The 56,434-nt window shown below is 71.4% G+C and carries 51 protein-coding genes and 2 pseudogenes (1 of these 53 cut by a window edge); 31 read left to right on the top strand and 22 right to left on the bottom strand.

The annotated features are described in order from the left end of the window. On the bottom strand, positions 1 to 485 hold the 5' portion of the coding sequence (locus ACIRO3_RS32135; protein ID WP_404142687.1) for a Scr1 family TA system antitoxin-like transcriptional regulator. It extends 352 nt beyond the left edge of the window; the window shows 485 of its 837 coding nt (coding positions 1-485); the start codon lies at positions 483 to 485; the stop codon falls past the left edge of the window. A 127-nt stretch (positions 486 to 612) separates the two neighbouring features. Between ACIRO3_RS32135 and ACIRO3_RS32130 the strand changes: the two genes are divergently transcribed. Together ACIRO3_RS32130 and ACIRO3_RS32125 are read left to right on the top strand one after the other, a co-directional pair. After that, positions 613 to 1,053 (top strand): ATP-binding protein, encoded by a 441-nt coding sequence (locus ACIRO3_RS32130; RefSeq protein WP_361784666.1) that lies wholly within the window; start codon positions 613 to 615, stop codon positions 1,051 to 1,053. 54 nt (positions 1,054 to 1,107) lie between these two features. Continuing rightward, a complete protein-coding gene (locus ACIRO3_RS32125) occupies positions 1,108 to 1,623 on the top strand; it encodes a DinB family protein (RefSeq protein WP_361784663.1) in 516 nt (171 codons plus the stop codon). Between the two features lie 208 nt (positions 1,624 to 1,831). On the opposite strand, the gene ACIRO3_RS32120 is transcribed toward ACIRO3_RS32125, so the two are convergent. The 3 genes from ACIRO3_RS32120 to ACIRO3_RS32110 form a co-directional block, all read right to left on the bottom strand. Next, positions 1,832 to 2,347: a hypothetical protein gene (locus ACIRO3_RS32120; RefSeq protein ID WP_404142684.1), complete on the bottom strand. Its 516-nt coding sequence runs from the start codon at positions 2,345 to 2,347 to the stop codon at positions 1,832 to 1,834. An 88-nt stretch (positions 2,348 to 2,435) separates the two neighbouring features. Beyond that, a complete protein-coding gene (locus ACIRO3_RS32115) occupies positions 2,436 to 3,296 on the bottom strand; it encodes a TIGR03619 family F420-dependent LLM class oxidoreductase (protein WP_404142681.1) in 861 nt (286 codons plus the stop codon). Between the two features lie 236 nt (positions 3,297 to 3,532). Next, entirely contained in the window at positions 3,533 to 4,831 is a 1,299-nt protein-coding gene (locus ACIRO3_RS32110; RefSeq protein WP_404142678.1) for an ADP-ribosylglycohydrolase family protein, read from the bottom strand. 243 nt (positions 4,832 to 5,074) lie between these two features. Between ACIRO3_RS32110 and ACIRO3_RS32105 the strand changes: the two genes are divergently transcribed. Next, positions 5,075 to 6,157, top strand: coding sequence for a tyrosine-protein phosphatase (locus ACIRO3_RS32105; RefSeq protein ID WP_404142675.1), 1,083 nt, complete (start codon positions 5,075 to 5,077; stop codon positions 6,155 to 6,157). Between the two features lie 96 nt (positions 6,158 to 6,253). On the opposite strand, the gene ACIRO3_RS32100 is transcribed toward ACIRO3_RS32105, so the two are convergent. Further along, positions 6,254 to 8,845: a bifunctional FO biosynthesis protein CofGH gene (locus ACIRO3_RS32100; protein WP_404142673.1), complete on the bottom strand. Its 2,592-nt coding sequence runs from the start codon at positions 8,843 to 8,845 to the stop codon at positions 6,254 to 6,256. A gap of 40 nt (positions 8,846 to 8,885) precedes the next feature. After that, positions 8,886 to 9,668, bottom strand: a complete 783-nt coding sequence (locus tag ACIRO3_RS32095) for an SDR family oxidoreductase (RefSeq protein ID WP_351385131.1) — start codon at positions 9,666 to 9,668, stop codon at positions 8,886 to 8,888. Positions 9,669 to 9,922: 254 nt separating this feature from the next. Between ACIRO3_RS32095 and ACIRO3_RS32090 the strand changes: the two genes are divergently transcribed. Further along, entirely contained in the window at positions 9,923 to 11,677 is a 1,755-nt protein-coding gene (locus tag ACIRO3_RS32090; protein ID WP_404142670.1) for a lytic murein transglycosylase, read from the top strand. A gap of 182 nt (positions 11,678 to 11,859) precedes the next feature. Here the strand turns inward: ACIRO3_RS32090 and ACIRO3_RS32085 are convergent, their stop codons facing one another. Next, positions 11,860 to 12,063 (bottom strand): cold-shock protein, encoded by a 204-nt coding sequence (locus tag ACIRO3_RS32085; protein WP_015610594.1) that lies wholly within the window; start codon positions 12,061 to 12,063, stop codon positions 11,860 to 11,862. Positions 12,064 to 12,299: 236 nt separating this feature from the next. On the opposite strand from ACIRO3_RS32085, the gene ACIRO3_RS32080 reads away from it, so the two are divergent. From ACIRO3_RS32080 to ACIRO3_RS32065, 4 genes are all read left to right on the top strand, one after another. Then, a complete protein-coding gene (locus ACIRO3_RS32080; protein ID WP_361784996.1) occupies positions 12,300 to 13,163 on the top strand; it encodes a menaquinone biosynthesis protein in 864 nt (287 codons plus the stop codon). Positions 13,164 to 13,468: 305 nt separating this feature from the next. Beyond that, positions 13,469 to 15,157 (top strand): serine/threonine-protein kinase, encoded by a 1,689-nt coding sequence (locus ACIRO3_RS32075; RefSeq protein WP_404142667.1) that lies wholly within the window; start codon positions 13,469 to 13,471, stop codon positions 15,155 to 15,157. Between the two features lie 87 nt (positions 15,158 to 15,244). Next, positions 15,245 to 16,444: a cyclic dehypoxanthinyl futalosine synthase gene (mqnC, locus tag ACIRO3_RS32070; protein WP_404142664.1), complete on the top strand. Its 1,200-nt coding sequence runs from the start codon at positions 15,245 to 15,247 to the stop codon at positions 16,442 to 16,444. A gap of 13 nt (positions 16,445 to 16,457) precedes the next feature. Continuing rightward, the gene (locus ACIRO3_RS32065; protein WP_404142662.1) at positions 16,458 to 17,135 is read left to right on the top strand and encodes an imidazolonepropionase-like domain-containing protein; all 678 of its coding nucleotides are present in this window, start codon (positions 16,458 to 16,460) and stop codon (positions 17,133 to 17,135) included. On the opposite strand, the gene ACIRO3_RS32060 is transcribed toward ACIRO3_RS32065, so the two are convergent. Continuing rightward, positions 17,101 to 17,454 (bottom strand): helix-turn-helix transcriptional regulator, encoded by a 354-nt coding sequence (locus ACIRO3_RS32060; RefSeq protein WP_404142659.1) that lies wholly within the window; start codon positions 17,452 to 17,454, stop codon positions 17,101 to 17,103. The two genes, ACIRO3_RS32065 and ACIRO3_RS32060, sit on opposite strands and share 35 nt — an antisense overlap. A gap of 44 nt (positions 17,455 to 17,498) precedes the next feature. Beyond that, positions 17,499 to 18,428, bottom strand: coding sequence for a DUF3152 domain-containing protein (locus tag ACIRO3_RS32055; RefSeq protein ID WP_404142656.1), 930 nt, complete (start codon positions 18,426 to 18,428; stop codon positions 17,499 to 17,501). A gap of 244 nt (positions 18,429 to 18,672) precedes the next feature. Between ACIRO3_RS32055 and ACIRO3_RS32050 the strand changes: the two genes are divergently transcribed. After that, positions 18,673 to 19,365, top strand: a complete 693-nt coding sequence (locus ACIRO3_RS32050) for a demethylmenaquinone methyltransferase (protein WP_404142653.1) — start codon at positions 18,673 to 18,675, stop codon at positions 19,363 to 19,365. 90 nt (positions 19,366 to 19,455) lie between these two features. Next, the gene (locus tag ACIRO3_RS32045; RefSeq protein ID WP_361785007.1) at positions 19,456 to 20,373 is read left to right on the top strand and encodes a glutaminase; all 918 of its coding nucleotides are present in this window, start codon (positions 19,456 to 19,458) and stop codon (positions 20,371 to 20,373) included. 22 nt (positions 20,374 to 20,395) lie between these two features. Here ACIRO3_RS32045 and ACIRO3_RS32040 read toward each other — a convergent pair whose 3' ends face one another. Continuing rightward, positions 20,396 to 20,914, bottom strand: coding sequence for a GNAT family N-acetyltransferase (locus tag ACIRO3_RS32040; protein ID WP_404142650.1), 519 nt, complete (start codon positions 20,912 to 20,914; stop codon positions 20,396 to 20,398). A gap of 97 nt (positions 20,915 to 21,011) precedes the next feature. On the opposite strand from ACIRO3_RS32040, the gene ACIRO3_RS32035 reads away from it, so the two are divergent. Further along, positions 21,012 to 22,295: a geranylgeranyl reductase family protein gene (locus tag ACIRO3_RS32035; RefSeq protein ID WP_053678931.1), complete on the top strand. Its 1,284-nt coding sequence runs from the start codon at positions 21,012 to 21,014 to the stop codon at positions 22,293 to 22,295. Positions 22,296 to 22,382: 87 nt separating this feature from the next. On the opposite strand, the gene ACIRO3_RS32030 is transcribed toward ACIRO3_RS32035, so the two are convergent. The 3 genes and pseudogenes from ACIRO3_RS32030 to ACIRO3_RS32020 form a co-directional block, all read right to left on the bottom strand. Beyond that, positions 22,383 to 22,727: a hypothetical protein gene (locus ACIRO3_RS32030; protein WP_404142782.1), complete on the bottom strand. Its 345-nt coding sequence runs from the start codon at positions 22,725 to 22,727 to the stop codon at positions 22,383 to 22,385. 49 nt (positions 22,728 to 22,776) lie between these two features. After that, positions 22,777 to 23,079: pseudogene (locus ACIRO3_RS32025) on the bottom strand (ABC transporter permease); the annotation flags it as partial. Between the two features lie 387 nt (positions 23,080 to 23,466). Then, positions 23,467 to 24,339, bottom strand: coding sequence for an NlpC/P60 family protein (locus ACIRO3_RS32020; protein ID WP_361784965.1), 873 nt, complete (start codon positions 24,337 to 24,339; stop codon positions 23,467 to 23,469). An 802-nt stretch (positions 24,340 to 25,141) separates the two neighbouring features. Between ACIRO3_RS32020 and ACIRO3_RS32015 the strand changes: the two genes are divergently transcribed. Genes ACIRO3_RS32015 through nuoN form a run of 14 tightly spaced genes read left to right on the top strand, consistent with a single transcriptional unit; the run spans position 25,142 to position 41,142 of the window. Then, entirely contained in the window at positions 25,142 to 25,501 is a 360-nt protein-coding gene (locus tag ACIRO3_RS32015) for an NADH-quinone oxidoreductase subunit A (RefSeq protein ID WP_361784962.1), read from the top strand. A gap of 15 nt (positions 25,502 to 25,516) precedes the next feature. Next, positions 25,517 to 26,071: an NADH-quinone oxidoreductase subunit B family protein gene (locus ACIRO3_RS32010; RefSeq protein ID WP_053678947.1), complete on the top strand. Its 555-nt coding sequence runs from the start codon at positions 25,517 to 25,519 to the stop codon at positions 26,069 to 26,071. Continuing rightward, positions 26,068 to 26,814 (top strand): NADH-quinone oxidoreductase subunit C, encoded by a 747-nt coding sequence (locus ACIRO3_RS32005; RefSeq protein WP_404142645.1) that lies wholly within the window; start codon positions 26,068 to 26,070, stop codon positions 26,812 to 26,814. Before ACIRO3_RS32010 ends, ACIRO3_RS32005 begins: the two co-directional genes overlap by 4 nt. Beyond that, positions 26,814 to 28,139, top strand: a complete 1,326-nt coding sequence (locus ACIRO3_RS32000; protein ID WP_361784956.1) for an NADH-quinone oxidoreductase subunit D — start codon at positions 26,814 to 26,816, stop codon at positions 28,137 to 28,139. Before ACIRO3_RS32005 ends, ACIRO3_RS32000 begins: the two co-directional genes overlap by 1 nt. 50 nt (positions 28,140 to 28,189) lie before the next feature. Then, positions 28,190 to 29,008 (top strand): NADH-quinone oxidoreductase subunit NuoE, encoded by an 819-nt coding sequence (nuoE, locus tag ACIRO3_RS31995; RefSeq protein ID WP_361785004.1) that lies wholly within the window; start codon positions 28,190 to 28,192, stop codon positions 29,006 to 29,008. Then, entirely contained in the window at positions 29,008 to 30,357 is a 1,350-nt protein-coding gene (nuoF, locus tag ACIRO3_RS31990) for an NADH-quinone oxidoreductase subunit NuoF (RefSeq protein WP_361784953.1), read from the top strand. Before nuoE ends, nuoF begins: the two co-directional genes overlap by 1 nt. Further along, a complete protein-coding gene (locus tag ACIRO3_RS31985) occupies positions 30,354 to 32,861 on the top strand; it encodes an NADH-quinone oxidoreductase subunit G (RefSeq protein ID WP_361784950.1) in 2,508 nt (835 codons plus the stop codon). The genes nuoF and ACIRO3_RS31985 overlap by 4 nt, the downstream gene beginning before the upstream one ends. Continuing rightward, entirely contained in the window at positions 32,858 to 34,216 is a 1,359-nt protein-coding gene (nuoH, locus tag ACIRO3_RS31980) for an NADH-quinone oxidoreductase subunit NuoH (protein WP_361784947.1), read from the top strand. Before ACIRO3_RS31985 ends, nuoH begins: the two co-directional genes overlap by 4 nt. A gap of 3 nt (positions 34,217 to 34,219) precedes the next feature. Next, positions 34,220 to 34,858, top strand: a complete 639-nt coding sequence (gene nuoI / locus ACIRO3_RS31975) for an NADH-quinone oxidoreductase subunit NuoI (RefSeq protein WP_366000808.1) — start codon at positions 34,220 to 34,222, stop codon at positions 34,856 to 34,858. Continuing rightward, positions 34,855 to 35,667, top strand: a complete 813-nt coding sequence (locus ACIRO3_RS31970; protein WP_366000807.1) for an NADH-quinone oxidoreductase subunit J — start codon at positions 34,855 to 34,857, stop codon at positions 35,665 to 35,667. The genes nuoI and ACIRO3_RS31970 overlap by 4 nt, the downstream gene beginning before the upstream one ends. Then, positions 35,664 to 35,963: an NADH-quinone oxidoreductase subunit NuoK gene (nuoK, locus tag ACIRO3_RS31965; RefSeq protein WP_053678964.1), complete on the top strand. Its 300-nt coding sequence runs from the start codon at positions 35,664 to 35,666 to the stop codon at positions 35,961 to 35,963. The genes ACIRO3_RS31970 and nuoK overlap by 4 nt, the downstream gene beginning before the upstream one ends. A gap of 13 nt (positions 35,964 to 35,976) precedes the next feature. Next, positions 35,977 to 37,896 (top strand): NADH-quinone oxidoreductase subunit L, encoded by a 1,920-nt coding sequence (gene nuoL / locus ACIRO3_RS31960; protein ID WP_404142639.1) that lies wholly within the window; start codon positions 35,977 to 35,979, stop codon positions 37,894 to 37,896. Between the two features lies 1 nt (position 37,897). Next, positions 37,898 to 39,490 carry an NADH-quinone oxidoreductase subunit M gene (locus ACIRO3_RS31955; protein WP_366148516.1) on the top strand — a complete coding sequence of 531 codons (1,593 nt, stop codon included), beginning with the start codon at positions 37,898 to 37,900 and terminating at the stop codon, positions 39,488 to 39,490. Positions 39,491 to 39,513: 23 nt separating this feature from the next. Continuing rightward, positions 39,514 to 41,142 (top strand): NADH-quinone oxidoreductase subunit NuoN, encoded by a 1,629-nt coding sequence (gene nuoN / locus ACIRO3_RS31950; RefSeq protein ID WP_404142775.1) that lies wholly within the window; start codon positions 39,514 to 39,516, stop codon positions 41,140 to 41,142. A gap of 56 nt (positions 41,143 to 41,198) precedes the next feature. Here the strand turns inward: nuoN and ACIRO3_RS31945 are convergent, their stop codons facing one another. The 3 genes from ACIRO3_RS31945 to fahA form a co-directional block, all read right to left on the bottom strand. Continuing rightward, positions 41,199 to 41,798 (bottom strand): Uma2 family endonuclease, encoded by a 600-nt coding sequence (locus tag ACIRO3_RS31945; RefSeq protein ID WP_404142637.1) that lies wholly within the window; start codon positions 41,796 to 41,798, stop codon positions 41,199 to 41,201. 99 nt (positions 41,799 to 41,897) lie between these two features. Then, on the bottom strand, positions 41,898 to 42,512 hold the full coding sequence (locus ACIRO3_RS31940) for a hypothetical protein (protein WP_404142634.1): 615 nt from the start codon (positions 42,510 to 42,512) through the stop codon (positions 41,898 to 41,900). 138 nt (positions 42,513 to 42,650) lie between these two features. Then, on the bottom strand, positions 42,651 to 43,874 hold the full coding sequence (gene fahA / locus ACIRO3_RS31935; protein ID WP_361784926.1) for a fumarylacetoacetase: 1,224 nt from the start codon (positions 43,872 to 43,874) through the stop codon (positions 42,651 to 42,653). A gap of 141 nt (positions 43,875 to 44,015) precedes the next feature. Here fahA and ACIRO3_RS31930 point away from each other — a divergent pair, with 141 nt between their 5' ends. After that, positions 44,016 to 44,822 (top strand): HAD family hydrolase, encoded by an 807-nt coding sequence (locus ACIRO3_RS31930; protein ID WP_361784923.1) that lies wholly within the window; start codon positions 44,016 to 44,018, stop codon positions 44,820 to 44,822. A 32-nt stretch (positions 44,823 to 44,854) separates the two neighbouring features. On the opposite strand, the gene ACIRO3_RS31925 is transcribed toward ACIRO3_RS31930, so the two are convergent. Together ACIRO3_RS31925 and ACIRO3_RS31920 are read right to left on the bottom strand one after the other, a co-directional pair. Beyond that, on the bottom strand, positions 44,855 to 46,858 hold the full coding sequence (locus ACIRO3_RS31925) for a CocE/NonD family hydrolase (protein ID WP_404142631.1): 2,004 nt from the start codon (positions 46,856 to 46,858) through the stop codon (positions 44,855 to 44,857). 31 nt (positions 46,859 to 46,889) lie between these two features. After that, entirely contained in the window at positions 46,890 to 48,407 is a 1,518-nt protein-coding gene (locus ACIRO3_RS31920) for a peptide MFS transporter (protein ID WP_404142628.1), read from the bottom strand. 190 nt (positions 48,408 to 48,597) lie between these two features. On the opposite strand from ACIRO3_RS31920, the gene ACIRO3_RS31915 reads away from it, so the two are divergent. The 4 genes from ACIRO3_RS31915 (at position 48,598) to ACIRO3_RS31900 (ending at position 51,828) form a co-directional block, all read left to right on the top strand. After that, entirely contained in the window at positions 48,598 to 49,608 is a 1,011-nt protein-coding gene (locus ACIRO3_RS31915) for a polyprenyl synthetase family protein (protein ID WP_267798408.1), read from the top strand. A 254-nt stretch (positions 49,609 to 49,862) separates the two neighbouring features. Then, entirely contained in the window at positions 49,863 to 51,092 is a 1,230-nt protein-coding gene (locus ACIRO3_RS31910) for an outer membrane lipoprotein carrier protein LolA (protein WP_404142625.1), read from the top strand. A 119-nt stretch (positions 51,093 to 51,211) separates the two neighbouring features. Further along, positions 51,212 to 51,415 carry a hypothetical protein gene (locus ACIRO3_RS31905; protein WP_229886015.1) on the top strand — a complete coding sequence of 68 codons (204 nt, stop codon included), beginning with the start codon at positions 51,212 to 51,214 and terminating at the stop codon, positions 51,413 to 51,415. Further along, positions 51,412 to 51,828, top strand: a complete 417-nt coding sequence (locus ACIRO3_RS31900) for a hypothetical protein (protein ID WP_361784911.1) — start codon at positions 51,412 to 51,414, stop codon at positions 51,826 to 51,828. The genes ACIRO3_RS31905 and ACIRO3_RS31900 overlap by 4 nt, the downstream gene beginning before the upstream one ends. 79 nt (positions 51,829 to 51,907) lie before the next feature. Here the strand turns inward: ACIRO3_RS31900 and ACIRO3_RS31895 are convergent, their stop codons facing one another. From ACIRO3_RS31895 to ACIRO3_RS31885, 3 genes are all read right to left on the bottom strand, one after another. Further along, positions 51,908 to 53,227 carry a M28 family metallopeptidase gene (locus ACIRO3_RS31895; RefSeq protein ID WP_404142621.1) on the bottom strand — a complete coding sequence of 440 codons (1,320 nt, stop codon included), beginning with the start codon at positions 53,225 to 53,227 and terminating at the stop codon, positions 51,908 to 51,910. A gap of 206 nt (positions 53,228 to 53,433) precedes the next feature. Beyond that, positions 53,434 to 54,408, bottom strand: a complete 975-nt coding sequence (gene rarD, locus ACIRO3_RS31890; protein WP_361784905.1) for an EamA family transporter RarD — start codon at positions 54,406 to 54,408, stop codon at positions 53,434 to 53,436. 201 nt (positions 54,409 to 54,609) lie between these two features. Then, the gene (locus tag ACIRO3_RS31885; RefSeq protein ID WP_404142619.1) at positions 54,610 to 55,467 is read right to left on the bottom strand and encodes an SDR family oxidoreductase; all 858 of its coding nucleotides are present in this window, start codon (positions 55,465 to 55,467) and stop codon (positions 54,610 to 54,612) included. A 98-nt stretch (positions 55,468 to 55,565) separates the two neighbouring features. On the opposite strand from ACIRO3_RS31885, the gene ACIRO3_RS31880 reads away from it, so the two are divergent. Then, a complete protein-coding gene (locus tag ACIRO3_RS31880; protein WP_404142616.1) occupies positions 55,566 to 55,928 on the top strand; it encodes a winged helix-turn-helix transcriptional regulator in 363 nt (120 codons plus the stop codon). A gap of 137 nt (positions 55,929 to 56,065) precedes the next feature. Here ACIRO3_RS31880 and ACIRO3_RS31875 read toward each other — a convergent pair. Then, a pseudogene (locus tag ACIRO3_RS31875) lies at positions 56,066 to 56,434 on the bottom strand (2-oxoacid:ferredoxin oxidoreductase subunit beta); the annotation flags it as partial.

Raw genomic sequence — 56,434 nt, 5'->3', positions numbered from 1 at the left:
GAGTACGGGGTCCGGCTCAGGAGGTGCTGACGAGCCAGCCGTGCCATGACGCGAGCCTCCGCCTCCTCGGGGGACGGTGGCGGCAGCACGTCCGCGACCAGGGCCCGCGCGTAGGCCTCGGGCTGTAACAGCCCGGGGACGGATCGGCACTCATAGGTGTTGAGCGCGACGGCCGTCTCCTCCAGCTCCGCCCACCGCCGGAACCACGACGCCAGCCCCCGCCTGCGCTGCAACTGCTTCGCCGCGAGCCGGATGACGCCGAAGGCGTCCAGTACCTCCTCCGCCTTCTCCACGAACTTCGTGGACGGGTGGCGGCGGCCCTGCTCCACCGAGCCGATGTACTGCACCGAGTAGCGGACCAGGGGGTGCAACTGTTCCTGCGTCAGGCCCGCGCGTTTGCGGAAGGCCTTGACCGTCTCGCCGAAGTGGCGCAGGTCGCCGTCCGGCTCGGGGCCGCTTTCACCGCTGTCGTCGACACTCGCCATGGAGGTCACCTCCCGGTCATCAGGCTCACCGACCGTGACCGCGCCTGTCCAGAGCGTGGACTCGTACAGATGAAAAGTAGCGGTCGGATTGCTGGGAACCCCCTTGGCCGCACGGGACGTTGATCCCATGACCGCACCCGCCGGGCCCGCCGGCCACCTCGTACGTGTGTTCACTCAGCGTTTCAGCTGCACCCCTCGCGGCGCCCGCCTCGGCCGCCGGTTCGCCCTCCTGACGCTGCACGACTGGGGCATTCCCCACCGCTCCGCGCTGTCCGAGGACGCCGCGCTGCTCGTCGCCGAACTCGCCGGGAACGCCGTCACCCACGGCCGGGTCCCCGGGCGGGACTTCGAGCTGCGGCTGGCCCTGCTGGACGGGGTGCTCCGCATCGAGGTGTCCGACGCGCGGGCCGGCGGCCGGCCGGCGGTGAGTCCGTACGTGCATCACGCGGAGAGCGGCCACGGTCTGCGGATCGTCGAGGCCGTCGCCCAAGCCTGGGGGGTCGTGCCGAGGGTCGTCGGCAAGACGGTGTGGGCGGAACTCGTCACGCCGACATCCGCCGCCCCCTGATCCGTTCGACTAATTCGTTCGACACGGGGTGCCCGCCGTACGACACTGCCCGCGATGACACGACGAACCGATACGCCCCCCGCCTGGGACGAGCGTACGCAGCTGACCACCTTCCTCGAGTACGCCCGCGACACGGCCCGCGCCAAGTGCGAGGGCCTCTCCGCCGAGGACGCCCGCAAGGCGCCGCTCCCCGGTTCGCCCCTGATGACGTTCTGCGGACTGATCGGCCACATCCGGTGGGTCGAGTACCACTGGATCCAGGTCGTGTTCCTCGGCGAGGAGGTCACCGGGCCCTTCGTCGACTTGACCGAGGAGGACCCCGACCCCGAGATGCGGCAGTCCCTCGACGTCCCGCTGCCCCGCCTCCTCGCCGAGTACGAGGAGCAGAGCGCCCGCTACCGCGCCCTGCTGGCCGAGCACGACCTGAACGCGAAGGCGGTCCGCACCATCCGGGACGGCCGTCACGTGGACCTCCGCTGGATCCTCCTCCACCTCGTCGAGGAGATCTCCCGCCACAACGGCCACCTCGACATCCTCCGCGAACTCCTCGACGGCCAAACCGGCGCCTGAGCCGGGCGGCGGCTGGCCGACGGCCGGGACCGGGTGCTCCGGGGAGTCGAGCCAGGCCCAGGTGGCGCCGTCGGGGTCCACAGTGAGCCCGAACCGCTCGAACCCCGGCCGTGCACGGTCGTTCCACCAGGCATGGGCCGCCGCCCGGGCGCGGCCCGCACGACTTCCCGTCGGGCACGCGCGTCGATCGAGCCGACACGGGGGTGTTCTACGGCGTGGGCGGCAGCTTCGGCAGGTCGGTCGGGAGGGCGGCCGGCGGGCCCGTCGGGGAGGGGGCCGACGCGTACCGGTCGAAGGTCTCCGTCGCGCCTGCGCTCCAGGCGACCTTCAACTTCTCGGCGTCCACGGACTCCACCCGTCCCTTCGTCCGCTTGCTGCCCGCCGGGCACGCCAGGTCGATGGTCGTGCCGGTGGCGGAGCCCTCGCAGACGATGCCGGTCGCGGACTCGGACAGGAAGGCCGACTTGCCGTTGACGGTGAAGACGACGCCCATGCCCGGGGTGGCCGACGCGATCCAGGCCCCGTCCAGGCCGCCGGCCGCCGTGCCCCCGGCGGTCGAACCAGGGACCGATGCCGATGCCGATGCCGATGCCCGAGCCTTCGTCGGCTCCCGCTTCGCGTCGTCGCCCTGGCCGCCGCCGCCCCCGCCGCAGCCGGCGAGTGCGAGCGCGAGGGTGGTCGCGGCGCCGGCGGCGGCGACGCGGACGCGCAGGTTCGTGTGCATGAGGGATCCCCCGGTGGACGCGACCCGATCGGTCGAACGCGTCAACGTACCAGGGGGCCTTGGCAGCCGCCGGGCGCGCGTGGGCGGGTCAGAGGTACGGGGCGAACTCGTCCAGGGTGCGCAGCACCTCGGCCTCTCCGGCCGACGGCAGTTGCAGTACGACCTCCTCGACGCCGAGGCCCTCGTAGTACGCGAGCTTGCCCGCGTTCGGGCGGACCGCGTACGGGACCACCTGGAGGTCCTTCGGGTCGCGCCCCGCGTCCTCCCACACCTGCCGCAGCACCGGGACGGACTCGCTCAGCCCGCCGCCCCCGATCGGGAGCCAGCCGTCGGCGTGGTCGGCGATGGCCGCGAAAAGCTTCGGGCCGGCCGCGCCGCCGATCAGGGTGCGGGGCCCGTGGAGCGTGCGCCCGGGGCCGAGGTCGCGCGCGGGCCGCACCGGCTTGGGGTGGGCCCGGCTGGCCTGGACGGAGCCGTACACGCCCTCGTACGCGGTGGGTCGCGGAGCCCACAGGGCCCGCATCAACGCCATCCGGTCCCGGACCAGTTCGCGCCGGTCGGACCACTCGACGCCGTGGTCGGCGGCCTCTTCGACGTTCCAGCCGTAGCCGATCCCGAGGGTGAACCGGCCGCCGCAGAGGTGGTCCAGCGTCGCGACCTGCTTGGCCAGGGCGATCGGGTCGTGCTGGGTGACCAGGGTGATGCCGGTGCCGAGGTCGAGGCGCTCCGTCACGGCCGAGGCCTGCCCGAGGGCCACGAACGGGTCGAGGGTGCGCCCGTACTCCTCCGGGAGTTCCCCGCCCATGGGAGCCGGCGTGGCCCGACTCACCGGGATGTGGGTGTGTTCGGGCAGGTAGAGCCCGGAGAACCCGCGCTCCTCCAAGGCGCGGGCGAGGCCGCTGGGGGTGACGGTGAGGTCGGTGAGGAAGATGGTGACGGCGATCCGCATGGCTGGGGCACCTCCGAGACGTGGGGCGGCCAAGGTACGGGGTTAGCCGTGCGGGCGGCAGGGATTCGACACGGGGCTTCGACGCACGGTTCGGCGCAGGGGTTCGACACGTGGTGCGACACGGCGGAGTGACCCGCCCCGGGCGCCGCCGGGGTCCGGTGGATCGAGCCGCGCCCCCGGACCTGACGGGACGCGGGTCCGGGTCCCAGGGCGCCCCGGGCGCCGCCGGGGTCCGGTCAGCCGCGCGGGTAGCGGGCCAGCCAGCCGGGAGCCGACACCGAGGGCCCGTGCAGGGCGGGTCCCTGGGTCATCTCCAGGGCGAAGTCGTCGGACAGTTCCAGCATCGTGGCCCGCCCCTCCAGATCGGCCAACCAGGCCGCCGGCAGGGCCGTCTCCCCGTGCAGGGCGCCCAGCAGGGCTCCGCACAGGGCGCCGGTGGCGGTGGAGTCGCCGCCGTGGTTGACGGCGAGCCGCAGCCCGTGCGGGATGTCCTCGGCCACCAGCGCGCAGTACACGGCCACGGCCAGCGCGTCCTCCGCGTCACGGCCGTCGCCGGGGGACAGCGCCTCGACCATCTTCGGGCTGGGTTCGCCCTGGGTGACGGCCGAGACGGCCCGCTGGAGGGCGTCCGTGACCGGCTGGTGTTGGGCGCGGGCGCCCAGCAGGCCCAGGGCCCGCTGGATCGCCGCGTCGAGGGACTCGCCCCGGGTCAGCCCGTGGACGATCACGGCGAGCGCCCCGGCCGACAGGAACGCGGTGGGATGCCCGTGGCTCTGCGCCGCGCACTCCACCGCGAGTTGGAGCACGAGCGCCGGCTCCCAGCCGACCAGCAGCCCGAAGGGGGCCGAGCGCACGGTCGCCGCCGCGTCCCGGGCGGTGGGGTTCTTCGGCTGCTCCAGGGTGCCGAGCGTCTCGTCGGCGAAACCGGTCATGCAGGCCCGGTCGGGGCCGCGGCGGGCGTAGAGCCACTCTTCCTGCGCGAGCCACCCGTTGTCCTTGCGCCGCTCGTCGGGGCCCCAGTCGTGCTGGGTCGCGGCCCAGCGCAGGTAGGCGCGGTGGACATCGGTCGGCGGGTGCCAGCCGCCGGTGTCCCGGCGCACGTGGGCCCGTATCAGGCCGTCCACGGTGAACAGGGTGAGCTGGGTGGACGCGGTGACGGTGCCCCGACGGCCGTAGGCGGGGGCGAGTTCGGTCAGGCCCGCCAGCCCGTACGCATCGCGGATGCCCTCGAGGGACAGGCCGGCGACGGGCGCGCCGAGGGCGTCCCCGATGGCGGTGCCGAGCAGGGTGCCGCGCACCCGGCTGCGGAAGTCCTGTTGCTCTACCCGGCCCCACAGGGCGGGGCGCACGTTCGCGGGCACCTGGTCCGGCGCCTGTGCCCGCGCGGTCCGCGGCGGCGCGGCGGACGCGGCCGGTGTCGCGGACGTGGCCGGTGTCGCCGGCGTGGTCGGCGCCGGCTCCTCCACCGCCGTCGCCACCCCGTTCGTACCGGCGGTCCCCGTGCCGGCTGCGGTCGCGGTCGTCGTCGTGTCCATGTTGTCCCCCAAGCTCTGGCGCGCACTGTAGTGGACAGGTCCGGTCGAATTCGGAAGGAGTGAGTCACACCGCTCATAAGTGGCCGGAGAACGGCCGGAATGCGAACGGTCTCCGGCATGATCCCGTAGCGATCCCGCCGAATGGAACAACCGTGGCACGTTTTGCCACCGGCCTCGGAGCTGGTTGTTTTCGGCCACACCGCGTTCACTCGGCGTTGTCCGGGGGCCCACAGCCTCGACGACATGAAGAAGGCACTCCTCGCCGCGACCATCGTGGCCTCCACGCTCACCGCCTCCCTGGTCGCGGCCCCCGCCGCCACCGCCGCGGACCGGGACTTCCCCCGGGACGGCCGGCACCAGAGCCGTTCCGCCATCCCCTTCACCGAGGCCACCGTCACCGCCGGCGCCGACGGCACGTTCACCCTCCGGTGGAGCGCCCGCGGCGCCGGACGCGTCGAGATCAAGGCGAACGGCAAGGTCGTGGCCAAGGGTGGCTTCCGGGGTCAGGCCGTGGTCAGGGGACTGCCCGCCGCCGACCGCCAGTGGTTCGACTTCAAGCCGGAGCGCGGCCGGGGTCTGCGCCTCGCCGACCGCCTCGTCCGACTGGAGGGAACGGCCAACTTCCGTGACGCCGGCGGCTACCGCACCACCGACGGCCAGTGGGTCAAGACGGGCGAGATCTACCGCTCCGACGCCCTGGACAAGCTCACCGACAATGACCTGGCCAAGCTCCGCCGGCTGGGCGTGAGGACCGTCTTCGACCTGCGGATGACCGACGAGCGCGGCAAGGACGTCGACCGCGTCCCGACCGGCGCCACGTACGTCGTGGCCGACGTGTTCGCCGGCTCCGGCTCCTTCCAGGCGCTGCCGAAGTCCCCCGACGAAGCCGTCAAGGCCATGATCGACGCCGAGAAGGCCATGGTGTCCGGCGAGGGCGGCAAGAAGGCGTACGGCCAGGTCTTCCAAGGCATCGGCGACGACCGCGCCCGCGCCGTCCTCTTCCACTGCGCCGCCGGCAAGGACCGCACCGGCTGGTCGAACGCCACCCTGCTCACCGCCCTCGGCGTCCCGCGCGAGACCGTGCCGGCCGACTACCTGGCCGGCAACGACTACCGCAAGGCCGCCAACGACGCGATCCTGTCGCACCTGCCGCCTCGGCAGGCCGCCGTCTACAAGCCCATGCTCGACGCGCGCCCCGAATACCTCGACGCCGGCTACGAGGAGGTCGAGGCCGCGTACGGCTCCTTCGACCGCTACCTCGACAAGGGCCTCGGCATCGACCGCCCCGAACTGCGGGAGCTTCGCGAGGACCTCCTCGTCGGCTGAGCCCGCACCCCGCCCGGCAGCGCCGCGGGCAACGGGGCCCGACCCGGATCGATCCCGGTCGGGCCCCCGCGCCGCGTCGTCGTCCCCGCTCCGCCCCTACTCCGCGATCGGCAGCAGCTCCGGCAGGTGCCCGTCCGAGGCCGCGGCCGCCCGCTGCCGCTCCTCGGACACCTCCCCGTACAGCGTCGTACGGGCCTTCGCCGGCCGCCCGGCCGCCTCCGCGACCGCGATCAGGTCCCGCACCGACTTGTACGAGCCGTAACTCGACCCCGCCATCCGCGAGATGGTCTCCTCCATCAGCGTCCCGCCGAGGTCGTTGGCCCCCGACCGGAGCATCTCCGCCGCACCCTCCGCGCCCAACTTCACCCAACTCGTCTGGATGTTGGTGATGTGCGGGTGGAGCAGCAGCCGGGCCATCGCCGTCACCGCCCGGTTGTCGCGGACCGTCGGACCGGGGCGGGCGATGCCCGCCAGGTACACCGGCGCGTTGGTGTGGATGAACGGGAGCGTCACGAACTCCGTGAAACCCTCCACCCCCTTGGACACCGCGTCCTGCTGGATCCGGGCCAGCGTGCGGAAGTGCCCCAGCCAGTGCCTCGGCTGGTCCACGTGCCCGTACATCATCGTCGACGAGGACCGGATGCCCAGCTCGTGCGCCGTGGACACGACGTCGATCCAGTCCGCCGTCGGCAGCTTGCCCTTGGTGAGCACCCAACGGACCTCGTCGTCCAGGATCTCCGCCGCCGTCCCCGGAATGGAGTCCAGCCCGGCCTCCTTGGCCGCCGTCAGCCAGTCCCGCACCGACATCGCGGTGCGGGTGGCGCCGTTGACGACCTCCATCGGCGAGAAGGCGTGCACGTGCATGCCGGGAACCCGCTCCTTCACCGCCCGCGCGATGTCGAAGTACGCCGTCCCGGGCAGGTCCGGATGGATGCCGCCCTGCATGCAGACCTCGACCGCGCCCACGTCCCAGGCCTGCGCCGCCCGGTCGGCGACCTGGTCCAGCGAGAGCGTGTACGCGTCCGCGTCCGTACGGCGCTGCGCGAACGCGCAGAAGCGGCAGCCGGTGTAACAGACGTTGGTGAAGTTGATGTTCCGCGTGACGATGTACGTGACCTCGTCACCCACCACCGACCTGCGCAGGTCGTCCGCGATCCGGCACAGCGCGTCCAACGCCGGGCCGTCCGCGTGCAACAGGGCGAGGGCCTGCTCGTCGGACAGTCGCGTCGGGTCGTCCGCCGCCTGTGCGAGGGCCGCCCGGACGTCCGTGTCGATGCGCTCCGGGACCATGCCGGGCGCCGCGGCCTCCCGCAGGGCGTCCCAGTCCCCGTAGACGTGATCGAAGTCCTCGCGCCGGTCGCCCGTCCGCCCCTCGGTGTCGATGGCGGTGTGCAGGTCGGTGCGCCCGTACGCGGTGAACCCCTCGTCGGGCTCCTGCCAGGGCCGGCCCTCGACCGCCGCCGTCTCGTCCGCCAGGCCCGTCCCCGCGTCGGCCAGCGCCCGCACGTGCGGCAGCAACCGGGGGTCGAGCCACGGCTCCCCGCGTTCCAGGAACTCCGGATAGATGGTGAGGCGTTCGCGCAGCTCGAAACCGGCGGCCGCGGTCCGCGCGGCCAACTCCTCGATGTGCGGCCAGGGGCGCTCGGGATTCACGTGGTCGGGCGTCAGCGGCGAGACCCCGCCCCAGTCGTCGATGCCCGCGCCGATCAGCAGCGCGTACTCCTCGTCGACCAGGTTCGGCGGGGCCTGGATGCGGGCCGACGGGCCGAGCAGGTGCCGGGCCACCGCGATCGCGGCCGCCAGTTCCTCCAACTCCGCATCCGGCATGCCGCGCATGGCCGTGTCCGGCTTCGCCCGGAAGTTCTGCACGATGACTTCCTGGATGCCGTGGTAGCTGCGCTGGATCCGCCGCAGCTCGAAGAACGCGTCGGCGCGCTCCTCGCAGGTCTCCCCGATGCCGATCAGCACCCCGGTGGTGAACGGGACGTTGGAGCGCCCCGCGTCCTCCAGGACCCGCAACCGGACCGCCGGCTCCTTGTCCGGGGAACCGTGGTGGGGGCCGCCGGGCTCGGACCACAGGCGGGTCGCGGTGGTCTCCAGCATCATCCCCATCGACGGCGCGACGGGCTTGAGCCGCTGGAGTTCGGACCACGACAGGACGCCCGGATTGAGGTGCGGGAGCAGACCCGTCTCCTCCAGCACCCGGATCGCCATCGCCCGCACGTAGGCCAGGGTGTCGTCGTAGCCGTGCGCGTCGAGCCACTCCCGGGCCTCGGGCCACCGGTCCTCGGGTCGGTCCCCGAGGGTGAACAGGGCCTCCTTGCAGCCCATCGCGGCGCCCTTGCGCGCGATGTCGAGGACCTCGTCGGGCGAGAGGTACATCCCGTGGCCGTCCCGGCGGAGCTTGCCGGGCACCGTGACGAAGGTGCAGTAGTGGCACTTGTCGCGACAGAGCCGCGTGAGGGGGATGAACACCTTGCGCGAGTACGTGATGACACCGGGCCGCCCGGCGGCTTCGAGCCCGGAGTCCCGCACCCGCGCGGCGGAGGCGGCGAGGTCCTTCAGGGACTCGCCGCGCGCCTGGAGGAGCACGGCCGCCTCGGTCGCGTCGAGCGCGACGCCGTCGCGGGCCCGCCGGAGCGCGCGGCGCATCGCGTTGTCGGTCGGAGCGTCACTCGGAGTGGTCATGGCCCGAGCATACGATCCACCGATCGGGCGGTGGAGGGGGTCATCGCATCAGCTCACCGGCGTTGACCAGCAGGGACTGGCCGGTTATCGCCCGTGCCCGGTCCGATGCCAGGAACGCGGCGGCGTCCGCGACGTCCCCGTCCGTCGCCAGATCGGGCAGCGCCATCCGCTCGGTGAGACGTGCGCGGACCTCCTCCTCGGGCACCCCCTCGCCGTGCGCGGTGAACGTGACGAACGCCTGCACCGGCGGCCCCCACATCCAGCCCGGCAGCACGGTGTTGACCCGGATGCGGTACGGCCCGAGCTCCCGGGCCATCGAGTACATGGCGGAGGTCAGCGCCCCCTTGGAGGCCGCGTACGCGGCCTGCTGCACCTGCGACGGGCTCGCCACCGCCGACTGCGTCCCGATGATCACGACGGAGCCGCCGGCCCGCTTCAGCGCGGGCAGGGCGGCCCGTGTCATCCGCAGGGTGCCCAACAGGTTCACGTCGAGGATCTGCTGCCACGTCCCGAAGTCGGCGTCCTCCAGGCCGCCGAAGTACGAATCCCAGGCCGCCACGTGCACCACCGCGTCCACGCCGCCGAACCGCTCCTCGGCGAGGGCCACGAGTGCCTCGCAGCGGGCCTCGTCGGTGATGTCGGTCGGCAGGTACGCGGTGTGCGCCCCGTCCGGGTCGATCTCGGCGGCGGACTTGACCAGGTTCGCCTCGGTCCGCGCCCCGAGCACGGCGTTCCCGCCGTCCCGCACCACGGTGGCGGCCACCTGGTGCCCCAGCCCGGCCCCGACCCCGGACACGATCACGGTCTTCCCTCGCAGCAGCATGGCGCGTCCTCCAGGCCGGTGACGTCGGATCAACGAATCTGACGGTGCGTCAGGGTAGGGCGTGAGGGCGGGGATGGGAAGAGAGGGAGGGGTGCGACGGGCCGCCCCGACCGAACGCACGACGAAGCCGAGACGAATGGCGGGTCATATCTGCCCGGCCCCCGGCGAGTCGCGTCCGAATACCTGATAGACAGAGGAATCACGGCTCGACCAGCCACACGTTCTGACGGCCGCCTCGGGGGGATCGCCGCACTGTGAAGCCGCTTCACCGTCATGTAGTCAACACCTCACGCAAGGTGCTGTGCACGGCCGCGCTCGCGGCCAGCCTGACCACCGCCGCCGTCGTGACCAACCCGTCCACCGCCGGCGCCGGGGAATCCGAACCGACACCGGACAGTCCCCAGGCCGCCGACCGCGGCGACGCCCGGTTGGACCTGCCCGAAGACCTCGCGAACCCGCAGCCGCCCGCGACCGCGGGCGCCCCCGAGGGCGCGAGCGGCATACCGGGAACGGCCCTCGACGCCTACCGGCGCGCCGAGGCGGCCGTGGCCGCGGCGCTCCCCAACTGCAAGCTCCCCTGGCAGCTGGTGGCGGGCATAGGCCGGGTCGAGTCCGTGCACGCCTCCGGATACGGGCTCAAGTCCGACGGGTCCACCGAGCGTCCGATCCGCGGCCCCCGCCTCGACGGCAACGGCTACGCCCAGATCAAGGACACCGACAAGGGCCAGTGGGACGCGGACACCGAGTACGACCGCGCGATCGGCCCGATGCAGTTCATCCCCGAGACCTGGAAGACGTACGGCGCCGACGGCAACGGCGACGGACAGCGCGACCCCAACAACATGTACGACGCGGCGCTGGGCACGGGCCTCTACCTGTGCGCCGGCGACAAGGACCTCTCGGACCCGGCCAAGCTCGATTCCGCGCTGCTCAGCTACAACAGTTCCCGCGAGTACGTGAACACCGTCCTCGGGTACATGCGCCAGTACCAGGCCGGTGGCGTCGCCGGAGTCCCGAACCCGCCCGTGGGCACCTACCCGACACCCCCCGCCACGGGCACGCTGCCCACCCCGCGACCGCCGATCACCAGGCCCCCGGTCACGAGGCCGCCGACGGGCGGCACTCCGCAGAAGCCGCCGACCGGGCCGACGACCCCGCCCACCAAGCCGACGACCCCGCCGACCAAGCCGCCCACCAAGCCGCAACCGCCGGTCGCGCGCCTCGCGAAGCTCTCGCTGGTCGGCGAGGCGGAACTGAAGGCCGAGGTCGGGAGCGCCTTCACCCCGACCCAGAAGGTCAAGGCCCTGCTCGGCGACGGCAAGCCGGCCGTCGGCCAACAGGTCGTGCTCGCCGTGGAACCGGACGACACCACGGGCGGCACCGTCTTCCGGGCCGGCAAGAAGAACTCCGTGGTCGTCACCACGGACGCGCAGGGCATCGCGTCCGTCCCCGAGCTGACGGCCGGTCCGAAGCCGGGCACGTTCTCCTTCCGGGCCACCGCGTACGACGTGACGAGCCAGTTCACGGTGATGCTGAAGGGCACGGTCCTGGCGAAGCCCTCGGCGGACCTGCTGGTGCGCGTGGACAGCGGCGCCGACAAGCCGCTGGAGGTCGTCACCGGGACGAGCTTCAAGGGCGTGGAGCTGCTGGCCACCGCCAAGGGCAAGCCCGTCGCCGGCACGAAGGCCGTCGCGGGCCTGGTCGTGAAGGACGAGACCACGGGCGCGTGGGTCCCGGTGGACCCGAAGACCGCGAAGGGACCGTACTTCAAGGGCAAGGACGGCGAGAAGTCGACCACCCTGGACCTGGCCGCGACGGGCGCCGACGGCAGGATCGCCCTGCCGGAGCTGTTCACCGACGGTGTGGCCCCGGGCACGTACCAACTGCGCGTGATCACCCCGGAGAAGGTCGAACTGGTGCTGACGCTCAAGGTGGCCGCCGCCCCGACGACGCCGCCCCCGACGACGCCGCCCACGACGCCGACGAGCCCGACGCCGGCGAAGCCGTAACGGCGGGCCATCCGGCCCGCCCCCGAACACCGCCGCTGCCCCGGCCACCGTCGAACGGTGGCCGGGGCAGCGGCGGTTCCCCCGCGGGGAAAAGGCAGGAGCCCCGCCTTCTCCGCTCGCACGGAGGAGGCAGGGCTCCTTGGGTACTGCTTAATCCAACCGCGATCCGGTCGGCCAGGCGACTAGGCCGGGATGACGTTCTCCGCCTGCGGGCCCTTCGGACCCTGCGTGACGTCGAAGGTGACCTGCTGGTTCTCCTCGAGGGAGCGGAAGCCAGAGGCGTTGATCGCGGAGTAGTGGACGAAGACATCCGGGCCGCCGCCGTCCTGGGCGATGAAGCCGAAGCCCTTTTCAGCGTTGAACCACTTCACGGTTCCGGTAGCCATGAGCCCTCCTATGGGCCAAAGGGTCGCCCTGCTCCAGAACCTGCTAAGAAGTCTGAAAACTACAAAAGCCTGCGGGTCACATTCTCCGCAGGCCTCGTACTGCAAGGGAAACCAAACTGCAACTTGCGTCGAGCCTAGCACGCACCCTGCGGCCGAGACCAGAGGGAAAGATCACGTCACCCGGACGTTTGAGACCCGCCCGATCGCTGACGCGGAGCGGGGGCTAGTCTCGCGATGTGGACGTCTATCGCAGCCGGCCCCGCGTCGGCCACATCCAGTTCCTGAACTGCCTGCCCCTCTACTGGGGGCTGGCCAGAACCGGCACGCTGCTGGACCTGGAGCTGACCAAGGACACCCCCGAGAAACTGAGTGAACGACTCGTCCGGGGCGACCTGGACATCGCTCCGATCACGCTCGTCGAGTTCCTCCGCAACGCCGATCAACTCGTCGCCTTCCCCGACCTCGCGGTCGGCTGCGACGGCCCGGTGATGTCCTGCGTGATCGTCTCGCAGGTCCCGCTCGACCGGTTGGACGGAGCCCGCGTGGCCCTCGGATCGACCTCCCGGACGTCGGTACGGCTGGCCCAGCTGCTGCTCGCCGAGCAGTACGGAGTACGGCCCGACTACTACACCTGCCCCCCTGACCTGGGGTTGATGATGCAGGAGGCCGACGCGGCGGTGCTGATCGGGGACGCCGCGCTGCGCGCCTCGCTGCACGACGCTCCCCGACTCGGCCTCGCCGTGCACGACCTGGGGCTGATGTGGAAGGAGTGGACCGGGCTGCCGTTCGTCTTCGCCGTCTGGGCCGCCCGCAAGGACTACCTCGAACGCGAACCCGTCGTCGTGCGCAAGGTCCACGAAGCCTTCCTCGCCTCCCGGGACGTCTCCCTGGAAGAGGTCACCAAGGTCGCCGAGCAGGCCGCCCGCTGGGAGGCGTTCGACGCCGATCTGTTGGAGCGGTACTTCACGACGCTCGACTTCCGCTTCGGGCCGGAGCAACTGGCCGGCGTCCGGGAATTCGCGCGCCGTACGGGATCGGCGTCGGGGTACGCGGCCGATGTCGCGGTGGAGCTCCTGAAGGTGGCCGTGCCGGAACATTGACGCGGCTTATGCCCCCGGCGCGAGTTCCGCATCCCGGAAAGGGGAATGTTCCGTTTACCGGGAATTCGTTCCCCTTTCGCATTTCCGTCCGCCGACGGAACGACCGACGGAACGACCGACGGAACAGCCCGCGGAACAAAGGGGCCGAGACCGGTGCGTCGGCGCATTCGGCGGGGATCGAAGCACCCGTGCCCGCCGTCGTGCCGTAGTACTCCGGACACGATGGAAGCTCCCCGGTCGGCGGTGGACACCCCTAAGGTGCTGGTTGACCGTCAGCGAGCCACGAACCTCGGGGAGGGGACGCGATGCAGCCGCTCGAAGCGGGCGAACCGCGGACCATCGGCGCCTACCGGCTGCTCGGACGGCTCGGCGCGGGGGGCATGGGTCGGGTCTACCTGGGGCGCAGCGCGGGCGGCCGGACCGTCGCCGTGAAGATCGTCCACCCCCACTTCGCCTCCGACGAGGAGTTCCGCGCCCGCTTCCGCCGCGAGGTCGCCGCCGCGCGTCGGGTCGGCGGCGAGTGGACCGCGCCGGTCCTGGACGCGGACCCGGAGGCCCCGGTGCCGTGGGTGGCCACCGGCTACGTGGCGGGCCCCTCGCTGGACCGGGCCGTGGCGGGGTACGGGCCCCTGCCCGAGCACTCGGTACGGGCCGTCGGGGAGGGTCTGGCCCGCGCGTTGGTGGCGGTGCACGGGCTGGGGCTCGTCCACCGGGACGTGAAGCCGTCGAACGTGATGCTCACCCTGGCGGGCGGTCCGACGGGCGGCCCGCGCCTGATCGACTTCGGGATCGCCCGGGCCTCGGACGGCGCCGCCGCGCTGACCTCCACCGGGGTCTCCGTCGGTTCGCCGGGCTACATGTCGCCGGAGCAGATCCTCGGCAACCCGGTCAGCGGGGCGGCGGACGTGTTCTCGCTGGGCGCGGTCCTGGTCTTCGCCGCGACCGGCCGGCCCCCCTTCAGCGGGGACAACTCCGCGACCCTCCTCTACAAGGTGGTTCACGAACCGCCGGAACTCGGCGCGATCGGGTTCGGACCGCTGCGGGACCTCATCGCGGCCTGCCTGGCGAAGTCGCCGGCCGACCGGCCCGCGCCGGCCGTGATCGCGGCCGCGCTGGACGGCGCCCTGAGCGTGTCGGGCTGGTTGCCGACCCCGCTGGTCGAGGAGGCGAACCGCGCCGCGGTGGCCCTGCTGGACCTGGACGAGGCGCTGCCCGAGTACCCCTCGGGCCCGGTGCCGTTCACCTCCTCCTCGTACGGGGAGCGGGTCGCCGCCGGGGACGGGGGCACCACACCGTACGGGCGGCGGCTCCACGGCGCGGAAGTCGACGCGGGCGGGGGAGCGTACGGCGCCGACGGCGGCGTGCCCGGGCCGCGCACCGCCTCCGGCACCGACGGGCGGCGGGTCTCCGTGCGCGCGGCCGGCCGGCGGTTCAGCTGCACCGTGGTCCTCGCCGCGGCGGCCGTGGTGGCGGTGCTGTCGGGCGGGCTGTACGGACTGGGCCTGCTGCCCTGGCAGTCGGGCGCCGCCCGGGACCTGGCGACCAGCCCGCCGCCCTCCTCCCCGCGCGCCGCCGATTCGGCCCCCGCCACGGGCCCCACCGCGGGCACGGACGGCGCCACCCCGGGGGCCAGGGACACCGTGCCCCAGGGGCTGGCCGGCACCTGGAAGGGCACGGTCACCACGGCCCGCCTGGGCGTGTCCAGCGAGTTCGAGATCACCATCAGCGGCGGCCGGGTCGGCCAGGTCGTCGCCCGGGACAAGTCGGTCCTGCCCGTCCTCGGCACCGACTGCAGCGGGGACTGGAAGCTCGCCGCCGCCACCGACCGTTCGCTGGTCCTCGACACGACGGACGGCCCCAACCCGGCGCCCGGCGTGTGTTCCGACGGCTCCGCCGACGAACGCTTCACCCTGAACGCGAACGGAACCCTCCACTACCGGTCGGGCGACGCGGCGGCGGGCAACCCCGAGGGCGATCTGACCCGAGGCGGTTGACCCGCGCACCCCTGAACGGACCCGAGGACCGCCGGCGTACGCTGGATCGGTCCGGACCTTGACACACCGCCGAAAGGTGACGCACCGGTGACCGACCAGGCCGCTCTCCAGTCTGTCCTCGACCGAGCCGCCGCAGGGGGCCGGATCACCCAGGACGAAGCGCTCGACCTCTACCGGCACGCCCCGCTGCACGCGCTCGGCCAGGCCGCCGACGCCGCGCGCCGGCTGCGCTACGCCGGTACGGAGCACATCGCGACGTACATCATCGAGCGCAACATCAACTACACCAACGTGTGCGTCACGGCGTGCAAGTTCTGCGCGTTCTACGCCGCCCCGAAGGACACCAGGAAGGGCTGGTCCCGGGGGCTCGACGACATCCTGCGCCGCTGCGCGGAGACCGTGGAGCTGGGCGGCACGCAGATCATGTTCCAGGGCGGGCACCACCCGGACTACGGCGTCGAGTACTACGAGGAGCACTTCTCCGCCATCAAGAAGGCGTTCCCGCAGCTGGTCATCCACTCCCTCGGCGCGTCCGAGGTCGAGCACATGGCCCGCATCTCGGGCGTCTCGGCGAAGGAGGCCATCCAGCGGATCCACGCCGCCGGCCTCGACTCCTTCGCGGGCGCGGGCGCCGAACTGCTGCCGGCCCGGCCGCGCAAGGCGATCGCCCCGCTCAAGGAGTCCGGCGAGCGCTGGCTGGAGATCATGGAGATCGCCCACGAGCTGGGCGTCGAGTCCACCTCCACCATGCTGATGGGCACGGGCGAGACCAACGCCGAGCGCATCGAGCACATCGCGATGATCCGCGACACGCAGGACCGTACCGGCGGCTTCCGCGCCTTCATCCCGTACACGTACCAGCCCGAGAACAACCACCTCAAGGGCCGGACCCAGGCGACGATCTTCGAGTACCTGCGCATGATCGCGATCGCGCGGCTCTTCCTCGACAACGTCGCGCACATCCAGGGCTCCTGGCTGACGGTCGGCAAGGAAGCGGGCCAACTGTCGTTGCACTACGGCGCGGACGACCTCGGCTCGATCATGCTGGAGGAGAACGTGGTCTCCTCGGCCGGTGCCAGGCACCGCTCGAACCGCATGGAGATCATCGAGCTGATCCGCAAGGCGGGCCGCACGCCGGCGCAGCGCGCGACGACGTACGAGCACCTCGTGGTGCACGACGACCCGGCGAACGACCCGGTCGACGACCGCGTCGTCTCGCACATCTCCTCCACCGCCATCGAGGGCGGCACGGCGCACCCCGAGCTGAAGCTCATCTCCTCGAACTGACGCCGCCGAACCGATGCTGACGCTGCACACCGCCGAGCTCCTCGTCGCCGGGCCGGGTTCGACACCGCTCCCCGGCGGCGCGGTGCTCGTCGAGGGCGACCGGATCGCCGGGGTGGGTCCGTACGAGGAGCTCGCCGCGGCCCGGCCGCACGCCCGGGTCCGGCGCTGGCCCGGGGTGCTGACCCCGGGGCTGCTGGTGCGCGGCGCGGACGAGCTGCTGGAGCGCACGTACTACCCGGACGACCCGTACGAGATCGCCGAGCTCGGCGCGGACCCGGTCCGCGGGCAGGCCGCCCTGGCCGAGCTCACGATGACCGAGTCCCGGTGGGGCAACAGCGCCCGGCGCGGGACGCAGAAGCTCCTGGCGCGCGGGGTGGTGGCGGTGACCGGCCGATTCACCGTCCCGTCGGTGCGGACCGCGGTGGTCCGCTCGGGCCTGACGGTCCTGCCGTCGGCGGCGCGGCCGTCGGGGTCGCGACCCTCGCAGGGGCGGCCGGAGCGGGAAGCGTCCCTGGACCCGTTCGCCGGGTGGGACGCCGCCGAACAGGCCTTCCACGGGGTGCTGGAGCCGGACGCCCCGGCCCGGTTCGCGGTCTTCGCGGCGGCCGATCCGGAGGAACTGCTCACCCTGGGCGCGACGAGCTGCGTGGCCACGGTCATCGGGGGACGGCTGCTGCACCGCCGTCGCTGAGGCCCTCGTCGGGCGCGCTCTCGTCGGGCACGTCCTCCCCGGGCAGCTCCCCGTCGGGCCGGCCGCCCTCACGGGCGAGGGCGGCCAGCAGACAGACCTGGAGGCGGCTCACCCCGCCGAGCTTGTTCCGGATGTTCAGCACGTGGAACTTGACGGTGCTGACGGACAGTTGCAGCGTCGCGGCCAGCTCGGCGTTCGAGGCGCCGGTGGCCAGCCACAGGAACACGGCCGACTCCTGGTCGGTGAGGTGGACCCGCGCCGGCGCCTGCGGGTCGTGGGCGGGGAACCACGACGGGACGCTGAAGCTGACGCTGCGCACGGTTTCCACCCCTTGCCCCCCGGCCGACGCGCTCGGCCCCCTGCCTAAGGGACGTTCGGGCCGGCCAGGTAGGTTCCGGCGGCGTCGAACGGCCAGGCGTTCGCCGTGCAGCCGAGCAGTCCCTTGATCTGTTGCATCATCGCCGGCGCCTGCTTGCCGGGGCCGGGGCAGGTCTCGTGCTCGCGACCGATCTCGTGGCCCACCTCGTGGTTGACGATCAGGGCCCGGTACTCCTCGACGGGGCCGTCGAACCGGGGCGATCCCTCCTGCCAGCGCTTGAGGTTCACCACGACGGTGTGACCGGCACGGCAGTTGGTCTCGCCGATCAGCTCGGGGGTGACGACCTCGCACAACCGGTCGGTGGTGGTGGGGGTGGCGATCTTCACGGTGAAGTCCACCGGCTGACCGGCGCCGACGAGCCGGAACCCGTACGCGGGATCACGGGTCCAGCCGCGCGGATCCCCGAGGATCGCCTCGACGGACCTGGCCGCGGCCTCCGGGTCGACCCCGCTGCCCCGCTCGACCTCGACCCGCCAGCGCAGCGCGCGGCCCTTGCCCTGCGGGGAGCCGGAGACGGTGGACGCGGCGAAGACCCCGGGCCCGGAGGTCGGAACGGACGGGGCCGGCTTCGCCGGGGTCGAGGCCTTCGGCGTGGCCTTCGCCCCGGGCTTCGACGAGGCCGGCGGGGAGGCGGCCGGCGACTTCGTCCGCCCGCCGCCGGGGGCCGGCTCGGAGCCGCCGGCGGGCGTGGGCCCACCGGTGTCCGAGTCCCGGGTGGGGGCCGCGGCGGCCGGTCGGTCGTCCGCGACCGCGGCGGTCCGGTCCTGCGGGCGCAGGGTGTAGGCGGTCACACAGGCGACCGCGATTGCCGCGGAGCCGATGAGGGTACGGTGCAGTCGTCGCCGCCGTTCGGCGGCCCGGCGCAGGGCGCGCACGTCACCGCGGGTACGTCTGGTCGGATGGCCTTCCGGCATGCAGGAGCCTTCTGTTCGCGTGGTCCACGTCGTACACGAGCGGCCATTTCATGCGCTTCGTCGACGAACGCGGCTTTTGTCCGACCCGTTTCGAGTCACACGCGCACCAGTCAAAGCCGATCCGGCCGTCCCGCGTAACTGTCCTTCGGGTCAGTTGTGCCCCCGGCGGGTGGCGCCGGGCCCGCCTGCGAGAATGGCGGACAGACCCGCACCGCACCGCATCGCACCCGAGGGGCCCACGCCAGTGACCAGCGCTTCCCTGGACAAGCAGCCGCACGAAGTCGCCTCCATGTTCGACGGCCTGGCCGCGAACTACGACCTCGTCAACGACGTGCTCTCCCTCGGCCAGGCCCGCCTGTGGCGCAAGGAGGTCGCCAAGGCGGTCGGCGCCCGCCCGGGACACACGATCCTCGACCTGGCCGCCGGGACCGCGACCTCCTCGCTGCCCTTCGCCGCGACCGGCGCGTACGTCGTCCCCTGCGACTTCTCCCTGGGCATGCTCCAGGAGGGCAAGAAGCGGCACCCCTGGCTGCCGCTGGCCGCCGGCGACGCGACGAAGCTGCCGTTCAAGGACGACACCTTCGACACCGTGACGATCTCCTTCGGGCTGCGCAACGTCCAGGACACCGACACGGCGCTGCGCGAGCTGTACCGGGTGACGAAGCCCGGCGGCCAGGTCGTCATCTGCGAGTTCTCGCAGCCCACCTGGGCGCCGTTCCGGACGCTCTACACCGAGTACCTGATGCGCGCCCTCCCGCCGGTGGCCCGCGCCATGTCGCCCAACCCCGACGCGTACGTGTACCTCGCCGAGTCCATCCGCGCCTGGCCCGACCAGCCGGCCCTCGCCGCGCTCCTGCAGAAGGCCGGCTGGTCCAAGGTCGCGTGGCGCAACCTCAGCGGCGGCATCGTCGCGCTGCACCGCGGCGTCAAGGCGTAGGACGCGATGGACGCCGCGCCCGTCGACGACGCGCCCCCGGGCGCCGCGCGCTGCGGCCCCGCGTTCCTCGGCCCGGAACCCTCCGAGACGGTGCGCTTCGACTACCAGGGACTGCTGGAGCGGATCGCCGCCGACATCGCGCCGGTGATCGGCCGCGGCACCCCGGCCGAGTACATCCCGGCGCTGGCGTCCGTGGACCCGACGCAGTTCGGGATGGCCGTCGTCGACCTCGAAGGCAACGCATACGGGGTGGGGGACTGGCAGGTCCCCTTCTCCACCCAGTCGATCACCAAGGTCTTCGCGCTCGCCCTGGCCCTCGCGGAGGGCGGCGACAGCCTGTGGGAACGGGTGGGTCGCGAGCCCTCCGGCAACCCGTTCAACTCGCTCGTGCAGCTGGAGTACGAGAACGGCATCCCCCGCAACCCGTTCATCAACGCCGGCGCGCTCGTCGTCACCGACCGGCTCCAGACCCTGACGGGCGACGCGAGCAGCGAACTCCTGCGGTTCCTGCGGGAGGAGAGCGAGAACCCGGCCATAGGGTTCGACGCCGAGGTGGCCGCCTCCGAGCAGGAGCACGGCCACCGCAACGCCGCCGTCGCCCACTTCATGGCCTCGTACGGCAACATCGACAACCCCGTACCGGCCCTGCTGGAGCACTACTTCTGGCAGTGCTCCATCGAGATGACCTGCGCCGACCTGGCCCGCGCCGGACGCGTACTGGCCCGGCACGGACTGCGCGCCGACGGCACGCGCCTGCTCACGCGCAGCGAGGCCAAGCAGATCAACGCGGTGATGCTGACCTGCGGCACCTACGACGCGGCAGGCGAGTTCGCCTACCGCGTCGGTCTCCCCGGCAAGAGCGGGGTGGGCGGCGGGATCGTCGCCGTCGTCCCCGGCCGGTGCTCGATCGCCGTGTGGAGCCCGGGGCTCGACGCCCAGGGGAACTCGGTCGCGGGTGTGGCCGCCCTCGACCGCTTCACGACGCTGACCGGCCTGTCGGTCTTCTGACCGGCGGATCCGGGGCCGTGGTCTACAGCGACAGGGCGTAGAGGCGGGCCGGGTTCCCGTCCGGCAGCGCGGACTCCTGCTCCAGGTCCATCCCGAGCCGCTCCGCGACCGCCACCGAACGCACGTTCCGGGCGTCGATCAACGCCACCACGCGCGTCACGCCGGCCGCCCGTACCCGCTCCAGCGTGGCCAGCGCGGAGGCGTACGCGTACCCCAGACCCCAGGCGGAACGCCCCAGCCGCCAGCCGATCTCGATCTCCCCGACCGGCCCCCACTCCTTCTCCGCGGGCCACGGCTGCGCGCCGGTGAAACCGATCACGGCGCCCTCCGGGTCCAACAGGGTCCACAGGCAGTAGCCGAGCCGGGCGTCGTGCAACCGCTGGCGGGCGGTGAACTCCTCGTACATGGACAGCTCGGCGGGGCCGCCGAGGAACTCCATCACCTCAACGTCGGCGAACAGCTGGTGCCAGGCGCGGGCGTCCTCGTCGATGGGCACGCGCAACTGCACGGTGGGAAGCGGCCGGGCGGGCGAGGTGGTCATCGGAGGCACCCTTCGGATCGTGATCTCTCTCGCTGCATAGACTGCACGTGTCCGGTGCCGTTGGGCACCCTTTATCGAGCCTTCGGGAGACCCCGCAGTGACCGAGCCCCTCTCCGAACACTCCGCGGACGTGATCGTCGTCGGGGCCGGGCCCGCCGGCTCGACCACCGCGTACTACCTCGCCAAGGCCGGATTGGACGTCCTGCTCCTGGAGAAGACCTCCTTCCCCCGGGAGAAGGTCTGCGGCGACGGCCTGACGCCGCGCGCCACCAAGCAACTGGTCGCCATGGGCATCGACGTATCCGAAGAGGCCGGCTGGCTCCGCAACAAGGGCCTGCGGATCATCGGCGGCGGGCAGCGGCTCCAGCTGGACTGGCCGGAACTCGCCTCCTTCCCGGACTACGGACTCGTCCGCAAGCGCGACGACTTCGACGAGACCCTGGCCCGCCAGGCCCAGAAGGCGGGCGCCCGCCTCTACGAGCGCTGCAACGTGGGCGAGCCCGTCCGCGACCCGCGCACCGGCCACATCACCGGCGTGCAGGCGAAGCTCGGCGAGGAGAAGACCCCGGTCACCTTCAGCGCCCCGCTGGTCGTCGCGGCCGACGGCAACTCCTCGCGGATCTCCCTCGCGATGGGCCTGCACCGGCGCGAGGACCGCCCGATGGGCGTCGCCGTCCGTACGTACTTCACCTCGCCCCGCCACGACGACGACTACCTGGAGTCCTGGCTGGAGCTGTGGGACCGGCGCGGCGCGCAGGACCGGCTGCTGCCCGGCTACGGCTGGATCTTCGGCATGGGCGACGGCACGTCCAACGTCGGCCTAGGCATCCTCAACTCCTCCTCCGCCTTCAAGGAACTGGACTGGCGCGAGGTCCTCAAGGCCTGGTGCGCGTCCATGCCGGAGGACTGGGGCTACACCCCCGAGAACATGACGCAGCCGATCCGCGGCGCGGCCCTGCCGATGGCCTTCAACCGGCAGCCCCACTACACCAAGGGCCTGCTGCTCGTCGGCGACGCCGGCGGTCTCGTCAACCCGTTCAACGGCGAGGGCATCGCCTACGCGATGGAGTCCGGCCAGATCGCGGCCGAGGTCATCGTGCAGGCACACGCCCGCGCCACCCCGGCCCAGCGCGAGCTGGCCCTGCACAACTACCCGAAGGTCCTCAAGGAGACGTACGGCGGCTACTACACGCTGGGCCGCGCCTTCGTGAAGCTGATCGGCAACCCGAAGGTCATGAAGATCGCCGCGCAGCGCGGTCTGACCCACCCGGTGCTGATGCGCTTCACGCTCAAGATGCTGGCCAACCTGACCGACCCGACGGGTGGCGACGCGATGGACCGCGTCATCAACGGCCTCTCGAAGGTGGCGCCCAAGGCCTGATCGCGACAGGTCCCGGCCCGCCCGTCCGGGCGGCGTCCGGTTCGTCCGTCGTGCGGCCGCGACGGACGGACCGGGCGGCGTTCGCGGTCAGTCGGCGGGGGGTTGGGCGGGGCGTGGCGGTCCGTCGGGGGAGCCTTGGCTCGCGGCCGGGGTGCCGCGGTCCGGGTGCCCGTCCGCGCGGCCGTCCTCGTACGGGGCGCCGTGCACGGTCCGCACGCAGCGGGCCAACAGCGCCAGCCCGCACACCAGCAGGGCCGCCGAGGCCGCCCAGCCGAGCCCGAGCGTGACGGGATGCCCCGGCTTCGCCCAGGGGCGGGCGGTGGTCAACAGCCAGCCGCCGACCGCCAGCAGGGCGAGCCCCGCCGCGGCGGGCAACGCGGTGGGGTCCCCGGCGCCGGGGTCGGCGACCTCGGCGGGCCGTCGGGTGAGCACGGGACCACCACCTCCAGGGTCGTCTACGGTCGGGCGAGCGCCCCGGCCATCTTCGCAGGGCCTCGGCCGGTTCGATACGGGCCGCCCGCCAGGCCGGATGGAGCCCGGCCGGCAGGCCGGTGACGAGCCCGGCGAGCGGGGCGGCCGCGACGGTGGCGGGATGGATCACCGGAGTCCAGCCGCGGGCCGGCGAGACGGCGACCACCGTCAGTTCGCCCGACGACGTGCCGACCAGCCCGCCGAGCGTGCCCAGCGCCGCGGACTCGGTGAGGAACCGGGCCGATATGTGCCGGCCCCGGGCGCCCGGCGCACGGCGCACCCCGATCTCGGGCGTCCGCTCCAGCACCGCGAGGGTGGCGTGTACGGCCTTCAGGTACTCGGGGTGGTCGGGGCACAGCGACGCCCGTTGCGAACTGGCGGCCTCGCTCGCGGAAAACAGCGGCACCACGCGCCCGTGCGAAACAGTGTCACCGGGGCGCGCGGCCCCCCGAGAACGGCACGACCGATTCCCGGTCGGGCGCGGGCACGGACAAGGGCCGGTACTCCACCCCCGAGCGGGGGAGTACCGGCCCTTCCGCGCGCACGCGCGGTCAGCCGTGGGACGTACGAGGGCGCCTGAAGGCTCCTCAGGGCGTCCGAGAGCGGCTCGGACGACCCGGAGGGTCCCACAACGGCCCCAGGCACCTCTGGACGCCGGGGAAGGCTCAGAGGACGCGACGCGTCACGAGGACGCGACGGCTCACAGGACGCGGACGGCGCCCGTCGGCATGTCGTAGCTCAGGCTGCGCTCGACCACGCCGGTGCTGGGGTTCTGCGCGCCGACGAACTTGCCGCCGCCGACGTAGATGGCGACGTGGTAAGCGCTGCCCTTGGCACCCCAGTACAGGATGTCGCCCGGCTGGAGGTTGCTCAGCGACACCGAGGTGCCGGCGGTGGACTGCGCCTGGGACACGCGGTCGAGGGTGATCCCGGCCTGGCGGTACGCGGCCTGGACGAGACCGGAGCAGTCGTACGCCGAGGAGCCGGTGGCGCCACTGACGTACGCCTTGCCGACCTGCGCGCGGGCGAAGTCGACGATGGCCGCGGCGGAGCCGGTGGCCGGGCTCGACGTGCTGCCGCCCTCGTCGGAGTTGCCGCCGGAGCTCTTGCCGGGCGAGAAGGAATCGTCGTCCGAGGCGGAGGCGTTCGCCAGCGAGGAGCGGGCGGAGCTGCGGTTGGCGCGCTCGGCCTCGGCCTTGCGCGCCTGCTCCTCCTTGGCCTTCTTCTCGGCGTCGGCCTTCTGCTGGGCGTCTTCCTTGGCCTGCTTCGCCTCGGCGGCGGCGCCGCTGCGGGCGTGCTCCTCCTGGACGTTCAGCTCGCCTTCGACGGCTGCGGCGCGGGTGTTCTCGGCGGCCGTGGTCACGGCCGTCGCGACGTCGGCACTCAGGTCCAGTTCGAGGACCGGCATTTCGAGCGTCGTCTCGGCCACGGGCTCTGGGGACGGGGACGCGCTCGCGGTGCCGGCCATGGCGAGGGTGCTGAGGACGCCACCGGCAACGCCGGCGCGGACCGCGAGCTTGGAGACGCTGCGGCGGGGCTTCCGGTGGCTGGGTATGTGAGCGGTGTGGGACATGGGACTAACCGCTATCAGGGGGCGGCCGGTTGCTTCAAGAAACGTGGTGTGCGCCACAGTTGTGCGCGAAGGCCGCGAACCGGACGCGGCGCGCCCGTTATTGACGCGGTAACGGGCGAAACGGACACACCCTCACAAGCCTGTGATCATGGGGTTTCCGCGATAAGTCCCAATTGATCCGGCGCCTACCATTGCGCCCGACAGTTGGCCAAGCCCCCTTTCGGCGGCGCGGATTTCCTGTGACACAGGTCACAGTCACCTACCGCTGTGCGGGCGCTGTGGCCGCTCCGTGACCCGGCTGTGAGGTTCCCGTGCGGTTCGTGAACGGATGCACACGATCCACGCGCCCTTCGTCCGGCCGTCCACTCCCCTTCACCCGGGCCGGCTCGTCGTCCACCCCAGTCCTCTCGAACCCCTCGATCGGGGGGTGTGGATCCCCTTACCACTGCCACGGCGATGGTGCCAATTTGCTTGCAATGGCCATCGTTTGATAGTGCGCACCCCCCTCCACCTGCGACGAAGGGGTCGGATGTCACCTTTGGTGATCATGTGGATGCCTTGCGTACGAAGATCACCACTCATCGGACTTCATGATCGTTCGTCAGGTGGTGGAGATCACAAACTCGGTGTTGTTACCCGTGTCGCAGATCACAGACCGGCAGGCATAAGATGCGCACCAGTCCGGCTTGTGAACTGCCTCACATGCGATCCCCTCCGACGTGGGTGATCTTCGCGGGGGGCGGGGCACTCGGCGCCGGCACGGCGGTCCAACGGTCAAGGACGACTGGAAGGAGCGAGGAGCGTGAATGCGTACGCGCCCATCCTCGTGCTCGGCGCCCTCGGCGCAGGGTTTGCGATCTTCTCCGTGGTCATGGCCACGCTGATCGGCCCAAAGAGGTACAACCGGGCAAAACTTGAAGCGTACGAGTGCGGCATCGAGCCCACTCCGGTGCCGACCGGCGGCGGTCGCTTCCCCATCAAGTACTACCTGACGGCGATGCTCTTCATCGTCTTCGACATCGAGATCGTCTTCCTCTACCCCTGGGCGGTCACCTTCGACTCCCTGGGGATCTTCGGGCTCGTCGAGATGTTGCTCTTCGTGCTCACCGTCTTCGTCGCCTACGCCTACGTGTGGCGCCGCGGCGGCCTGGAATGGGACTGAGGGGCTGAATTTTCCATGGGACTGGAAGAGAAGCTGCCGAGCGGCTTTCTGCTTACGACCGTCGAACAGGCCGCGGGCTGGGTGCGCAAGTCATCCGTCTTCCCGGCCACCTTCGGCCTGGCGTGCTGCGCCATCGAGATGATGACCACCGGAGCGGGCCGGTACGACCTGGCCCGCTTCGGCATGGAGGTCTTCCGCGGCTCACCGCGCCAGGCGGACCTGATGATCGTGGCCGGCCGGGTCAGCCAGAAGATGGCGCCGGTCCTCCGCCAGGTGTACGACCAGATGCCGGCTCCCAAGTGGGTCATCTCCATGGGCGTTTGCGCGTCCTCGGGCGGAATGTTCAACAACTACGCGATCGTCCAGGGCGTCGACCACATCGTCCCCGTGGACATCTACCTGCCCGGTTGCCCGCCCCGCCCCGAGATGCTGATGGACGCGATCCTCAAGCTCCACCAGAAGATCCAGGGCGGCAAGCTCGGCGTGAACCAGGAAGAGGCGGCGCGCGAGGCGGAGGAGGCGGCCCTCAAGGCCCTCCCCACCATCGAGATGAAGGGGCTCCTTCGGTGAGCGACGACCCGGCCGTGCACAACGGCAACGGCAACGGGGACGGGAACGGGAACAACGTCCCCGCCCCCAGGGGCACCACCGGCCCCGAGGTGATCGGCGTCCGCAAGGGCATGTTCGGCGCCGCGGCCGGCGGGGACACCAGCGGCTACGGCGGCCTCGTCCGCACCGTGGCCCTGCCCGGCGCCACGAGCCGTCCGTACGGTTCCTATTTCGACGAGGTGGCCGACGAGTTCGAGGGCGCCCTGGAGGAACAGGGCCTGGTCCCCGAGCACGCCGTCGAGAAGACGGTCGTCGACCGGGGCGAGCTCACCTTCCACGTGGCCCGCGAACACCTCGTGCGCGTCGCACGGACCCTGCGCGACGACCCGGCCCTGCGCTTCGAGCTGTGCACCGGCGTCAGCGGGGTGCACTTCCCCGGGGACAAGGGCCGCGAGCTGCACGCCGTCTACCACCTGCGCTCGCTCACCCACGGGCGGATCGTGCGCCTGGAGGTGTCCGTCCCGGACGCCGACCCGCACCTGCCGTCGCTCGTCGAGGTCTACCCGACCAACGACTGGCACGAGCGCGAGGCGTACGACTTCTTCGGCCTGATCTTCGACGGCCACCCGGCCCTCACCCGGATCATGATGCCGGACGACTGGCAGGGGTTCCCGCAGCGCAAGGACTACCCGCTCGGTGGCATCGCCATCGAGTACAAGGGCGCCCAGATCCCGGCTCCCGACCAGCGGAGGTCGTACAGCTGATGTCCACGTCAAACCACGCCTCCTCCAGGGAGACCACCGAGGGCCTCGTCTACACCGTCACCGGCGGTGACTGGGACGAGATCGTCCAGTCGGCGGCCCGCGCGGACGACGAGCGGATCGTCGTCAACATGGGTCCCCAGCACCCGTCCACCCACGGCGTGCTCCGCCTGATCCTGGAGATCGACGGCGAGACCGTCACCGAGGCCCGCTGCGGCATCGGCTACCTGCACACCGGCATCGAGAAGAACCTCGAATTCCGGAACTGGACGCAGGGCACCACCTTCGTGACGCGCATGGACTACCTGACGCCGTTCTTCAACGAGACGGCGTACTGCCTGGGCGTCGAGAAGCTGCTCGGCATCACCGAGCAGATCCCGGACCGCGCCACCGTCATCCGCGTCCTGCTGATGGAACTCAACCGGCTCTCCTCCCACCTGGTGTGCATCGCCACCGGCGGCATGGAGCTGGGCGCGACCACGATCATGATCTACGGGTTCCGCGACCGCGAGCTGATCCTCGACGTCTTCGAGCTGATCACCGGCCTGCGGATGAACCACGCGTTCATCCGCCCCGGCGGCCTGGCCCAGGACCTGCCCCCGGGCGCCATGGACCAGCTGCGCGACTTCGTGAAGACCATGAAGAAGAACCTGCCGGAGTACGACAAGCTCGCCACCGGCAACCCCATCTTCAAGGCCCGCATGCAGGACGTCGGCCACCTCGACCTCACCGGCTGCATGGCGCTCGGCGCCACCGGCCCGATCCTGCGCTCCGCCGGCCTCCCGCACGACCTGCGCAAGACGGATCCGTACTGCGGCTACGAGAACTACGAGTTCGACGTGCCGACCACCGAGTCCTGCGACTCCTACGGCCGCTTCCTGATCCGCCTGGAGGAGATGCGCCAGTCGCTGCGGATCGTCGAGCAGTGCCTGGAGCGCCTGGAACCGGGTCCGGTCATGGTCGCCGACAAGAAGATCGCCTGGCCGGCGCAGCTGGCCATGGGCCCCGACGGTCTCGGCAACTCGCTCGACCACATCAGGAACATCATGGGCACCTCCATGGAGGCCCTCATCCACCACTTCAAGCTGGTGACCGAGGGCTTCCGGGTGCCGGCCGGGCAGGCGTACGCGGCCGTCGAGTCCCCCAAGGGCGAACTCGGCGTCCACGTCGTCTCCGACGGCGGCACCCGTCCCTACCGGGTCCACTTCCGCGACCCGTCCTTCACCAACCTGCAGGCCATGGCCGCGATGTGCGAGGGCGGCCAGATCGCCGACGTGATCGTCGCCGTCGCCTCCATCGACCCCGTGATGGGAGGCGTCGACCGATGACGACCGCGTTTTCCGGCGGGAACACCCCCCCGGCCCCCCTCGGCCTGGGCATGCCCCAGCTGCCGGCACCCGACTATCCGGCGGAGGTGCGCGAACGGCTGGCGGCGGACGCCGCCGAGGTCATCGCCCGCTACCCCGACAGCCGCTCCGCGTTGCTGCCGCTGCTGCACCTGACCCAGTCGGAGGAGGGCTACGTCTCGCGCACCGGCATCCGGTTCTGCGCCGAGGTGCTGGGCCTGACCACCGCCGAGGTCACCGCCGTCGCGACCTTCTACACGATGTACCGGCGCAAGCCGTCCGGCGACTACCAGGTGGGCGTCTGCACCAACACCCTGTGCGCGGTCATGGGCGGCGACGCGATCTTCGACGAGCTCAAGGAACACCTGGGCGTCGGGAACAACGAGACCACCCCCGACGGCAAGGTCACGCTGGAGCACATCGAGTGCAACGCGGCCTGCGACTTCGCCCCCGTGGTGATGGTCAACTGGGAGTTCTTCGACAACCAGACCCCCCAGTCGGCCAAGGCCCTGGTGGACGACCTGCTGGCCGACCGCCCGGTGGAACCGACCCGGGGCGCGCCCCTGTGCACGTACAAGGAGACGGCCCGGATCCTGGCCGGGTTCCCCGACGAGCGCGAGGGCGCGGTCGAGGCGACCGGCGGAGCGGGACCGGCCTCCCTGATCGGGCTGCGGCTCTTCCGCGGCGAGGCCCCCGCGCAGGGCGGCCGGGTGGTCCACCCGCGCGGCGAGGCCCCGCACGACGCGCCGATGCCCGGCTCCCGGCACCTCAGCTCGCACGACGCGCCACAGGAGACGTCGGCGTCCGACCCCGACCACCCGGCCGGACCGGCAGCCGAGGAGGGGGAGTGATGACGATGGCACCCGAGATCAGCGAGAACGGCACCAGCCCGGAGAAGCTCCTGGCGCCCGTGTTGTCGGCGTTCTGGGACGAGGAGCGGTCCTGGACGCTGGAGACCTACCGGCGCCACGAGGGCTACGAGGGCCTGCGCAAGGCGCTCGCGATGACCCCCGACGACCTGATCGCCTACGTGAAGGACTCCGGTCTGCGCGGGCGCGGCGGCGCGGGCTTCCCCACCGGGATGAAGTGGCAGTTCATCCCGCAGGGCGACGGCAAGCCGCACTACCTCGTCGTGAACGCGGACGAGTCGGAGCCGGGAACCTGCAAGGACATCCCCCTCCTCTTCGCGAACCCGCACTCCCTCATCGAGGGAATGATCATCGCCTGCTACGCGATCCGGTCGGAGCACGCCTTCATCTACCTGCGCGGCGAGGTCGTGCCGGTGCTGCGGCGCCTGCACGAGGCCGTGCGCGAGGCGTACGAGGCCGGCTACCTCGGCAAGGACGTCCTCGGGAGCGGGCTCGACCTCGACATCACGGTGCACGCGGGAGCGGGCGCGTACATCTGCGGCGAGGAGACGGCACTGCTCGACTCCCTCGAAGGCCGGCGCGGTCAGCCCCGGCTGCGTCCTCCCTTCCCCGCCGTCGAGGGGCTCTACGCCTGCCCCACTGTCGTCAACAACGTCGAATCCATCGCCTCGGTTCCCGCGATCCTGAACAAGGGCAAGGACTGGTTCAAGGCGATGGGGACCGAGAAGTCCCCCGGCTTCACGCTGTACTCGCTCTCCGGGCACGTCTCGGGCCCCGGCCAGTACGAGGCCCCCCTCGGGATCACCCTGCGCCAGCTCCTCGACATGAGCGGCGGGATGCGCCCCGGACACCGGCTGAAGTTCTGGACCCCGGGCGGCTCCTCCACCCCGATGTTCACGGACGAGCACCTCGACGTCCCGCTCGACTACGAGGGCGTGGGCGCCGCCGGTTCGATGCTCGGCACCAAGGCGCTCCAGTGCTTCGACGAGACGACCTGCGTGGTGCGGGCCGTCACCCGCTGGACCGAGTTCTACGCCCACGAGTCCTGCGGCAAGTGCACCCCCTGCCGCGAGGGCACGTACTGGCTCGTCCAGTTGCTCCGCGACATCGAGGCCGGCAAGGGCGTCATGTCCGACCTCGACAAGCTGAACGACATCGCCGACAACATCAACGGCAAGTCGTTCTGCGCGCTCGGCGACGGCGCCGCCAGCCCGATCTTCTCCTCGCTCAAGTACTTCCGCGAGGAGTACGAGCAGCACATCACGGGCAAGGGCTGCCCCTTCGACCCCAGGAAGTCGACCCTCTGGGCTGACACGGAGGTGAACGCATGACCGTCACCACAAACGCCCCCGCCGGTGGCGGCGAGGCGGCGGTGCCGCCGGAGAACACGGTGTCCCTGACCATCGACGGCATCGAACTGTCGGTGCCGAAGGGGACGCTGGTCATCCGGGCCGCCGAACAGATCGGCGTCGAGATCCCCCGGTTCTGCGACCACCCCCTCCTCGACCCCGTCGGCGCCTGCCGCCAGTGCATCGTCGAGGTGGAGGGCCAGCGCAAGCCGATGGCCTCCTGCACCATCACCTGCACCGACGGCATGGTCGTCAAGACCCAACTGACCTCCCCGGTCGCCGACAAGGCCCAGCGCGGGGTGATGGAGCTGCTGCTCATCAACCACCCGCTGGACTGCCCGGTCTGCGACAAGGGCGGCGAGTGCCCGCTGCAGAACCAGGCGATGTCGCACGGCAACTCCGACTCCCGGTTCGACGGGCACAAGCGGACCTACGAGAAGCCGGTCCCGATCTCCACGCAGGTGCTGCTCGACCGCGAGCGGTGCGTGCTGTGCGCGCGCTGCACCCGCTTCTCCAACCAGGTCGCCGGCGACCCGATGATCGAACTGGTCGAGCGCGGCGCCCTCCAGCAGGTCGGCATCGGCGAGGGCGACCCGTTCGAGTCGTACTTCTCCGGCAACACCATCCAGATCTGCCCGGTCGGCGCGCTCACCTCCGCCGCCTACCGGTTCCGCTCCCGCCCCTTCGACCTCGTCTCCTCCCCGAGCGTGTGCGAGCACTGCGCGGGCGGCTGCGCGACCCGGACCGACCACCGCCGCGGCAAGGTGCTGCGCCGGATGGCCGCCGAGGACCCCGAGGTCAACGAGGAGTGGATCTGCGACAAGGGCCGCTTCGGGTTCCGCTACGCCCAGCGCCCCGACCGGCTCACCACCCCGCTGGTGCGCGGCACGGACGGGGTCCTCGCCCCGGCGAGCTGGCCCGAGGCCCTGGAGGCCGCGGCGAACGGTCTGGCGGCCGCCCGCGGCCGGGCCGGGGTGCTGACCGGCGGACGGCTCACCGTCGAGGACGCCTATGCGTACGCCAAGTTCGCCCGGGTCGTCCTCGACACCAACGACATCGACTTCCGGGCCCGGGTGCACAGCGCGGAGGAGTCCGAGTTCCTGGCCTCCTCGGTGGCGGGCACCGGCCGGGACCTCGACGGCAAGGGCGTCACGTACTCCGCGCTGGAGGCGGCGCCCGCCGTCCTGCTCGTCGGCATCGAGTCCGAGGAGGAGGCCCCCGGAGTGTTCCTGCGGCTGCGCAAGGCGCACCGCAGGCACAAGCAGCGGACGTTCGCGCTGGCCCCCTTCGCCACGCGCGGCCTGGAGAAGACGGGCGGCACCCTGCTGGGTGCCGCTCCCGGCACCGAACCCGAGTGGCTGGACGCGCTGGCCTCCCGTTCCGGTCTGGAACAGGGCGGCCACGCCGCCGCCGACGCGCTGCGCGAGCCCGGTGCGGTCATCGTCGTCGGGGAACGCCTCGCGGCGGTGCCCGGCGCGCTGACCGCGGCCGTCCGGGCCGCCGCCGCGACCGGCGCGGAGCTGGTGTGGATCCCGCGCCGGGCCGGGGAGCGGGCCGCCGTCGAGGCGGGCGCCCTCGCGTCCCTGCTGCCGGGCGGCCGCCCGGCCACCGACCCGCGGGCCCGCGACGAGGTCGCCACGGCCTGGGGTCTGGACGAACTCCCGCACCGCTACGGCCGCGACACCGGCCAGATCGTCGAGGCGGCGGCCGGTCGCGAACTGTCCGCCCTGCTGGTCGCCGGCGTCGAGGTGACCGACCTGCCGGACCCGGCCCGCGCCCGGATCGCCCTCCAGGAGGCCTTCGTGGTCTCCCTGGAACTGCGGCCCGGCGAGGTCACCGACCACGCCGACGTGGTCTTCCCGGTGGCCGCGGTCGCCGAGAAGGCGGGCGCGTTCATCAACTGGGAGGGCAGGGTCCGGCCGTTCGAGGCCGCGCTGAAGCCCGACCAGATGACCCGCCGGCTCGCCCCCGCCGACGGCCGCGTGCTGCACATGCTGGCCGACGCCGCCGACCGGCCGATCGCCCTGCCCGACGTGCACGCCGTACGCCGGGAGATCGACCGGCTCGGCCCCTGGACCGGGGAGCGCGCCACCGCGCAGTCCTCGGACCCCGTGCAACTGCCCCGCCCCGGCGCGGGCGAGGCCGTCCTCGCGGGACACCGGCTCCTGCTCGACCAGGGCCGCCTCCAGGACGGCGACGAGGCCCTGGCCGGCACCCGGCACGAGGCCAGTGCCCGCCTGTCGGCCGCCACGGCCGCCGAGACGGGCGTCAAGAACGGCGACGTCCTCGCGGTGACCGGCCCGACCGGCTCCGTGGAACTGCCGCTGCGGATCACGCAGATGCCCGACCGGGTGGTCTGGCTCCCGCTGAACTCCACCGGCGCCGGCGTCCTCGCCGACACCGGCGCCCGACCGGGCACCCTCGTACGCATCGGCCCGGCGACCCCGGCCGCCGCGGACGACACCACTGCGGAGGTGGGCGCGTGAGCACCCTGCACATCGCTGCCGAGGACCTGTCCCTGTTCGGTCGGGACGTCTGGTGGCTCGTCCTCCTGAAGGCGGTCTTCTGCTTCGCCTTCCTGATGGTGACCGTGCTGTTCTCCATCGTGTGGGAGCGCAAGGTCGTCGCCTGGATGCAGCTGCGCATCGGCCCGAACCGGCACGGCCCCTGGGGCATGCTCCAGTCGCTCGCCGACGGCGTGAAGCTGATGTTGAAGGAAGACATCGTCGTCAAGCGGGCCGACAAGGTCGTCTACGTCCTCGCCCCGATCATCGCGGCGATCCCGGCGTTCATGGCGATCGCGGTGATCCCCTTCGGTCCCGCCGGCAACGAGGTCTCGATCTTCGGCCAGCGCACCACGATGCAGCTGACCGACCTGCCCATCGCGATGCTGTACGTCCTCGCGGTGGCCTCGGTCGGCATCTACGGCATCGTCCTCGCCGGCTGGTCATCGGGCTCCACGTACCCGCTGCTCGGCGGCCTGCGCTCCTGCGCGCAGATGATCTCGTACGAGATCGCGATGGGCGCGGCCTTCGCCTCGGTGTTCCTCTACTCCGGGTCGATGTCGACCTCGGCGATCGTGGAGGCGCAGGCGGACCGCTGGTACATCATCCTGCTGCCGGTCTCCTTCATCATCTACGTCATCACGATGGTCGGCGAGACCAACCGCGCCCCCTTCGACATGCCGGAGTCCGAGGGCGACCTGGTCGGCGGCTTCAACACCGAGTACTCGTCCATCAAGTTCGCGCTGTTCATGCTCGCCGAGTACGTCAACATGGTCACCGTCTCGGCCGTCTCGGTCACCCTCTTCCTGGGCGGCTGGCGGGCCCCCGCGCCGATCTCCACCTACTGGGAGGGCGCGAACCACGGCTGGTGGCCGATGCTCTGGTTCGTCCTCAAGGTCCAGCTGCTGCTGTTCTTCTTCATCTGGCTGCGGGGCACGCTGCCACGCGTGCGCTACGACCAGCTGATGAAGCTCGGCTGGAAGGTGCTGATCCCGGTCTCCGTGGTCTGGCTGATGCTGGTCGCCACCGTCCGGGCGCTGCGGAACGAGAACTACGACTTCCAGCAGATCGTGCTCTATGTCGGCGGTGGGGTCATCGCCCTCCTGCTCCTGTCCTTCGTCGCGGACCTGTTCCGCGACAAGAAGCACAAGTCGGCGACGGAGGCGGCCGAGAAGGCCGCGGCGACGGAGCCCTTCGACCCGCTGGCGGGCGGGTTCCCCGTACCGCCCAAGCCCGGCCAGCACCTGGCACCCGTACCGCGCAGGCGACCTCGCGGCGATCGGGAGCTCATCGGCAGTGGCGCGGCGAATTCCGACAGTGACCGAGAGGAGGCTTGAGAGATGTCCGACGCGGACCAGAACGAGAAGTGGCAGAACCCGGTCGCCGGCTTCGGCGTGACCTTCAAGGCCATGTTCAAGAAGCGGCTGACCGAGCAGTATCCGGAGCAGCCGAAGACCACCGCGCCCCGCTTCCACGGACGGCACCAGCTCAACCGTCACCCCGACGGTCTGGAGAAGTGCATCGGCTGCGAGTTGTGCGCCTGGGCCTGTCCCGCCGACGCGATCTACGTGGAGGGTGCGGACAACACCGAGGAGGAGCGCTACTCCCCGGGTGAGCGGTACGGCCGCGTCTACCAGATCAACTACGCCCGCTGCATCCTGTGCGGGCTGTGCGTCGAGGCGTGCCCCACGCGGGCACTGACCATGACGAACGAGTTCGAACTGGCCGACTCCAGCCGCGAATCGCTGATCTACACCAAGGAACAGCTGCTGTCGGGGCTGACTGAGGGCATGGTCGAGGCCCCGCACTCGATCTTCCCCGGGACCGACGACACCGACTACTACCAGGGTCTGGTGACCGCGGCGGCTCCCGGAACGGTCCGCCAGGTCGCCGTCTCCAAGGGTGAGGTCGCCAAGGACGAGGCCGCCGAGGAAGACGCCACCGCGGGGAGCGACACGCACGAGGGGGTGGGGGCGTGAGCGCCATCGCCGCCGCGGCCACGGTCACCTCCACCGGTGAGGCCGTCCAGTTCTGGATCCTCGGCACGGTCGCCGTGATCGGCGCACTGTGCACGATCCTGATGAAGAAGGCCGTGCACAGCGCGCTGTGCCTGGCCGGGACGATGATCATCCTGGCGGTCTTCTACCTCGCCAACGGGGCGTACTTCCTGGGCGTGGTCCAGGTCGTCGTCTACACCGGCGCCATCATGATGCTGTTCCTCTTCGTGGTCATGCTCGTCGGCGTCACCGCCGCGGACTCGCTCACCGAGACCCTCAAGGGGCAGCGCCTGCTGGCCGTGCTGTGCGGGCTCGGCTTCGGCATCCTGTTGATCGCCGGCATCGCCAACGCGGGGATCACCCACTTCAACGGGCTCGGCCGGGTCAACTCCGCCGGGCACGTCGAGGGCCTCGCCGAGCTGATCTTCACCCGGTACATCTTCGCCTTCGAGATCACCGGCGCCCTGCTGATCACCGCGGCCGTCGGCGCGATGGTGCTCACGCACCGCGAACGCACCGAGCGGGCCTCCACCCAGCGCGAACTCGCCGAACGGCGGGTGCGCGAGGGCGTCCAGCTGCCGCCGCTGCCCGCCCCCGGCGTCTACGCCCGGCACAACGCGGTGGACGTCGCCGGTCTGCTGCCGGACGGCACCCCGTCCGAGCTGACCGTGAGCAAGACGCTGCGCGCCCGCGGCCAGATCCGCGACGTCTCCAGCGAGGCGATCGGCGACCTCAAGGCGTTGGAGCAGCGCTCCTCGGAGCGCCTCGGCCGTGAGGAGGCCTCGAAGTGAACCCGGTCAACTACCTCTACCTGGCCGCCCTGCTGTTCACCATCGGCGCGGCCGGCGTGCTCATCCGGAAGAACGCGATCGTGCTGTTCATGTGCGTGGAGCTGATGCTCAACGCCTGCAACCTCGCCTTCGTCGCCTTCTCCCGCATGCACGGCAATCTCGACGGCCAGATCATCGCCTTCTTCACGATGGTCGTCGCCGCCGCCGAGGTCGTGGTGGGCCTCGCGATCATCGTGTCCTTCTTCCGCACCCGCCACTCGGCCTCGGTCGACGACGCCAACCTGATGAAGCTGTAAGGGGCGTTCAACAGTGGAGAATCTGATTGCGCTGCTGGTGGCGGCGCCCCTGCTCGGGGCGGCGGTGCTGCTGTGCGGCGGCCGGCGCCTCGACAGGGCCGGCCACTGGCTCGGCACACTGCTCGCCGCGGCCTCCTTCGGCATCGGCGTGGCCCTGTTCAGCGACATGCTGAGCCGGCCCGGCGACGACCGGGCCATGTTCCAGCGGCTGTACACCTGGATCCCGGTGGAGGGGTTCCAGGCCGACGTCGCGTTCCAGCTCGACCAGCTGTCGATGACGTTCGTCCTGCTGATCACGGGGGTGGGCACGCTCATCCACGTGTACTCGATCGGGTACATGGCGCACGACGAGCGGCGCCGCCGCTTCTTCGGCTACCTCAACCTCTTCCTCGCGGCGATGCTGCTGCTGGTCCTGGCCGACAACTACCTGCTGCTGTACGTCGGGTGGGAGGGCGTGGGCCTGGCCTCGTACCTCCTCATCGGCTTCTGGCAGCACAAGCCCAGCGCGGCCACCGCCGCGAAGAAGGCCTTCCTGGTCAACCGGGTCGGCGACATCGGCCTGTCGATCGCGATCATGCTGATGTTCACCACGTTCGGGACCTTCGCCTTCGGGCCGGTCTTCGGCGCGGTGGACGAGGCGGGCGAGGGCACCCTGACGGCCATCGCCCTGATGCTGCTGCTGGCGGCCTGCGGCAAGTCGGCCCAGGTGCCGCTGCAGTCCTGGCTCGGCGACGCGATGGAGGGCCCGACCCCGGTCTCGGCCCTGATCCACGCGGCGACCATGGTCACCGCCGGCGTGTACCTCATCACCCGGTCCGGGGCGATCTTCAACGCCGCTCCGGACGCGCAGACCGCGGTCGTCGTGGTCGGCGCCGTCACCCTGATCTTCGGTGCGATCGTCGGTTGCGCGAAGGACGACATCAAGAAGGCCCTCGCGGGCTCCACGATGTCGCAGATCGGCTACATGATCCTGGCGGCGGGCCTCGGCCCCATCGGCTACGCCTTCGCGATCATGCACCTGGTGACGCACGGCTTCTTCAAGGCCGGTCTCTTCCTCGGCGCGGGTTCCGTGATGCACGGGATGAACGACGAGGTGGACATGCGCCGCATCGGCGGACTGCGGAAGTACATGCCGGTCACCTTCGTCACCTTCGGTCTCGGTTACCTGGCCATCATCGGCTTCCCGGGCCTGTCGGGCTTCTGGTCCAAGGACAAGATCATCGAGGCGGCGTTCGCGAAGGGCGGCACCGAGGGTTGGATCCTCGGCGCGGTCACCCTGATCGGCGCGGCCCTCACCGCGTACTACATGACCCGCGTGATGCTCCTGACCTTCTTCGGCGAGAAGCGCTGGCAGCCCACGGTGTCCGACAGCGGCTCCGCCGCGGGCGAGGGCCACGAGCCGCACCCGCACGAGTCCCCGAAGTCCATGACGATCCCCATGATCGTCCTCGCCTTCGGATCGGTCTTCGCCGGCGGCCTCTTCAGCCTCAACGAGTCCTTCGTGAAGTGGCTGGAGCCCGTCACCTCCTTCGAGCACGGGCACTCCCCGCTCAGCGCCGGTGTCATCACCGCCGCGACGGTCGTGGTCCTGATCATCGGCGTGGGCATCGCCTACGCGCAGTACGGCAGGAAGCCCGTACCGGTGGTCGCCCCGCGCGGCTCGCTCCTCACCCGGGCGGCCCGACGGGACCTGCTCCAGGACGACTTCAACCACGTCGTGCTGGTGCGCGGCGGGGAGCACCTGACCCGCTCCCTCGTGTACGTCGACCACAGCCTGGTCGACGGGGTGGTCAACGGGACGGCCGCCTCGGTCGGCGGGCTGTCGGGCCGGCTGCGCAAGCTGCAGAACGGCTACGCCCGCAGCTACGCGGTCTCGATGTTCGGGGGCACGGCGATCCTCATCGCCGCGACCCTGCTGATGAGGGCGGTGTGAGATGAATGTCCCGCTTCTGACGGTGACGGCGGCCGTGCCCGCGGTCGGCGCGATCCTGACGGCGGCCGTCCCGGCCGCCCGCAGGACCGCCGCCAAGTGGCTCGCGCTGCTGTTCTCGCTGGCGACACTGGCCCTGGCCGTACTCGTCGCGATCCGCTTCGAGCCCGGTGGTGACCGCTACCAGCTCACCGAATCCCACGCGTGGATCGCCGACTTCGGCGTCCGCTACGAGCTGGGCGTCGACGGCATCGGGGTGGCGCTGATCGCGCTCACCGCGCTGCTGATCCCGTTCGTGATCGGCGCCGGCTGGAACGACGCCGACCCGCTGGAAACGCACTCCTCGCGCTGGCGGCCGACGCAGGGCTTCTTCGCCCTGATCCTGCTGGTCGAGGCGATGGTGATCATCTCCTTCGAGGCCACCGACGTCTTCCTCTTCTACATCTTCTTCGAAGCCATGCTCATCCCGATGTACTTCCTCATCGGCGGCTTCGGGGACCGGGCCCACGCGGGGTCCGAGGAGAACGCGTCCGCGCAACGCTCGTACGCCGCGGTCAAGTTCCTCCTCTACAACCTGGTCGGCGGCCTCATCATGCTGGCGGCCGTCATCGGGCTGTACGTGGTCGCCGGGAACTTCTCGCTCCAGGAGATCGCCGCCGCCCGCGCCGCGGGCACGCTCGACATGGCGACCAACACCGAGCGGCTGCTGTTCCTCGGCTTCTTCTTCGCCTTCGCGGTGAAGGCCCCGCTGTGGCCGCTGCACACCTGGCTGCCGAACGCGATGGGGGAGTCCACCGCCCCGGTCGCCGTCCTCATCACCGCGGTCGTCGACAAGGTCGGCACCTTCGCGATGCTCCGCTTCTGCCTCGGGCTGTTCCCCGACGCCAGCAAGTGGGCCACACCGGTGATCCTCGTACTCGCCCTGATCAGCATCGTCTACGGCGCGCTGGTCGCGGTCGGGCAGCGGGACATCAAGCGACTGATCGCCTACGCCTCGATCTCGCACTTCGGGTTCATCGTCCTGGGCATCTTCGCGATGACCTCCCAGGGCCAGTCGGGCGCCACCCTCTACATGGTCAACCACGGGATCTCGACGGCGGCGCTGATGCTGGTGGCCGGCTTCCTGATCTCGCGGCGCGGCTCGCGGCTCATCGCCGACTACGGCGGCGTGCAGAAGGTCGCCCCGGTGCTCGCCGGGACCTTCCTGATCGGTGGTCTGGCCACCCTGTCGCTGCCCGGACTCGCCCCGTTCGTGAGCGAGTTCCTGGTCCTGGTCGGCACGTTCGCCCGCTACCCGGTCGTCGGCATCATCGCCACCGTGGGCATCGTGCTCGCCGCGCTCTACACCCTGGTGCTCTACCAGCGCACGATGACCGGCCCCGTGAAGGAGGAGGTCCGCACCATGCCGGACCTGCGCCTGCGCGAGGTGCTCGTGGTCGCGCCGCTGATCGTGCTCCTGATCGGCCTCGGCGTGTACCCGAAGCCGCTGACCGAGATCGTCAACCCGGCGGTGGAACACACCATGTCGGACGTGAAACAGACCGACCCGAAGCCAGAGGTCGTGGTCGACGCCAAGAACGGGGAGGCGGCGAAGTGAGCACCGTGACTGCTGCCCAGGGGCTGTGGGCGCTGGCGGCCGGGGACCCGGCCACCCGCATCCCGACCCCGCACATCGAATACGCGCAGCTCTCGCCCACCCTGATCGTGGTGGGCGCGGCGATCCTCGGAGTCCTCGTCGAGGCCTTCGTCCCGCGCAAGTCCCGTTACTACGTCCAGGTGTTCCTCGCCGTCGCCGCTCTGGCCTCGGCCTTCGCGGCGGTCGTCGGCCTCGCGGCCGGCGGGTACGGATCCACCAAGGCCCACACCGCGGCCATGGGTGCCATCGCCGTCGACGGGCCGGCGCTGTTCCTCCAGGGCACCATCCTGCTGGCCTCGATCGTGGCCATGTTCACCTTCGCCGAGCGTCGCCTGGACCCGGAGGCGCACGGCAACCGGGTGGACTCCTTCGCCGCGCAGGCGGCGTCCGTACCCGGCAGCGAGAGCGAGAAGGCCGCCGTCAAGGCGGGCTTCACCACCACCGAGGTCTTCCCGCTGGCCATGTTCGCGGTCGCCGGCATGCTGATCTTCCCGGCGGCGAACGACCTGCTGACGCTGTTCATCGCCTTGGAGGTCTTCTCCCTCCCGCTGTACCTGCTCTGCGCCGTCGCCCGCCGCCAGCGGCTGATGTCGCAGGAGGCCGCCGTCAAGTACTTCCTGCTGGGCGCGTTCTCCTCGGCGTTCCTGCTCTTCGGCATCGCGCTGCTGTACGGGTACGCGGGCTCGGTCTCGTACGCGGTCATCGCGGACGTGGTCGACGGCACCGTCCAGAAGATCGACCCGGCGCTGGCCGCCACGATGGGCAACGACGCGCTGCTGCTGATCGGCGGCGCGCTGATCCTGATGGGCCTGCTGTTCAAGGTCGGCGCGGTCCCCTTCCACATGTGGACCCCGGACGTCTACCAGGGAGCCCCGACCCCGGTCACCGGCTTCATGGCGGCGGCGACGAAGGTGGCCGCCTTCGGCGCCCTCCTGCGGCTGCTGTACGTGGTCCTGCCGGGCCTGCGCTGGGACTGGCGGCCGGTGATGTGGGGCGTCGCGATCGTCACGATGCTCGCGGGCGCCGTGATCGCGGTGACGCAGACCGACGTCAAGCGGCTCCTGGCCTACTCGTCGATCGCGCACGCCGGGTTCATCCTGGCCGGTGTGATCGCCACCTCGGCGGAGGGCGTCCAGTCCGTCCTCTTCTACCTGGGCGCGTACTCCTTCGTGACGATCGGCGCCTTCGCCGTGGTCACGCTGGTCCGCGACGCGGGCGGCGAGGCCACGCACCTGTCGAAGTGGGCCGGTCTGGGGCGGCGTTCGCCGCTGACGGCGGCCGTCTTCGCCGTGTTCCTGCTGGCCTTCGCGGGCATCCCGCTGACCTCCGGCTTCTCCGGCAAGTTCGCCGTGTTCAAGGCGGCGGCGGAGGGCGGCGCCGGGGTGCTGGTCGTGGTCGGTGTGCTCTCGTCGGCGATCGCCGCGTTCTTCTACATCCGGGTGATCGTCCTGATGTTCTTCAGCGAGCCGAAGGCCGACGGCCCGACGGTCGCGGTGCCCTCGCCACTGACGATGACGACCATCGCCGTCGGTGTCGCGGTGACCCTGGTCCTGGGCGTGGCCCCGCAGTACTTCCTGGACCTGGCGGGCCAGGCGAGCACGTTCGTCCGCTGACCCGGTTCCGGATGTGACAGGGCCCGGCTCCCCTCGGGGGAGCCGGGCCCTGACGTCTAATCGGGCCGTGCCCGCTTCGCCGTGATGGCGGTGAGGTCGAGGTCGACGGGGAAGGGGACGGAGACCTTCAGGCGGTCGTGGAAGATGCCGGTGGCGACGTAGCCGCCACCGGCCGGCTCCCGTTCGAAGACGTGGACGACCGCACGGCCGTCCTTGTTCTCCACGCGCCAGTAATGGGGGATCCCCGCCCGCGCGTACTTCAGCGGCTTGGTCTCGCGGTCGCGGTCGACGGACTCGGGGGAGACCACCTCGATCGCCAGCAGGACCGCCTCCGCGGCGAACCGGGTCTGGGCCATGTCCGTGAGGACGTCCTCACGGAACACGACGACATCGGGTTCGGGGCGGTTGCGCCGGTCGATGTCGATCGTGAACTCGCGCAGGACTTCCAGGCCGTCCGGGACCAGCGACCGCAGTCCCGAAGCGAAGAAATCGACCGCCCGTGTGTGGAAGACGGTCTGCGGACTCACGAAAACCAAGCTCCCGTCGATCAGCTCCGTGTGCGGAGGCAGATTCGGAAGCGTGTCCAGGTCGTCCGCGGTCCAGCCGCCCTCGGGGGGGACCGGCCGGCTGTGTTCCGGGTTCATCAGTGCTCCCATGAGCCGGAGTCTCGCGAGTGCCCCCAGCGTATCGCCGGGGATCCGCGGAACACCGCCCTTCCGGGTGAGTCATGTGCGTTCGGCACTTGACGACGGCGCCTAGTGGCCGTGCGCGTGCCCGGGGTTCGCCGGGGTGGTCTTGGAGCCGGCCTTCTTCGGGCAGGTCATGGCGGTGTTCCAGTTGTGGAAGCGGCCCGCCGGGTTCTTCTTGTACGCCCACATGTGCAGGTCGTAGTGCTTGGGCATGCCCGCCCAGTGGCCCGGCATCGGCCCGTCGAAGGGCAGCCCGAACATGCTCGGCCGGTCGTCGGACGTCTTCAGGTCCTGGTCCCGGTCGGTGGACATCCACTCGACGGTCTCCAGCCGGCGACGGCCGTGGCGGTCCTTCTCGGTGCTGTAGAGCAGCGCGGTCGGCCTCGCGGGGTCCTTCGAACCCCAGTTGGCCTCCTTGACGTAGTGGTAGCCCATGGCGCCCGCCCCGAACGGGTTGTTCATGCAGCTCTCCCCGTGCGGGACGTACCCGTCCTTGAGGGCCTCGCGCTCGTCCACGTACTTGGCCGTCACCCGGATCGCCGTCGCCATGTCGCGCATGGCCTGGCGGTCGCGCGGGTCGGGCGCCGGACCGTCGACGCCGTGCGCCGGGGCCACGGCGGCCAGCCCGAGAGACACGGCGGCCACGCAGGTGAGAACGGTCTTGCGACGGCGTGCGTGCATGGCGGCTCCTCGCGGTGGCGGTACGCGGGCACGGTTGTTCCGTCCCGTGCGTCCACCCTCGCGCGCGGCCCCGCGCGGCGCACGCGGGCCGCGCCCAAAGGGGTGGGCGCGGCCCCGGTCGCCACTTCGACGACGGGCCTACCGGGCACCCACCACGCGGCCGGTGACCTCGCCGAGGCCGACCCGGGTGCCGTCGGCCCCGGGGGCCCAGGCGGTGAGGGTGACGACGTCGCCGTCCTCCAGGAACGTGCGCTTGCCGTCGGCCAGTTCGATGGCGTCGCGGCCGTTCCAGGTGAGCTCCAGCAGCGAGCCGCGCTGGTCGACGTCCGGCCCGCTGACGGTGCCCGAGCCGTACACGTCGCCGGTGCGCAGGGAGGCGCCGTTGACGGTCATGTGGGCCAGTTGCTGGGCGGCGGTCCAGTACATCGAGGCGAACGGCGGCCGGGCCACCTCCTGCCCGTTGACGGAGACGGCGATGTGCAGGTCGAAGCCGCCGGGGCGGTCGCTGTCGGCGTCGTCGAGGTAGGGCAGCAGCGGGAAGTCCCGGGCGGGCGGGGCGACGCGCGCCGCGTCGAGGGCCTCCAGGGGGGTCACCCAGGCGGAGACGGAGGTGGCGAAGGACTTGCCGAGGAACGGGCCGAGCGGCACGTACTCCCACGCCTGGATGTCCCGTGCGGACCAGTCGTTGAGCAGGAACAGCCCGAAGACGTGGTCCTCGAAGTCGGCCAGCGGCACCGGGCGGCCCAGTTCGGAGGGGGTGCCGACGACGAACCCGACCTCGGCCTCGATGTCGAGCTTGACGCTCGGCCCGAAGACGGGCGCCGGGTCGGCCGGGGCCTTGCGCTGACCGGAGGGACGCACCACGTCGGTGCCGGACACCACGAGGGTGCCGGCGCGGCCGTGGTACCCGATCGGCAGGTGCTTCCAGTTGGGGGTGAGGGCGTCGCCGTCGGGACGGAACATCTGTCCGACGTTGGTGGCGTGGTGCTCGCTCGCGTAGAAGTCGACGTAGTCGGCGACCTCGTAGGGCAGGTGCAGCTCCACGGCGTCCAGCGGCAGCAGGTGCGGCTCCACGGCGGGCCGGTGGCCCGGGTCGGTGACCCAGGCGGTCAGCGCGCGGCGCACGTCGCGCCAGGCCGTGCGGCCCGCGGCGAGCAGCGGGTTGAGGGAGTCCCGGCCGAGGAGTTCGGCGTACGGGGAGCCGAGCGCGACGGCGGCCGCCCCGGCGTCGAGCACGTGCCCGCCGATCCGTACCCCGATCCGCCGGCGCGGGTCCCCGGAGGTGGAGAAGACGCCGTAGGGGAGGTTGTGCGGCCCGAACGGGTCGCCCTCGGGAACATCGAGGGGGCTCTGCTGGGGCATGGGTTACTGCCTCGCTTTCGACGCGGTCCGGGGGTGTCCCGGGGGCTGGTTGACACGTTACGTGGCCGGTGGGGCGGGCGGGAGGCCGGATTCGGGCGCTATTTGTAGGACTTGTCCGAGGGGGTCCGTATCCTTGGCGGGGTGACTTCCGCCCTCCCCTATGCACTCGTGGCCACCGATCTGGACGGGACTCTGCTGCGCGCCGGAGACACCGTCTCGGCCCGCTCCCACAAGGCCCTCGCGACCGCCCGAGCGGCCGGCGCCCAGCACATCATCGTGACCGGCCGCCCGGTCCCGCAGGTTCGCCACGTACTCGACGGCCTCGGCTACACGGGGCTCGCGGTGTGCGGGCAGGGAGCGCAGGTGTACGACGCGGCGCGCGGGCGCCTGCTGCACTCCGTGTCCATGGACCGGGGCCTCGCCGAGGTCGCCCTCGGGAAGATCGAGGCGGAGATCGGCGAGGTCTACGCCGCCGTGAACCAGGAGGGGGTGGACGCGGAGATGCTGATAGGGCCCGGCTACCGGATGTGGCACCCGCACCTGCCGACGGTCCGCGTCCCCAGCCGCGCGGGCCTGTGGTCCGCCCCCATCAACAAGGTGCTGCTCCAGCACCCGCGACTGGACGACGACGAACTGACCCGGGTCGCGCGGGGGGTGGTCGGCGACCTCGTCAACGTGACGATGGCCGGGGAGCACACCGTGGAGCTCCAGCCGCCGGGGATCGACAAGGCGAGCGGCCTGGCCCGGGCGGCGGAGGTGCTGGACCTGCCGGCGTCCTCGACGATCGCCTTCGGGGACATGCCCAACGACGTCCCGATGTTCGCGTGGGCGGCCCACGGCGTGGCCATGGCCAACGCGCACCGCGAGCTGGTGGCCGTCGCCGACGAACTGACGCTGTCGAACGAGGACGACGGCATCGCGGTGGTGCTGGAGCGCCTGTACGGCTGACCCGGTCGGGAGGGCGGCGGGCCGCCGCCGCGTCAGCCCGCCGCCCTCGGCAGGCGCCGTTCCCACGTCCGGTGGAAGACCACCTCGTCGCCCTCCCGGCACACCACCTCGTTCGACGTCAGGAACCCGCCCTCGTCGCACGAGATCTCCGACCGGGTCTCCACCCGCGTGTCCCAGCCCAGGTCCGGCCGGTGCAGCCGGATCCGCCAGCGCGATCGGGTGCGGGCGGACAGCGGGTCGGACGAGTCGATCTCGTACACCTCCTCCGCGTCCTCGGAGAACTCCAGCCCGTCCGGGTACACCCGCGTCCCCCCGTAGCGGGGGTCCACCTCCAACCGCCAGGTCCCGGCCGCGACGTCGCGGACGACGACCCGCTCCGGCCGCGGGTCCTCCAGGGTGTCGGGGTACACCACCCGCAGCGGCTCGGACTGTTCCGGGACCTCGAAGACGATCCCGTGGTCGGCCGGACCGGGCGTGCGCAGGGGCAGTTCGAGGGTGCTGCCCGCCGGGTCGAGCGTCCACCCCGCCTCGGAGCCCGCTCGCGGCCAGATCCAGGGCCAGTACGCGGAGGACACCGCCAGCCGGATCCGGTGCCCCGGCGGGAAGGCGTGGCCGATGCCGTTCAGTTCGAAGGTGACGTCCTCGGTGGCGCCCGCCGGCCACGGCACCGCCCTGTCCCGACCGCGCCGCGCGGACAGGTTCAGCGCGCCCCGCGTGATCAGGGTGGAGGACCCGTCGGGGGCCACGTCGCACAGCCGGGCGATCACCTGCCCGTACGGGACGTCCATCCGCAGCCGCAGGGTGACCGAGGGCCGGCCGAGGATCTCCACCGGTTCGCCCGGCGCCACGGGGAACTCGAAGCACGCCGACTTCGCGTCCTCCTCGCGCTGGTCCGGCGGCAGGTCCGCGTCGTTGCCGAAGGGGAAGAACCGCCCTGCGTCCAGGCCGGTGTGCTGCGGCGAGGCGACGGCCACGGGCGCGCCCTGGAGCCCGTACGAGACGGGGACGACCGAGGGCGAGGGCCAGGCGGTGTCCCCGACCCAGCGGCCCTCCAGGCGCTCGTAGACGGTGGCAGGAGGGTGCGAGTCGCTGATCCAGGAACGCAGCAGCGGTTCCTCCATGACCCCGTTGTCCTCGCCCCGGAGCCAGTGGTCCCACCAGCGCAGGGTCTCCTGGAGGAAGCCGATCGCCGGGCCCGGCGGCAGGCCCCGGTCGGGGTACTGGTGCGACCAGGGGCCGATCAGCCCCCGCACCCGGTCCGTCGGCAGGTGCTCGACCAGGCGCAGCACCGTGTCCCGGTACGGGTCGTGCCAGCCGCCGACGGCCAGCACCGCCGCGCCGATGGCGGAGTAGTCCTCGCAGACGCTGCCGTGGCGCCAGTAATCGTCCCGGGTCTGGTGCCCGAGCCAGGTGTGGATCAGCGGCTCCACGGCGTCCAGGCGGGCGAGCCACCGCTCCCGCCAGCCCTCGCCCGCGTACAGCGGGTCCGGCGGACGGGAGGCGAAGGCCAGCATCGTCGCCGCCCAGGCGTGCATGTCCACGGCCAGCACCGAGCCGCCCATGTAGTGCACGTCGTTGTCGTAGCGGTCGTCGGTGGAGCAGACGGTGACGACCGCCTTCAGCGCCTGGGGGGCGAGCGCGGCGATCTGGAGGCTGTTGAAGCCGCCCCAGGAGATCCCGAACATGCCCACCGCGCCGGTGCACCACGGCTGTGCGGCGAGCCACTCCACCACCGCGACCCCGTCGGCCAGCTCGCGTGCGTCGTACTCGTCGCCGGGGTCGCCGCCGCTGCACCCGTGGCCGCGCACGTCCACCCGTACGGAGGCGTAGCCGTGCCCCGCGTACCAGGGGTGCCGCTGCCAGTCGCGGGGCGCGGTCCAGTCGGTGAGGCGGTACGGGAGGTACTCCAGCAGCGCGGGGACGGGCTCGTCGGTGACCGGGCGCCAGATCCGGGCGTACAGCTCGACCCCGTCGGACAGCGGGATCCGGACATCCTCGCGGGTGGTCGCGTACGGGAAATCGGTGCGGATGATCATGCGGAAACCAATCTCCGATCGCCGGTCGGCCTCAGTGGACGGGGTGCATGGTGCGCTTGAGCCAGGGCGCCAGGGCGACCACGACGAGGCCCGCGGCCACCGCGACGGCGCCGTTCACACCGAAGTAGACGGGGTTCGAGACCTGCCCGTAGACCTTCACCACCTGGGCCTGGATGCCGTTGGCCAGGGCCAGCGAGAGGAACCACAGGGCCATCGTCTGGCTGGCGTACGCCTTCGGGGCGAGTTTGGTGGTGGCCGACATGCCGGAGGTCTCCAGCAGCACGTCGCCGAGACCCAACAGCAGGTACGAGCCGACGATCCACCAGGCGGCCATCTCGTACGTGTCGTCGGCGTGCCCGGACGTGGGGATGACCATCAGCAGGAACGACAGGCCGCCCAGGATCACCCCGATGGCGATCTTGTTGGAGGCGTGCGGCTGGCGGCTGCCCATCCGGGCCCACAGCGCGGCCACGACCGGCGCCAGCGCCACCTCGAAGGCGCCGAGCGCCGAGGCGTACCAGCCGGCGGGGAAGTGGAAGCCGAGGATCTCCGTCCGGGCGTTCGTCGAGGCCAGCAGCATCATCGTCGAGTACGCCTGGAAGAGGATGAAGTTGAACGCGACCGACGCCAGGAAGAGGACCACGTACGGGCGCAGCCGCCCGCGCTCCTCGGTCGTCACCTTGGGGCTGCGGAACATCACCACGAAGTAGACGATCGGGGCGATCACCGAGATCAGGGTCAACAGGTCCACGAACCGGCCCATGGTGAGCCAACCGGCCAGGGTCAGGGCGGTGGCCGCGACGGCCACGAGGAGGAGTCCGCCGACGATCCGCCACACCGCGGTGCGCATCGCGTCGGGGGCGAGCGCGAACTCGGCCGAGTGCTTTCGTCCGGCCAGATAGCGGCGTCCCAGGACGTACTGGATCAGGCCGGCGGTCATGCCGATCGCGGCGGCGGAGAACCCCCAGTGCCAGCCCTCGTTCTCGCCGAGCCACGCGGTGATCAGGGGCCCGGCGAACGCGCCGATGTTGATCCCCATGTAGTACAGGGCGAAGCCCGCGTCGCGCCGCTGGTCGTCGGTACGGTAGAGCCTGCCGACCATGCTGGCCACGTTCGGCTTGAGCAGGCCGGTGCCCGCGCTGATCAGGCCGAGGCCCACCCAGGTCATGACGGCGGTCGGCACGGCCATGGCGTAGTGGCCGCAGGCGATCAGGATGCCGCCGTAGAGCACCGCCCGATAGGAACCGAGGATCCGGTCGGCGAGCCATCCACCGGCGACGGAGACGAGGTAGACCATGGTCCCGTAGGCCGCCGAGACGGAGGCCGCGGTGCCCGGGCTCATCCCCAGGCCGCCGTTCGCCACCGTGTCCGCGAAGTAGAGGACGAGGATGGCCTGCATGCCCAGGAACGAGAAGCGCTCCCAGACCTCCAGCCCGGAGAGCGTGGCCAGACCCCTGGGGTGTCCGAGGAAGGCGTGGTCGTCTTCCGGGGGCGGCTGGTCCGCCTGCGGGTCGGTCGGCTCGTCTCGATCGGCTGAAGTTCTGGACAAAACGCCTTCTCTGGTTGTTTCGGCTCCTACAGAACATACCGGTGCGCATCGGGCGGTGCGCGCGTGGCGGCCGGGCAGGCGCTCTGGGTGATCGAAAACAGACCGGATACGCTGGCTTGAGTGATGGCAGCGACACATCGACAATCCATGTGATCGTCAAGGTGATCGTCAGCAGACAGGAGTACCCCTCGTGACCGTCGTCGGGCCGTTCGGACTGAGCGTGCGGGACCAGGCTCTTGAGACCGATGTCCAGGCCGGACTGGCCGCCGTCGAGGCGGGTCTGCTGGAGGCCACCAAGAGCGAAGTCCCCTTCATCACCGAGGCCGCACAACACCTGGTGCGGGCCGGAGGCAAGCGCTTCCGGCCGCTGTTGGTGATGCTCGCGTCCCGTTTCGGGGATCCGTACGCCCCGGGCATCGTGCCGTCCGCCGTGGTGGTGGAGCTCACCCACCTGGCCACGCTCTACCACGACGACGTCATGGACGAGGCGGACGTGCGTCGCGGGGTGGAGAGCGCGAACGCCCGGTGGGGCAACTCCGTGGCCGTCCTGACGGGTGACTTCCTGTTCGCCCGCGCCTCGCACATCCTGGCCGACCTCGGACCCGAGGCCGTCCGCATCCAGGCGGAGGCGTTCGAGCGCCTGGTGACGGGCCAGATCCTGGAGACGGCCGGTCCCCGCGACGGCCGCGACCCGGTCGCCCACTACCTCGACGTCATCGCCGGCAAGACCGGCTCGCTGATCGCGGTCTCGGGCCGCTTCGGCGCGCTGATGTCCGGCGCCGACGAGTCGGTCGTCGACATCCTGACCCAGTACGGAGAGCGGCTCGGCACCGCCTTCCAGCTCGCGGACGACGTCCTCGACATCGCCTCCGACTCGCACGAGTCCGGCAAGACCCCCGGCACCGACCTGCGCGAGGGCATCCCCACGCTGCCCGTGCTGCGGCTGCGCGAGATGGCGGAGCGGGACGGGAACCCGGACGACCTGGAACTCGTGGGGCTGCTGGACGGCGATCTGACGGACGACGCCCGACACGCCGAGGTGCTGTCCCGGCTGCGCGTCCACCCGGCCCTGGAGCAGGCCCGACGGGACACCATCCGGTACGCCCAGGAGGCGCGGGCGACGCTCGCGCCGCTGCCCGAGTGCTTCGCCAAGTCGGCGCTCGAAGAACTGTGCGACGCGGTCGTGCACCGCGCGGGCTGAGCCCCCGTACGGACGCGCCGCCGCGACGGCGGACCGGGCCCGGCATCCCCTACGGGTGGGGGACGCCGGGCCCGTGTCGTGTCATCCCTGGGAGGTACGTGAACTTGAGTCCGGGGAGTGACGCCCCACCGCCCACTTCTTTGGTCAGATAGAGGCACATCCCCACCAGATCGGGTGAGAGTGGCGGCGCGGGGTGGACGTGTACATGAATGACGGGTAGGTCGCCGCCGTACACACAGAGGTAGGGCATACACATGGCAACGAACACGAAGACCCACAAGGCCGCTCGGTACGCCGTACCGGTCGCGGTGTTCGGGGTGGCCGCGGCGACGATCGCGATGGTCCCGGCCTTCGCGAACGCCGGAGGACCGGACCTGCCGAAGGTGACGGCCCAGCAGCTGATCGAGAAGATCGCCGCCTCGGACGTGCAGCAGCTGTCCGGCAGCGCCCGCATCAGCACCGACCTCGGCCTTCCCACCCTGGCGAGCGGCCTGCTCGGCGGCGGGGGCGTCGCGGGCGGATCGGCCGACCCGCAGGACAAGGTCGCGCAGCTGGCCAACGGCACGCACACCTTCCGCGTCGCGGCCGACGGCCCGGACCGTCAGAAGCTCACGTTCCTGGACGGCAAGGACGAGTACAGCCTGATCCACAACGGCACGGACGTCTGGGGCTACGACAGCCAGTCCAAGGAGGCCTGGCACGAGAAGCACGACGCGGCGGCCGCCGAGGGCAAGGACGGCCAGGGCAAGGACGGCCGCAAGACGGCCGACCGCCTCGGCGCCTCCCCGCAGCAGCTGGCCCAGGACGTCCTGAAGGCCGCCGGCACGACCACGGACGTCAGCGTCGGCGACACCGCGCAGGTGGCCGGCCGGGACGCCTACCAGCTCGTGCTCAAGCCCAAGCAGTCCGGTTCCACCGTCGGCTCCGTCCAGATCTCGGTCGACGCCGAGAACGGCGTGCCGCTGCGCGTGCAGCTGCTGTCCAGCCAGGGTGGCAAGCCGATCGTGGACGCCGGCTTCACCAAGGTGGACTTCGCCAAGCCCGCCGCCGACGTCTTCGCCTTCACCCCGCCCAAGGGCGCCAAGGTGACCGAGGGCGCCGCGGAGGCGGACAAGGGCGGTAAGGGCGACCACGGCAAGGAGTGGAAGGGCCTGGACGCCTTCCCGGGCCTGGGCGCCCTGACCGGCGGCGCGGGCGACGGCGACGTGAAGGTGCTCGGCGAGGGCTGGGCGACGGTCGCACAGATCTCCGTACCGGGCGGCAAGGGCCTCAAGGACGCCGAGGCCGCGGCGAACGGCAAGGACGCCCCCAAGGAGGCCAAGCAGTTCATCGACTCCCTCGGTGAGAAGGTCAACGGCACGTTCGGTTCCGGTCGGGTCCTCTCGACCCGCCTGGTCAACGCCCTGATCACCGACGACGGCAAGGTCTACGTCGGCGCCGTCACCAAGGACGCGCTGGTGAAGACGGCCAACGCGGCGAAGTAGCCCGACCGGCCCCGACAAGGGGCCGCGCACGCGCGGAGGGTGGCCGGGGACCTGTGTCCCCGACCACCCTTCCGCCGTTCCCCTCCTGCGTACAGCACGACCGCTGTACGGTGAACGCCATGTCGAGACACGTCACCATCCGCCTGGACGAAGAGTTCCACGAGCGCCTCAAGGCGCGCGCGGCGGCCCTGGGGACGACGGTGACCGCACTGATCACCGAGGTCACCGAACGCGAACTGGACGAGGACAGGAAGTCGTTCCTCTCCGGCATCGAGGAGTTCGCCGACCACTGGAGCTACTTCCAGGAGCGGTTCGGCAATTGAAGATCACCATGGAGTGGGCCTGGACGGCCCTGGCCCATCACCTTCCGTCGGATCCCGCCGTGTGGGATCCCTCCGGGGTGGCCGCCGCGGTCGCCCGGCACCAGAACGACCTCGTCCTGGTGCCCGAACAGCCCGCCCCGGACACCGCGTGGCGGGCCGCCGCGTTTCTGCACACCCTCGCGGTGTGCCCGGCGCTGGAATCCCCGATGAACGAGTTCTACGCGGCCGCCGCGACCCGCTCGTACCTGCGGGTGGCCGGGGCGAAGCAGTTGCCCTCCCCCGAGGAGTTGGGGGACCTCGTCGAGGCGGCGAAGCTGGGCCGGGTGGACATCGGCGCGGTCGCCGACGAACTGCGCAGCCTCATCAGCGAACCCCTGCCGGCCTCGCTGCGGGGCCACGCGGAGGACGCGTAGCACCGGCGCGGCGAGGCCGGTACGAGGGGCGGTGCGACAGGGCCGGTGCGTACCGGTACGTGAGGCCGGTACGGGGGGCCTAGAAGGTGATCTTCCAGCTGTTGACGTAGCCGACGTCCTGCGCCGCCACGTCCTTGGCCTGGAGCTTCCAGACCCCGTTGGCGACCTCGCTCGACGCGTTGACCGTGTACGAGGCGACGACGTTGTCCGCCGAGTCCGAACTGGAGGAGTTCTTCAGCCGGTAGGCGGTGCCGTCCGGGGCGATCAGGTCGATCTGGAGGTCACCCCGGTAGGTGTGGACGATGTTCACGTCCACCTTGGTGGTCGCCGGGGCGTTGCCCGTGACGCCCGAGACGGTGATCGGCGAACTCGCCGCGGCACCGGGGGAGTCCGGGATGTTCACGTCGGCGGTGTTCTCGAAGGACTTGCCGGGCGGAACGGGGGTGCCGGCGCCCAGGTTCCAGATCGCGTAGGCGATGGCGTCCGCGTTGCGGTCCAGGGCGGTGTCGTTGATGTTCGCGGTGGTGTCGCAGGAGGAGTGGTAGCAGCGGTCGAAGGCCTGACCGGAGGTGCCGCCCCACTTCTGCGCCTGGGCCGCCGTCTTGGTGTAGTCGGCGCCCGAGAAGAGACCGCCGACCGGGATCCCCGCGCTCTTGAACGGCGCGTGGTCGGAACGGCCGTCGCCCTCGGTCTCGATCTCGGTGGCTATGCCGAGGCCCGCGTAGTAGTTCTTGAAGGTCTGCTCGATCGTCGGGTCGTCGTCGTAGACGAAGTAGCCCGGGTTCGGCGAGCCGATCATGTCGAAGTTCAGGTAACCGGAGAACTTCGCCTTCTCGGTGGCGGGCAGGCTGTTGACGTAGTACTTCGAGCCGACCAGACCCAGTTCCTCGGCGCCCCACCAGCCGAAGCGCAGGTGCTTCGTGGGCTGGAGCTGGGCGCGGGAGACCGCCAGCGCGGTCTCCAGGACGGCCGCCGAACCGGAACCGTTGTCGTTGATCCCGGCGCCGGAGGTCACCGAGTCCAGGTGCGAGCCGGACATCAGCACGGAGTTGGGGTCGCCCCCCGGCCAGTCCGCGATCAGGTTGTAGCCGGTGGCGCCGCTGGAGGTGAAGGTCTGCAGGCTGGTGGTGAACCCGGCCGCGTCCAGCTTGGCCTTCACGTAGTCGATCGAGGCCTTGTAGCCGGCCCTGCCGTGGGCCCGGTTGCCGCCGTTGTTGGTGGCGATGGTCTGGAGCTGCGTCAGGTGCGCCTTGACGTTGGCCAGCGGGATGTCGGGCGGGGTGGGAGCGGCGTTGACCGCCGTGGGCGCGGCGAGCGCGGCGGGGGAGGTGGCGGCGAACAGGCCGGCGACCGCGATCGCGGTCACGGCGGCGAGACGCCGGGAGACGGACAGGCTCATGTGGGGGCTCCGGAATTCCGTATGGGGATGAGACGGAACGTGCGGGGATGGAACAAGTGAGCGTGGGTGCGTCAGTGCGAGCCTGATGTTCAGCGAGAGTATGACTATTCGTCAAGACCACAATCCGGTCAGGGCCGTTCGGAAAACGGACGATCCCCGGTACGGGGGTTCCGTACCGGGGATCGTGGGGCGGGAAAGCCGGGCCGCTACGCGGGCTCGCGGGTCGTCGCCGGCTCCGTCGGGGCGACCGCGGGGGCGGCCGGCGCGAGGGGCCCGGCGGCGGCCAACCGCGCCCGGGAGCGATGCGAGGTCCGCAGCGCGTCCCAGGTCAGCAGGGCCAGCGCGGCCCAGACGAGGGAGAAGCCCGCCCACCGCTCGGGCGGCATCGCCTCGTGGAAGTACAGGACGCCGAGCCCGAACTGGAACACCGGGGCCATGTACTGGAGCAGGCCCAACGTGGACAGCGGCACCCGGATCGCGGCCGCTCCGAAGAACACCAGCGGGACCGCGGTCACCAGACCGGTCGCGGCCAGCAGCGCGGAGTGGCCCAGGCCCTCCGTCGCGAAGGTGGACCGGCCCTGCGCGGCCAGCCACAGCAGGTAGCCGAGGGCGGGCGGGAACAGCAGCGCGGTCTCCGCGGTCAGCGACTCCAGGCCGCTCATGTTGAGCTTCTTCTTGATCAGCCCGTAGGTGGCGAAGGAGAAGGCCAGCGCCAACGAGATCCATGGCGGCCGCCCGTACCCGATGGCCAGTACGAGCACCGCCGAGAGGCCGATGCCGACGGCCACCCACTGGGCCCGGCGCAGCCGTTCGCCGAGGACCAGGACGCCGATGGCGATGGTGACCAGGGGGTTGATGAAGTAGCCGAGGCTGGCCTCGACGACCTGACCGTTGTTGACCGACCAGATGTACAGGCCCCAGTTCACGCTGATCACGGAGGCGGCCAGGCCGGTCAGGGCCAGTTTGCGCGGTTGGCGCACCAGCTCGGCCATCCAGCTCCAGTGCCGCAGCGCGAGGAGGGCGATCCCGACCACGGCGAGCGACCACACCATGCGGTGGGCCAGGATCTCGATCGCCCCGGACGGCTTCAGGAGGGGCCAGAACAGGGGGACCAACCCCCACATCCCGTACGCGCCGAATCCGTAGAGCAATCCCGTGCGCTGCTCGTTCTCCGCCTTCACGGGGCCTCCAGTACGGCTTCCGGCCATCTCGCCACTCGACTCACAACCCCATGAAGGTATCGCCGTACCGCCCGGATGTCATGCCCGTCAGAGGGAGATGCTCATGACACCCGGGTCGGTGGGGTGGAGGTCGAGCGAACCTCGAACCGGCCTTGAGCGGACCGGCCCGTCACGCCTGGAGCGGACCGGCCCGTCGCGGGCTCAGGCCAGGGCCGCGGAGATGGCCGCGGCCACCGGGGTCGTCGGGCGTCCGATCAGACGGGCCAGGTCCCCGCTGGTCCCCGCCAGTCGGCCGCGCGAGATCGCCGCGTCCACGTCGACGAGGATCGCCGCGAAGCCCTCGGGCACCCCGGCGCCGGTCAGGATCCCCAGGTGGGCCTCGGCGGGCACCTCGACGTACGCGACCTCGCGGCCGGACTGCCCCGCGACCTCGGCCGCGTACTCCGCCAGGCTCCAGGCCGTGTCGCCGGACAGTTCGTAGACCGCGTTCAGGTGTCCCTCGCCGGTCAGCACCGCCGCCGCGGCGGCGGCGTAGTCCGCCCGCGCGGCGGAGGCGATCCGGCCCTCGCCTGCGTTGCCGACGACCGCGCCGTGCTCCAGGACCACGGACAGCCGACCGGTGTAGTTCTCGTGGTACCAGCCGTTGCGCAGGAAGGTGTACGGCAGTCCCGAGTCGAGGATCGCCTGCTCGGTGACCTTGTGCTCGGCCGCCAGGTCGAAGTCCGCCTCGGGGCCGCCCAGGATGCCGGTGTAGGCGAGCTGTGCCACGCCGGCCGCCTGCGCCGCGTCGATCACCGCGGTGTGCTGCGCGACCCGGCGCCCGACCTCGCTGCCGGAGATCAGCAGGACCCGGTCGCCGGCCCCGAAGGCGCCGGCCAGGCTCGCCGGCTCGTCGTAGTCGGCGATCCGCACGTCGATGCCGCGCGCGGCCAGGTCGGCCGCCTTCTCCTTGTTCCGAACGACGACGGCGACGCGCTCGGCGGGGACCCGTTCCAGCAGCTCCTCGATGACGAGGCGGCCCAGGGACCCGGTGGCTCCGGTGACGACGACGCTGCTCATGGTGCGCTCCTTGATGGTCCGGCGGTGCGGGGCGATGTCACCACCGTACAGAAAGCGCTAACGAATCGAAAGTACCCACTTTGAAGTAAGGTACATACATGCAGGTAAGTGTGAAGTCTCCGATGTGCCCCTCCCGCGGCGTGCTGGAACACGTCACCAGCCGCTGGGGCGTCCTCGTGCTCGCCGCCCTGATCGAGCGCCCGTATCGGTTCAGCGAGCTCCGCCGGGAAGTGGCCGGGGTCAGCGAGAAGATGCTGACCCAGACCCTCCGGACGCTGGAGCGCGACGGATTCCTGCTGCGCGAGCCGCAGCCGGTGATCCCGCCCCGCGTGGACTACTCGCTCACCGACCTGGGCCGCGAGGCCGCCCAACAGGTGTGGGCGCTCGCCCGCTGGACCGAGCGGCGGACGGCCGACGTCCAGGCGGCCCGCGCCGCGTACGACGGAGCCCGGACCGCGTAGCGCGCTCCGGGCTCCCGAGGCCGACCGCACCGCTCCTGGTGCCACTCGTACCGCTCGTGCCACTCGTACCGCTCGTACCACTCGTGCCACTCGTGCCGCTCGTGGCGTCGACCGGCGGTGGGCCGGTCGGCGTCACGTCAGCCGACCACGGTCCAGGTGTCGTTGCCGGTCAGCAGGGTCGTCAGGTCGCCCTTGCCGTTCCGATCGATCGCGGTGTCGAGTTGGTCGGCCATGAGGGTGTCGTAGACGGGTCGTTCGACGCTGCGCAGGACTCCGATGGGGGTGTGGTGGAGGGTGTCGGGGTCGGCGAGGCGGGAGAGTGCGAAGGCGGTGGTGGGGCTGGTGGTGTGGGCGTCGTGGATGAGGACGTGGGGGGCGTTCTCGGGGGTGATGGTGGTGACTTCGAGGTCGCCGGTGGTGGGGTTGCGGATGACGCCCTTGGTGTGGTCGGTGCCGAAGCGGACGGGTTGGCCGTGTTCGAGGCGGATGAGGGCCTCTTGGGCTTG

This window comes from Streptomyces sp. NPDC102278 (assembly GCF_044766345.1).
Classification (GTDB): Bacteria; Actinomycetota; Actinomycetes; order Streptomycetales; family Streptomycetaceae; genus Streptomyces.
The sequence above is the reverse complement of the archived record's forward strand: the minus strand, read 5'-3'. Positions and strand labels throughout refer to the sequence as shown.

What these genes read in the sequence shown, in the direction of transcription:
- ACIRO3_RS32105 (WP_404142675.1), top strand. Translation starts at nt 5,075, where the DNA reads ATGAAGAAGGCACTCCTCGCCGCGACCATCGTGGCCTCCACGCTCACC.
- ACIRO3_RS31985 (WP_361784950.1), top strand. Translation starts at nt 30,354, where the DNA reads ATGACCGTCACCACAAACGCCCCCGCCGGTGGCGGCGAGGCGGCGGTG.
- ACIRO3_RS32125 (WP_361784663.1), top strand. Translation starts at nt 1,108, where the DNA reads ATGACACGACGAACCGATACGCCCCCCGCCTGGGACGAGCGTACGCAG.
- ACIRO3_RS32095 (WP_351385131.1), bottom strand. Translation starts at nt 9,668, where the DNA reads ATGCTGCTGCGAGGGAAGACCGTGATCGTGTCCGGGGTCGGGGCCGGG.
- ACIRO3_RS32085 (WP_015610594.1), bottom strand. Translation starts at nt 12,063, where the DNA reads ATGGCTACCGGAACCGTGAAGTGGTTCAACGCTGAAAAGGGCTTCGGC.
- ACIRO3_RS32065 (WP_404142662.1), top strand. Translation starts at nt 16,458, where the DNA reads ATGCTGACGCTGCACACCGCCGAGCTCCTCGTCGCCGGGCCGGGTTCG.
- ACIRO3_RS32075 (WP_404142667.1), top strand. Translation starts at nt 13,469, where the DNA reads ATGCAGCCGCTCGAAGCGGGCGAACCGCGGACCATCGGCGCCTACCGG.
- ACIRO3_RS31940 (WP_404142634.1), bottom strand. Translation starts at nt 42,512, where the DNA reads ATGCACGCACGCCGTCGCAAGACCGTTCTCACCTGCGTGGCCGCCGTG.
- nuoE (WP_361785004.1), top strand. Translation starts at nt 28,190, where the DNA reads ATGCCCCAGCTGCCGGCACCCGACTATCCGGCGGAGGTGCGCGAACGG.
- ACIRO3_RS31910 (WP_404142625.1), top strand. Translation starts at nt 49,863, where the DNA reads ATGGCAACGAACACGAAGACCCACAAGGCCGCTCGGTACGCCGTACCG.
- ACIRO3_RS32055 (WP_404142656.1), bottom strand. Translation starts at nt 18,428, where the DNA reads ATGCCGGAAGGCCATCCGACCAGACGTACCCGCGGTGACGTGCGCGCC.
- ACIRO3_RS32100 (WP_404142673.1), bottom strand. Translation starts at nt 8,845, where the DNA reads ATGACCACTCCGAGTGACGCTCCGACCGACAACGCGATGCGCCGCGCG.
- ACIRO3_RS31925 (WP_404142631.1), bottom strand. Translation starts at nt 46,858, where the DNA reads ATGATCATCCGCACCGATTTCCCGTACGCGACCACCCGCGAGGATGTC.
- ACIRO3_RS32000 (WP_361784956.1), top strand. Translation starts at nt 26,814, where the DNA reads ATGTCCACGTCAAACCACGCCTCCTCCAGGGAGACCACCGAGGGCCTC.
- ACIRO3_RS32120 (WP_404142684.1), bottom strand. Translation starts at nt 2,347, where the DNA reads ATGCACACGAACCTGCGCGTCCGCGTCGCCGCCGCCGGCGCCGCGACC.
- ACIRO3_RS32110 (WP_404142678.1), bottom strand. Translation starts at nt 4,831, where the DNA reads ATGGACACGACGACGACCGCGACCGCAGCCGGCACGGGGACCGCCGGT.
- ACIRO3_RS31885 (WP_404142619.1), bottom strand. Translation starts at nt 55,467, where the DNA reads ATGAGCAGCGTCGTCGTCACCGGAGCCACCGGGTCCCTGGGCCGCCTC.
- ACIRO3_RS32020 (WP_361784965.1), bottom strand. Translation starts at nt 24,339, where the DNA reads ATGTCCCACACCGCTCACATACCCAGCCACCGGAAGCCCCGCCGCAGC.
- ACIRO3_RS32115 (WP_404142681.1), bottom strand. Translation starts at nt 3,296, where the DNA reads ATGCGGATCGCCGTCACCATCTTCCTCACCGACCTCACCGTCACCCCC.
- ACIRO3_RS32130 (WP_361784666.1), top strand. Translation starts at nt 613, where the DNA reads ATGACCGCACCCGCCGGGCCCGCCGGCCACCTCGTACGTGTGTTCACT.
- ACIRO3_RS31945 (WP_404142637.1), bottom strand. Translation starts at nt 41,798, where the DNA reads ATGGGAGCACTGATGAACCCGGAACACAGCCGGCCGGTCCCCCCCGAG.
- nuoF (WP_361784953.1), top strand. Translation starts at nt 29,008, where the DNA reads ATGACGATGGCACCCGAGATCAGCGAGAACGGCACCAGCCCGGAGAAG.
- ACIRO3_RS31895 (WP_404142621.1), bottom strand. Translation starts at nt 53,227, where the DNA reads ATGAGCCTGTCCGTCTCCCGGCGTCTCGCCGCCGTGACCGCGATCGCG.
- ACIRO3_RS31880 (WP_404142616.1), top strand. Translation starts at nt 55,566, where the DNA reads ATGCAGGTAAGTGTGAAGTCTCCGATGTGCCCCTCCCGCGGCGTGCTG.
- fahA (WP_361784926.1), bottom strand. Translation starts at nt 43,874, where the DNA reads ATGCCCCAGCAGAGCCCCCTCGATGTTCCCGAGGGCGACCCGTTCGGG.
- nuoI (WP_366000808.1), top strand. Translation starts at nt 34,220, where the DNA reads ATGTCCGACGCGGACCAGAACGAGAAGTGGCAGAACCCGGTCGCCGGC.
- ACIRO3_RS32040 (WP_404142650.1), bottom strand. Translation starts at nt 20,914, where the DNA reads ATGACCACCTCGCCCGCCCGGCCGCTTCCCACCGTGCAGTTGCGCGTG.
- ACIRO3_RS31905 (WP_229886015.1), top strand. Translation starts at nt 51,212, where the DNA reads ATGTCGAGACACGTCACCATCCGCCTGGACGAAGAGTTCCACGAGCGC.
- ACIRO3_RS31955 (WP_366148516.1), top strand. Translation starts at nt 37,898, where the DNA reads ATGAATGTCCCGCTTCTGACGGTGACGGCGGCCGTGCCCGCGGTCGGC.
- ACIRO3_RS32010 (WP_053678947.1), top strand. Translation starts at nt 25,517, where the DNA reads ATGGGACTGGAAGAGAAGCTGCCGAGCGGCTTTCTGCTTACGACCGTC.